Source organism: Neisseria mucosa (assembly GCF_003044445.1).
GTDB lineage: Bacteria > Pseudomonadota > Gammaproteobacteria > Burkholderiales > Neisseriaceae > Neisseria > Neisseria mucosa_A.
Map to the genome: position 1 here is coordinate 1 of NZ_POWX01000014.1, position 57,671 is coordinate 57,671.

A 57,671-nucleotide genomic window follows, 5' to 3' on the forward strand; every position below is an offset into this window, starting at 1 on the left:
GATTACTACAACCGCGAGCGTTGCAGTTTGAAATTGAAAAAGCTGAGTCCTGTCGCATACAGAACCCAGCTTGCACAGAGCGCCTGAATAGGCTTTTATGAGTGTCCAAGATTTGGGGGCCAGTTCACTTTTTCAGACGACCTTTTGGATTTAATGGAGAGCCGGCTTTATTTCGTACCGTAATTGGGTTGCAGCAGGGCGCAGGGTTGGCGTTCCCTGCGGCTGCGGCGGCTGCGTCCGGCGATGGTGCCGCAGGCGGCGCTGGGATCGGTTTTGTCGGCTTTTGGTGATTTGTCGCCGCGCTCGTTACGTTCATTGCGTTCGCTGCGGTTGTTCCGTTCGGAACGGTTTCTGTCGCTGCCGCGGCTGCGGGTCGGGGTGGTTTGGGTGTCTGCGGCGGCATCGCCGTCGGCGTCGGTTCCCCACCACTGCGGCTCGAAGCCTTCGATGCGTTCGACTGCCAAGTCGTTGCCGGTCAATTCTTTGATGGCTTCAAACATTTTTTGCTCGGTTTTGTCCATCAGGGAAATGGCAACGCCGTCCGCGCCCGCCCTGCCAGTGCGTCCGATACGGTGGACGTAGTCTTCGGGCTGGGTCGGCAGTTCGTAGTTGATGACGAAGGGCAGTTCGGCGATGTCCAGTCCGCGTGCGGCGACGTCGGTGGCGACGAGGACGCGCAGGCTGCCTTCTTTGAAGGCGTTGAGGGTTTCGAGGCGGCTTTGCTGGGATTTGTCGCCGTGGATGGATTGGGCGGCGAGGTTGCGGCGCACGAGGTCGCGGGTCACTTGGTCAACGCTTTGTTTGGTTTTGCAGAACACGATGACTTGGTTCATCTGCAAATCGACAATCAGCCGCTCTAAAAGATTGCGTTTTTTGAGCGCGTCAACGGCGATGATGTGCTGCTCGACATTGGCGCTGGTGGTGTTTTGCGCGGCGACTTCGACGATTTCGGGCGCGTTCATGAAATCTTTGGCAAGTTTGCGGATGGGCGGGGCAAAGGTTGCGGAAAAGAGTAGGGTTTGGCGTGGCTTGGGCAGCATCTGCATGATTTTGCGGATGTCGTCGATGAAACCCATATCCAACATACGGTCGGCTTCGTCGAGGACGACGATTTCGACTTTATTTAGGTTGATGTTTTTCTGTTTGACGTGGTCAAGCAGCCGGCCGACGGTGGCGACGACGATTTCGCAGCCGGCGCGCAGGTCGGCGGTTTGTTTGTCCATGTTGACGCCGCCGAAGAGGACGGTGTGCCGCAACGGCAGGTTTTTAATATAGCCCTGCACGTTTTGGTCGATTTGGTCGGCAAGTTCGCGCGTCGGGGTCAATACGAGCATACGCACGGGGTGCATCGCGGGCGAGGTACTGGAAGTGGCGTAGCGTTTGAGGCGTTCCAGGCTGGGCAGCATAAAGGCGGCGGTTTTGCCTGTGCCGGTTTGGGCGGCGGCGAGCAAGTCGTGGCCGGCGAGTGCTTTGGGGATGGCGGCGGCTTGGATGGGCGTCGGGTTTTCATAACCTTGTTCGGTCAGCGCGGAAACGATTTCGCTGCCAAGCCCGAGTGAGGCGAATGGATTCATGGCGGTATCTTTCTGTCCGGACGGGATGCGGAATGCCGCATGGGGTCGTCTGAAACGGGAGGATGTTTTGATTGTGTGTTCGGTAGGATGCCGCCGGCAAAGTGTGCGGCCGGTTTACGGCAAACCGCAGAAGGGGGATGTGGTCTCTGCGGTATGGAAAGGTAAGCGCGATTATGCCATAAAACCCTTGCGCCGCCCAACGGCAGGCGGTCGGGACGTTGGGATTGGGCGGTGTCGCCGGGATGGGAAGGAAATTTTTTACATTGCCATGCCGGCGGCGTTTATGTCCCTTAAATTTTTGAAACCGCTTATCATTTCCTGACGGCATTTACTGTCATAGTTCAAACTTATCGAAAACTTTCATATGTAAATGAAACTAAATCGTACTAATGGGACTCTGTTTTGAGACAGACGCAAATTTGCGCTGTAAACCATCAATCACAATAGGAATATACGACATGAAAACTTTATTGATCGCCGTTGCCGCTGCAAGCCTGATGCTGGGTGCCTGCTCTAGCAGCAAAACTACTGAAGAAGCTAAAACCCCTAGCGTAAGCGTTGAAGAGGCAATCGCTCAATGTCAACAAGCTTCCGGTGCAAACCAAGACCGCGCCGTGTTCGATGCATGTATGAAAGACAAAGGCTACCAACGCAGCGCCGCTGAAGGCGCAGCCGCAGCTGCTGCTTCTGCACCTGCCGCACAATAAGCACAGCTAGGAATTATTGATGTATCACCCGATCTGTTCGGGGTCATACATCAACAATTTCTCGCCATGCTTGTTCCGCCTGATTCCATTCACTCCCGGAAGGTAGGGCGGGCGCAAACGGAAAGGTCGTCTGAAAACTGTTTTCAGACGACCTTTCCGTTTGTTTTATCCGGCGGATTCGGTTATTACAAGGCGCGGTCGAAATACAGCGGCACACCCGATGCTTCGCTCATGCGCAGCAGGTAGTCCATAATCTTCTGCGGCCATTCGACACCGCGCACGACGGTCAGGTTGCGCAATATCGGGAACACCAATATGTCTTCCATGCCGATTTCGCCGTTCAAGCCTGCTCCGCCTTCTGTCATCAGCGTTTCCAGTTCCGCCAAATCCCCGTTCAGCCGTTGCACATACTGACCGGTTTTGTCCAAATTGGTGGCGAAGCTGCCGATATTTTTCTCTTTTTTGTCCGTGAAATATTTCACCGCTTCTGCTGTTTCAAATTCAGGCAGCCCGATTTTCACCACGCGCGGCTGGACGAGTTTCAGGTTGTATTCGCCCACTTTGTCCAACCATGCCTGGATTTCAGGGCGGGTTTCATCTTTCAGACGACCCTCGCGGTCAAGATAGCGGACAACGTCCAAACTCTCGCCCATAAACGAACCGTCTTCTTTTTGCAGGATGGGCACTTGTTTCGCGCCAATCATGCCGATCGGTGTCGCCTCGTCATCGTTTGCCAGCACGACTTCTTCAACGTCCGCGCCCAACAGCCCCGCTGCCATCCGCGCCCGCACGCAAAACGGGCAATGGTCGTAAACATACAGCTTCATCGGATATTCCTTTTCAAGTTCATCAAACGGACGAACCATATCATTTAAGGTCGTCTGAAACAACCCGCTTACATACAACAGCCCGCAAATCCGCTTTACAACCTGTTACAATAAACCTGTTTTTATCGAAACGAAAAGACACCATCATGACCAACACCAGCCCGATTCAAGACACGCAAAGCGCGACTCCGCAAGAATTGCGCGAATGGTTTGACAGCTACTGCGCCGCGCTGCCGGACAACGATAAAAACCTCATCGGTACCGCATGGTCGCTGGCGCAGGAACACTATCCCGCCGATGCCGTCACGCCGTATGGCGAACCGCTGCTCGACCATTTGCTCGGCGCAGCGCAGATGGTCAACGAACTCGACCTGCTCCCCGATGCCGTCGCCGCGACGCTGCTTGCCGACATTGGACGCTACGTCCCCGACTGGAATCTATTGGTTTCCGAACGCTGCAACAGCACCGTCGCCGAGCTGGTTAAAGGTGTGGACGAAGTGCAGAAGCTAACCCATTTCGCCCGCGTCGACAGCCTGGCTACGCCCGAAGAGCGTGCGCAACAGGCCGAAACCATGCGTAAAATGCTGCTGGCGATGGTAACTGACATCCGCGTCGTGTTGATCAAACTCGCCATGCGCACCCGCACCATGCAGTTTCTCAGCGAGGTTCCCGACAGCCCCGAAAAACGCGCCGTCGCCAAAGAAACCCTCGACATCTTCGCCCCGCTCGCCAACCGTCTGGGCGTGTGGCAGCTCAAATGGCAGCTCGAAGACCTCGGCTTCCGCCATCAAGAACCCGAAAAATACCGCGAAATCGCGCTGCTTTTAGACGAAAAACGCACCGAACGCCTCGAATACATCGAAAACTTCCTCAATATCCTGCGCGGCGAACTCAAAAAATACAACGTTCATTTTGAAGTCGCCGGCCGTCCGAAACACATCTACTCCATTTACAAAAAAATGGTGAAGAAAAAACTCAGCTTCGACGGGCTGTTCGACATCCGCGCCGTGCGGATTCTGGTCGATACCGTTCCCGAGTGTTACACCACGCTGGGTATCGTCCACAGCCTCTGGCAGCCCATCCCCGGCGAGTTCGACGACTACATCGCCAACCCCAAAGGCAACGGCTATAAAAGTTTGCACACCGTTATCGTCGGCCCCGAAGACAAAGGCGTGGAAGTGCAAATCCGCACCTTCGATATGCACCAATTCAACGAATTCGGTGTCGCCGCGCACTGGCGTTACAAAGAGGGCGGCAAGGGCGATTCCGCCTACGAACAAAAAATCGCCTGGTTGCGCCAACTCTTGGACTGGCGCGAAAACATGGCGGAAAGCGGCAAGGAAGACCTCGCCGCCGCCTTCAAAACCGAGCTTTTCAACGACACGATTTACGTCCTGACCCCGCACGGCAAAGTCCTTTCCCTGCCCACGGGCGCGACACCCATCGACTTCGCCTACGCCCTGCACAGCAGCATCGGCGACCGTTGCCGCGGCGCGAAAGTCGAAGGGCAAATCGTGCCGCTGTCCACCCCGCTCGAAAACGGACAGCGCGTCGAAATCATTACCGCCAAAGAAGGGCATCCTTCCGTCAACTGGCTCTACGAAGGCTGGGTCAAATCCAGCAAGGCAATCGGCAAAATCCGCGCCTACATCCGTCAGCAAAACGCCGACACCGTGCGCGAAGAAGGCCGCGTCCAACTCGACAAACAGCTTGCCAAACTCACGCCCAAGCCCAACCTGCAAGAGCTTGCCGAAAACCTCGGCTACAAAAAACTCGACGACCTCTATACCGCCGTCGGACAGGGCGAAATTTCCAACCGCGCCATCCAGAAAGCCTGCGGCACGCTGAATGAACCGCCGCCCGTACCCGTCAGCGAAACCACCATCGTCAAACAGTCCAAAATCAAAAAAGGCGGCAAAACAGGCGTCCTTATCGACGGCGAAGACGGCCTGATGACCACGCTTGCCAAATGCTGCAAACCCGCGCCGCCCGACGATATTGTCGGCTTCGTTACCCGCGAACGCGGCATTTCGGTACACCGCAAAACCTGCCCGTCTTTCCAACACCTCGCCGAACAAGCGCCTGAGAAAGTGCTGAACGCAAGCTGGGCGGCATTGCAGGAAGGACAAGTGTTCGCCGTCGATGTCGAAATCCGCGCCCAAGACCGCTCAGGCCTTTTGCGCGACGTATCCGACGCGCTCGCCCGCCACAAACTCAACGTTACCGCCGTGCAAACCCAGTCCCGCGACTTGGAAGCCAGCATGAGGTTCACGCTGGAAGTCAAACAGGTCAACGACCTCCCGCGCGTCCTCGCCAGCCTCGGCGACGTCAAAGGTGTCTTGAGCGTCACGCGCTTGTAAGGTGGAACAAAAGGTCGTTTGAAAAACGGATTTCAGGTTTTTCAGACGACCTTTTTATGAGAATACTTGCGAAGATTTAGAGATTTGGCCATTCGTTGAGTTAACTGCGATCATACCTGTCGGTGCGTGAATGACGGCGCAAGTTTTTTTATAGTGGATTAACTTTAAACCAGTACGGTGTTGCCTCGCCTTGCCGTACTATCTGTACTGTCTGCGGCTTCGTCGCCTTGTCCTGATTTAAAGTTAATCCACTATATTTTCATGCCGATAAATTAAAGGTCGTCTGAAACCCCAAAACAAGGTTTCAGACGACCTTTTTAGTCAACTGCCCACATCAAATTAATGATGACCGCAGCCGCATTCTTTTTTCATGTCGATAACCATGCGACCGGTGATTTTGCCTTCGCGCATTTCTTGGAAGATTGCCGGAGCTTCGTCCAAGGCGCGCAGTTGGACTTTCGGTACCACCAAGCCTTCTGCGCCGAATTGGAAGGCTTCTTCCAAGTCTTTGCGCGTGCCGACCAGCGAGCCGACCACTTCGATGCCGTCCAAGACCAGACGCGGGATGGACAAGTCCATAGATTCGGGCGGCAGACCGATGGCAACGACGCGGCCGCCAGCGCGGACGCAGTCTACGGCAGAGTTGAACGCGGCGGCGGATACGGCGGTAACAACGGCTGCGTGTGCACCGCCGGTTTTTTCCTGAATCACTTTGGCAGCGTCTTCTTTAGCTGCATTAATCACCAAATCTGCGCCGCTTTCTTTAGCGAATGCCAGTTTTTCATCGTTGATGTCGATGGCGACGACGTGTGCGCCGAATACTTTTTTCGCGTATTGGACACCCAAGTTGCCCAAACCGCCCGCGCCGTAAACGGCAATCCATTGTCCCGGACGCACGCCGGAAACTTTCACGCCTTTGTAAGTGGTTACGCCGGCGCAGGTAATGCTGGAGGCTTGTGCGGGATCAAGTCCGTCGGGTACTTTAACGGCGTAGTCCGCATCGACGATACAGTGGGTCGCCATGCCGCCGTCGGCGGTGTAGCCTGCGTTCAATACGGAACGGCACAAGGTTTCGCGGCCGGTATTACAGTATTCGCACGAACCGCAGCTTTGGAACAACCATGCGATGCTGACGCGGTCGCCGACTTTCAGGGCATCCGCGCCCGGAGCGACTTCTTTGACGATGCCGATGCCTTCGTGTCCCAACACGCGCCCCGGTTTTTCGCCGTAGTCGCCTGCCGCAACGTGCAGATCGGTATGGCACACGCCGCAATATTCGACTTCAACCAACGCCTCGCCGTATTCCAACGGGCGCACTTCGCGTTCTACAACTTCTACATCGCCCTCTACATTTTGATTCACAACAACAGCTTGCATCTTCATGGTGTTCTCCTTGGCATTCGTAAGAAATCCGTAAAAGGTCGGGTAGGAGGTAAACCCCCTGTAGAGGTAACCTCCCTGTAAATGAGAATACTCCCCTTCATTTCGCCGTGTCAACACCCTATCTTTTTGAAAAATAAGAAATAAAATGTTATATCATAACATTTTGCCTGCCTGAAAATATGCCCACCAAGACGCTGAAAATTTCTTACACATATCATGTAAAAAAGATCGTCTGAAAACTTTAAATACATTAACAAACCTGCTTCATTTTCATACGGGGCCAAGCCTTGCTGGATTGAATTTCCTATTTTAGAAAATTACATATTTGGAATTTTGAGAACGTTATCACTTTTAATGCTTGAACTGAAAGAGAAAAAATACTATTCTATTTTCAGACGACGTTTGAGGAACGTCCAAAACCTAAGAAAGACAACTAAGGAGACAGCATCATGGCAAAAGATTTAAATGTGTTTGATAAAGAGTACGGCCTCTTGATTAACGGCGTGTGGACCAAACCCGGCGCGCTTTTGGATTCATACAATCCTGCCAACGGCGAATTGCTGGCTAAATTTACCGACGCATCCGATGCCGATGTTGATGCTGCGGTTGCCGCCGCGCAAGAAGCGTTCAAAACATGGCGCAAAACCACCACCACCGAACGCGCTGCCATCCTCAACAAAATCGCCGATGTGATTGACGAAAACTTGGAATTGTTCGCCTTGCAGGAAACTCTGGACAACGGCAAACCCATCCGCGAAACCCGCGCCGCCGACATCCCGCTGGCTTCCGACCATTTCCGCTACTTTGCCAGTGTAATCCGCGGCGAAGAAGGCACTGCCACCCAGCTTGACTCCGAAGACCTGTCTATCGTTCTGCGCGAGCCTATCGGCGTGGTCGGTCAGATCATTCCGTGGAACTTCCCCTTCCTGATGGCGGCTTGGAAAATTGCGCCCGCACTCGCCGCAGGCTGTACCATCGTTATCCACCCGTCTTCCAGCACTTCGCTGAGCCTGCTGTCGTTCGCTCAAAAAATCAACCACTTGCTGCCTAAAGGCGTGTTGAACATCATCACCGGACGCGGTTCTAAATCCGGCGAATACATGCTGCACCACAAAGGCTTCAACAAACTCGCCTTTACCGGCTCGACCGAAATCGGCCGCCACATCGGCATCGCCGCTGCTGAAATGCTGATTCCCGCCACCTTGGAACTGGGCGGCAAATCTGCCAACATCTTCTTTGACGACATGCCGTTCGACAAAGCCCTCGAAGGCGCACAAAAAGGTATTTTGTTCAACCAAGGCCAAGTGTGCTGCGCCGGTTCGCGTATCTTCGTACAAGAAGGCATTTACGACAAATTCGTCAACGCCTTGGCGGAAGAATTCAAAAAAATCAAAGTCGGTTTGCCTTGGGAAGACGACACCCAAATGGGTTCTCAAGTCAACGCCGGTCAGCTTGAAACCATTTTGAAATACGTCAAAATCGGCGAACAGGAAGGCTGCCGCATCATCACCGGCGGTAAGAAAATCGAAGGCGAATTGGGCAAAGGCGAATTTGTCGAGCCGACCTTGATTGAAGCCGGCAGCAACAGCACCCGCGTCGCCCAAGAAGAAATCTTCGGCCCGGTTGCTACCGTGATTAAATTCAAAACCGAAGAAGAAGTCATCAAAATGGCGAATGACAGTGAATACGGCTTGGGTGGCGCAGTGTGGAGTACCGACATCAACCGCTGCCTGCGCGTTTCCAATGCGCTGGAAACCGGCCGCGTTTGGGTGAACTGCTACAACCGCCTGCCCGCAGGCGCACCGTTCGGCGGCTATAAAACTTCAGGCATCGGCCGCGAAACCCACAAAATGATGCTCGCCGCTTATACTCAGGTGAAAAACATCTACATCTCCACCCGCGAAGAGCGCGAAGGCTTCTATTGATTGCCAGCTGAACATCGCTTATTGATGTAGAAAAAAGGTCGTCTGAAACCCGGATTCGGGTTTAGGCGACCTTTTTTGAAATTGTAGTCAGGTCATTGTTACCTTATCGACGGTTCAAATTACCTACTCAGCTAAAAGCCTGCCACACCACCGAAGCAATGATTGTCCAAGCAAATACCATTCCCGCTGCCAATATCATCACAAATACCAGCCAGACGGCAATTTCCATCTTACGTCCAGTCAATACGCGCCGTACTTTCCGCCGGCCGCCATGCCGATATGCACGGCGCAGAACGGAAATGCGCTTTTTGCCGTAGCTCAGGAAATCCCAAGTAGCGACAAAGAGTTCGAGAACGCCAGCTACAAAATCCAATACCACTATTTAAACTCCGTAAAATATACTGGCGTTATAGTAAATCCAAACAAGGAATCCCTATTCCGTCATGTACGCGCAGGCGGGAATCCGAGCCCTGATTTATCAGGAATATTTAGAGGTTGCCGCGACTTCAAACTTCTGGATTCCCGCCTGCGCGGGAATGACGGTAATTGAATCTTCCCTGTTCCAATCCGCTGTAAAAAACCTTTTCAGACGACCTTTTGATATTCGGGTTTATAAACCCAGCTCCCCCCAAATCTCATCAATCTTAGCCGTAACCGCAGGGTCTTTTTTGATCACCCGTCCCCATTCTCGGTCGGTTTCGCCCGGCCATTTGTTGGTCGCATCCAAGCCCATTTTGCCGCCGAGTCCGCTGACGGGGCTGGCGAAGTCGAGGTAGTCGATGGGCGTGTTTTCCACTAAAACGGTATCGCGTACGGGGTCCATGCGCGTGGTGACCGCCCAGATGACTTCTTTCCAGTCGCGCACGTTCACATCGTCATCCACCACGATGATGAATTTGGTGTACATAAACTGGCGCAGGAACGACCAGCAGCCCATCATCACGCGCTTGGCGTGTCCGGCGTACTGTTTTTTCATGCTCACCACTGCCATGCGGTAGGAACAGCCTTCGGGCGGCAGGTAGAAATCGGTGATTTCGGGAAACTGCTTTTGCAAGAGCGGTACGAACACTTCGTTCAACGCTACGCCCAAAACGGCGGGTTCATCGGGCGGTTTGCCTGTGTAGGTGGAATGGTAAATCGGGTTTTCGCGCATGGTGATGCGCTCGACCGTAAACACGGGGAAATGGTCCTGCTCGTTGTAATAGCCCGTGTGGTCGCCGTATGGGCCTTCCAACGCGGTTTCGTTCGGATGAATGACGCCTTCCAGCACGATTTCGGCGCGAGCAGGCACTTGCAAATCTTTGCCGATACATTTCACCAGCTCCGTCCGCGAACCGCGCAGCAGTCCGGCAAACTGGTATTCGCTCAAGGTATCGGGAACGGGCGTTACCGCGCCCAAAATGGTGGCGGGGTCGCAGCCGAGTACGACGGCGACGGGATACGGCGTATCGGGATTGAGTTTGCGGAACTCCTGATAATCCAGAGCGCCGCCGCGATGCGACAGCCAGCGCATAATCAGCTTGTTTTTGCCGATTAATTGCTGACGGTAAATGCCTAAATTCTGGCGTTTTTTGTGCGGACCGCGCGTTACGGTCAAGCCCCACGTTACCAGCGGCGCAACGTCTTCCGGCCAGCAATGCTGAATCGGAAGTTTATACAAATCAACGTCTTCACCTTCCCATACGATTTCCTGACACGGCGCGTTTTTCACCACGTTCGGCGCCATGCTCCAAATATCTTTCAACAGCGGCAGTTTGGAAAACGCGTCTTTAATGCCTTTGGGCGGTTCGGGTTCTTTCAAATACGCCAGCGTCTGCCCGATTTCGCGCAGTTTGGACACGCTGTCCGCACCCATGCCCATCGCCACACGTTCGGGCGTGCCGAACAGGTTCGCCAACACGGGATAATCGTAGCGCGTACCGTCGGGCTTAATCGGGTTTTCAAACAGCAACGCCGGCCCTTCGGCACGCAGCACGCGGTCGGCGATTTCGGTCATTTCCAAATGCGGGGAAACGGGATGCGCGACGCGCTTGAGTTTGCCCTGCTGTTCAAGCATGGCGATGAAGTCGCGTAGGTCTTTGTATTTCATGTTGATCCTTATTTGAGGTCGTCTGAAAGCCAGATTTTGGATTTCAGACGACCTGAATCATCAAATTTTGTCAGATTTTTTACGGAAGTTTCAATCGGTTCCGAAATAAACCTATGGTTTACCAACACACTACCAATTCACGCGTACCGCCCGACTGCCGAGCAGTTTTTCCAATTCATCGAATAACGCGGAGCTCGGCGTAACCATCCATTTCGGCGGCACCTGAAACCTGCCCGACGCTTTGTCGTTGCTGTACGACAGTTGCAACGGAATGTGCGACGTGTCGGGCAGGCGGTGGGCGGTGAGGATGGTAGCGAGGCGTTCGATGTCGTGGCCGGGGGCGAGGGCGAGGCTGAGGCTGCGGGCGTAGCGTTCGCGCGCCATTTGCAGGGTCATGACTTGGTTTGCCATGATGCGTAGTCCGTCGCCGCCGCCGTAGTCGTCGCGGCTGACTTTAGACTCGATAATCAGCACTTGGTCGGATTTGAGGTAGTCGGCGCAGTTTTCCAGCGTCTGGCCGCTGACCATGATTTCAATCTGCCCGCTCAAATCTTCGAGGCTGACGAAGGCGATTTTGCCGCGTTTGCCCATCATGGTGCGCACGGCGGTAACGAATCCGGCGAGGCGCACGCTGTCTTGCGGTTTCAGACGACCTAATTTGGTCGGGGCGATTTGACGGACTTCTTGGGCATACGGGCCGAACGGGTGACCGGACAAGTAGAAGCCGATGACGGTTTTTTCTTCGGCGAGTTTTTCCGATTCGCTCCACATGGGCGCATCGACGAGCTGCACCGGTTCGATGGCGTCTTCCATCATGTCGAAAAGTCCGCCCTGATTGGCGTTGGCGGCTTTTTGGTCGGCGTTGTTCATGGCGAGGTCGATGTTTGCCAAGAGCATGGCGCGGTTGGGTTCGATGCTGTCGAACGCGCCGCCGCGTATCAGGGCTTCGAGGGTGCGGCGGTTCATGTGTTCTTTGCCGACGCGCTCGCAGAAGTCCAAGAGGCCGGTAAACTTGCCGCCGCTTTGCCGCGCGGCGATGATGGATTCGACGGCTGCTTCGCCGGTGCCTTTAATCGCGCCGAGTGCGTAGCGGATTTTCATGTTCGGATACGGCGTGAAGCGGTAGTCGGATTCGTTGATGTCGGGCGGCAGGAACTCGATGCCGTTGGCGCGGCAGTCGTCGTAGAAATGTTTGAGCTGGTCGGTGTTGTCCAATTCAGACGACATGGTTGCCGCCATAAATTCGGCGGGGTAGTGGGCTTTGAGCCATGCGGTCTGATAGGAAATCAGGGCGTAGGCGGCGGCGTGGGATTTGTTGAAACCGTAGCCGGCGAATTTTTCCATGTAGTTGAAGATTTCGTCGGATTTTTCGCGCGAAATGCCTTGTTTTGCCGCGCCTTCGGCGAAGATTTCGCGGTGTTTCACCATTTCTTCGGGCTTTTTCTTACCCATGGCACGACGCAGCAGGTCCGCGCCGCCGAGCGAGTAGCCGCCGATAATCTGCGCCGCCTGCATCACTTGTTCCTGATACACCATAATCCCGTAGGTCGGCGCGAGAATGCCTTCGAGCAGCGGGTGGATGTATTGGAATTCCTGACCCTTCATGCGCGCGACGAAGTCGGGGATGTTGTCCATCGGGCCGGGTCGGTAGAGCGATACGAAGGCGATGAGTTCTTCAAACTTGGTGGTGTGCGCCGTTTTCAGCATTTTTTTCATGCCGGTCGACTCGAACTGGAATACGGCGGTGGTGTTCGCATCGCGGAAGATTTTGTAGGCGGCTTGGTCGTCGAGCGGGATTGTGCCGACATCGACAATATCGCCGGTGGTGTTTTTGATGTTGTCCTGCGCCATTTCGATAATGGTCAGGTTGCGCAGGCCCAAAAAGTCGAACTTCACCAAGCCCACGTCTTCCACGTCGCCCTTGTCGTACATGGATACGGGCGAGGCGGATTCGTCTGCCTGATACACGGGGCTGTAATCGGAAATCTTACCCGGCGCAATCAACACGCCGCCTGCGTGCATACCCAGACCGCGCGTCAAATCTTCCAGCTTTTTCGCCAGCGTAATCAGTTCGTCCGCTTCTTCCGCTTCGATCAATTCCTGAATTTGCGGCTCCGCCTTCATCGCGTCGTCCAAACCCAAAGGTTTGTTGGCTTCCAGCGGAATCAGCTTCGACAGTTTGTCGCACAGGGTAAACGGCAGCTCCAGCACGCGCCCCACGTCGCGGATTACCGCTTTGGACGACATCGTGCCGAAGGTCACAATCTGGCTGACCGCCTCCGCGCCGTATTTTTCGCGCACATATTCAATCACGCGCCCGCGGTTTGCCTGACAGAAGTCCACGTCGAAGTCAGGCATGGAAACGCGTTCGGGGTTTAGGAAACGTTCGAACAGCAGCGCGTATTTCAGCGGGTCGAGGTCGGTAATCTTCAGCGAATACGCCACCAGCGAGCCCGCGCCCGAACCGCGTCCCGGTCCGACCGGACAGCCGTGCGTTTTTGCCCAGTTGATAAAGTCTTGTACAATAAGAAAGTAGCCGGGGAATTTCATCTGGATGATGATATTCAACTCAAAATCCAAACGTTCCTGATATTCTGGCATTTTCGCCGCCCGTTCCGCCTCGTCGGGATAAAGCTGAACCATGCGTTCCTGCAAGCCATCGTTGGATAGTTTCACCAAATAATCGTCCAGCGACAAGCCGTCAGGCGTCGGGAACAGGGGCAGGAAGTTTTTGCCCAACGTGATATGGATATTGCAGCGTTTGGCGATTTCCACCGTGTTTTCCAAGGCTTCGGGCAAGTCGGCGAAACGTTCCAGCATCGTTTCCGGCGGAATGAAAAACTGGCTCGGCGTAAAATCGCGCGGACGTTTCTTGTCCGTCAGCACCCAGCCGCCCGCGATGCACACCCGCGCCTCGTGCGCGTTGAAATCGTCGCGGCTCATAAACTGCGTCGGATGCGTCGCCACCACCGGCAAACCCAACTCCTCCGCCAGCTTCACACTGCCCGAAACCCAAGCCTCCCATTCGGGACGCTCGGGCAGGCGTTGCAGCTCCAGATAAAACGCATCGGGGAACCACGCCGCATACTTCAACGCCGCCGCACGCGCCGCGTCTTCATTGCCGTTCAAAAGATTCACGCCCACTTCGCCGTAATGTGCGCCGCTCAAGCAAATCAAGCCGCTGTTGTCGCCGTTTTTCAGCCATTCGGGATTGAGTTCCGCATGATGGACATTGCGGTCTTTGCCGACATAAGCCGCCGTCAAAAGTTCGCTCAAACGCAGATAACCCGCATCGTTGCGGATAATCAGCATGGCGCGGAACGGCTTGTCGGGCGCATTCGGATTACCTATCCACACATCCGCCGCACCGACGGGCTTAATCCCCGCGCTGCGGCAGGCCTTATAGAATTTCACCAAACCGAATTCGTTCATCAAATCGCTGATGCCCAAAGCAGGCAAACCGTATTCCTGCGCTTTGGCAATCAGTTTTTTAATCCGCACCATACCGTCGGTAATCGAAAACTCGGTATGCAGGCGCAGCGGGATGTAGGTCGGCTCGGTCATGGCAAAATCGGCGTGAACAATAAAAGGCGTATTGTAGCAGGGTTGGAAAAAGGTCGTCTGAAAACGAGCACGGCGAGTTTCGCCAAAAGGAGAGTAGCGGGTTTTCAGACGACCTTGAAAGAAAAATAGTATGTAAAACAGAAAAAATTTTCTATTCTATTTAAATTTTATAAAAAACAAAATAAAAACCGACCAATGTACAGATTTAGCATTCAAACGGTATGAAATTTCCGAAATTTTACGATTTAATTACAACAAAATCCGATATTAAAATATGAAAAACGGGAATTAATATTGCATTTGCAATTCCAGCGGGTACAATGACGCAAAATGCTTATCGGCATAGAGAATGCGGTTTCTCCTGCATATTTCAATATCAATAAAGACCGCCTGATACGGTTGTATCGTGTTTCAAAAGGGATATATCAGAATGCTCCATACCAAAGTCGTCGTCGTCGGTAGTATCAACATGGATTTAGTAACCCGCGCCACCCAATTCGCGCGCGCGGGCGAGACTTTGCTGGGAAGTTCATTCCATCGCTACATGGGAGGCAAAGGTGCCAACCAAGCAGTTGCCGCCGCACGCCTAGGTGCATGCGTAACCATCATCGGTGCAGTCGGCGACGACGATTTCGGACTGGAAATGGTAACCAACCTCCGCCACGAAGGCATATGTACCGATTATGTCCAAACCATCATGGGACAAAACAGCGGCATGGCAAACATTACCGTTGCCGACGAAGAAAATTCCATCATCGTTATTGCCGGCGCAAATATGTATCTGACCGTTGCCGACATCGAAGCCGCAGAAGAACGGTTTGCCGAAGCCGACATCATCCTCAGCCAGCTTGAAATTCCGATGGAGTGCGTGATGGCTGCATCAAGGCTGGCAGCAAAATACAATAAACCCTTTATCCTAAATCCTGCTCCCGCCCGCGCCATCCCGAAAGAATTGTTGGAGCAAATTACCATCTTAACACCCAACCGCTATGAGCTTGCCGCCAGCTTGGGAGCACCGCAAGGCTTGTCTCCCGAAGAGTTGATTTTAAAATCCCCCTGCCCCGTCCTGATGACTTCAGGCAGTAAAGGCGCCGTATATAAAGACCCCAAAGGCCGTCTGCGCCATGTTTCAGGTTTTAAGGTACAAACCTCCGACACCACGGGTGCCAGCGATGCCTTCAACGGTGCATTAGCAGTATTCTGGCACGAAGGCATAGACATCGCCGTACGCAAGGCCTGCGCCGCTGCCGCCCTGTCTATTACCCGCTCTGGCGCACAAAACGGAATGCCTTTCGAATTCGAGCTAAGCGGCTTCCTCGCCTCTCAAAAATAAGGTTTGATGCGGCATATTTCTCCCTTAGTCAACATCGTCTGAAACTTCCACAGATAAATATAGTGGATTAAATTTAAACCAGTACGGCGTTGCCTCGCCTTGCCGTACTATTTGTACTGTCTGTGGCTTCGTCGCCTTGTCCTGATTTAAATTTAATTCACTATAAATCGGAAATTAAGGTCTAATCTTCATTTCTGTACATAAATAAACAGTAATCACAATAAAAACGTCGTCTGAAAACCCTTTTTCAAGTTTTCAGACGACGTTTTCTTATTTTCCTATCAACGCGTTACCGGCTTATATTTAATCCGTTTCGGTTTCGCGCCCTCTTCGCCCAAACGGCGTTTCTTGTCGGCTTCGTATTCCTGATAGTTGCCGTCGAAGAACACCCATTTCGAATCGCCTTCGCACGCCAGAATATGCGTGGCGATGCGGTCGAGGAACCAGCGGTCGTGCGAAATGACCATCACGCTACCGGCAAATTCCAGCAATGCATCTTCCAGCGCGCGCAGGGTTTCCACGTCGAGGTCGTTGGACGGTTCGTCCAGCAGCAACACATTGCCGCCGCTCAACAAGGTTTTTGCCAAGTGCAAACGTCCGCGTTCGCCGCCGGAAAGCTGTCCAGCGATTTTGCTTTGGTCGCTGCCTTTAAAGTTGAAACGACCCAAATATTGGCGGGCGGGGATTTCAAACTGTCCGACCTGCAAAATGTCGCGGCCTTCGGCAATGTTGTCGAACACGGTTTTGTCATTTTGCAAACCTTCGCGGCTTTGGTCAATCAGGCTCATTTTCACGGTTTGCCCGATTTTCACTTCGCCGGAATCAGGCTGCTCTTTGCCCGCAATCATTTTGAACAGCGTCGATTTACCCGCGCCGTTCGGGCCGATGATGCCGACAATCGCGCCCGCAGGCACTTTGAAGCTCAAATCGTCAATCAGCACTTTGTCGCCAAACGATTTGGAAACGTTCACAAATTCAATCACTTCATTACCCAAACGCTCGGCGACGGGAATGAAGATTTCCTGCGTTTCATTGCGTTTTTGGTATTCGTAGTTGCTCATTTCCTCAAAACGCGCCAAACGCGCTTTGGACTTGGCTTGGCGGCCTTTGGCATTTTGGCGCACCCATTCCAATTCCTGCTTCATCGCTTTCACGCGCGCAGCTTCGGATTTCGCCTCGTTTTCCAAGCGTTTTTCTTTCTGCTCCAACCAAGACGAGTAATTGCCTTTCCACGGAATACCGTGTCCGCGGTCGAGTTCCAAAATCCATTCGGCGGCGTTATCCAAGAAGTAGCGGTCGTGCGTTACGGCAACGACCGTGCCGGGGAAGCGCACCAAGAATTGCTCCAGCCATTCGACCGATTCCGCATCCAAGTGGTTGGTCGGCTCGTCCAGCAGCAGCATGTCGGGCTTGCTCAACAAGAGTTTGCACAAGGCAACGCGGCGTTTTTCACCGCCGGACAAATTGCCGATTTTGGCATCCCATTCCGGCAGGCGCAGCGCATCGGCGGCGATTTCCAATTCATGTTCCGCACCACCGCCCGTGGACGAACCTGCCGCGATAATCGCTTCCAAGCGACCCTGTTCTTCCGCCAGCGCGTCAAAATCCGCATCGGGATTGGCGTACTCGGCATACACTTCTTCCAAACGTTTCTGCGCCGCAGCCACTTCGCCCAAACCACTTTCCACTTCCTCGCGCACGGTTTTTTCAGGATCAAGCTCCGGCTCTTGCGGCAGATAGCCGATTTTGATGCCGCCCATCGGCACGGCTTCGCCCTCAAATTCCTTATCCACACCCGCCATAATCCGCAGCACGGTGGACTTGCCCGCGCCGTTCAAACCGAGCAAACCGATTTTCGCGCCGGGGAAGAAAGAAAGGGAAATATCTTTAATGATGGTTTTCTGCGGCGGCACAACCTTGCTCACGCGCAGCATAGAATAGACGTATTGTTGGGACATGGTTTTCTCAATTCGGTCAAACAAATTTCAGACGACCCATTTTAACCGATTGCACCGATTGTTGCTTGCACGGATGATATTTAGAGGGGAAATAGATGGAGTGGATTGATTTGTTCGGATTTGGAAGAAGGTCGTCTGAAATAATGGTTTCAGACGACCTTTCTTCATTCTTCACAGGAATATCCCAAATCCCCGCACAACCCTACCCTTCAACCTGCCGCCTGCTTTTTCCAATCGACACGCTCTGCCAAATCGGTATTGAAATGCGCGCCGATGTTTTGCCGCCTTGCGTATGCGGCTTGGGCGACGGCGAGGCTGCATTCGAGCAGGTTGCGGTTTTCGTATTCGGATGCGGTGTGCGGCTCGGCTTGTTTTTGCTTCCAAAGCCGCAGTTGGGCGATGGCGCGGCGCAGGCCGGTATCGGTGCGGAGGATGCCCAGATGGCGTTGGTTGAATGCTTGCAGGACGGGGCGGCTGAATGTGTTTTGGAGGTCGTCTGAAAAGATGCCTGCTTCGGCGTAGGGGTTTTCAGACGACCTTTTGGACGGTACGGTTTGGAACGCTTGCCGGTCCGCGATGGTTTGGGCGGCAAGCCTGGCGGTAACGACGCATTCGAGCAGGGAGTTGCTGGCGAGGCGGTTGGCTCCGTGCAGTCCTGTGCAGGCGGTTTCGCCTAAGACGTAGAGCTGCGGCAGGGAGGTTCTGCCGTAGGGGTCGGTTTGGATGCCGCCGCAGGTGTAGTGTTGCACGGGGCGGACGGGGATGGCTTGGCGCGTGATGTCCAAGCCGCATTGGGACAGGCAGTGCCGGTGGATGGAAGGGAAATGCTGACGGACGAACGCTGCGGGTTGATGGCTGATGTCGAGCGAGACGAAGTCTTGCGTTTGCTTGGCGATTTCGGCGGCGATGGCGCGGGCAACGATGTCGCGCGGCGCGAGTTCGGCGCGGCGGTCGTAATGCGGCATAAACCGTTCACCCGATTGGTTGGTCAGGATGCCGCCTTCGCCGCGCACGGCTTCGGAAATCAGGAAGGTGCGGCCGTTTTCAGACGACCTTGCCAAGCCTGTGGGGTGGAATTGGATAAATTCGAGGTTTTCGACTGCGCAGCCTGCGCGTATCGCCATGGCGATGACGTCGCCCGTGCATTCGGGCGGCGTGGTGGTGGCGGCGTAAATCTGTCCCAAGCCGCCGCCTGCGAGTACGGTATGGCGGGCGCAGATGCGGTAGGTTTCTTGCGTTCGGCAGTCGAGGACGGTCAGCCCACACGCCGCGCCTGATTCGATTTGGATGTCCAACGCCATCTGCCGCTCGCAAACGCGGATGTTCGGGCGGCGGCGTATTTGGGCAATCAGGCTCTGCATGACGGCTTCGCCCGTGTAGTCGGCGACGTGGGCGATTCGGCGGCAGGTGTGCCCGCCTTCGCGCGTCAGGTGCAGGCCGTTATTATTTTGGTCGAACGCCACGCCCTGCGCCAGCAGCCATTCGATTGCCGGTTTGCCCTGCGACAGGATGGTGCGGACGGCGGCTTCGTCGCACAAACCCGCGCCCGCTTCCAAGGTATCGGCAACGTGTTTTTCGATGTCGTCCTCTGCCGACCACGCCGCCGCAATCCCGCCTTGCGCATGGCGGCTGGCGGTGTCGTCCAGCCTGTTTTTGCACAAAATGACGATGCGGAACGATTCAGGCAGCGACAGGGCGAGCGTCAGCGCCGCTAGCCCGTTTCCGGCAATCAATACGTCGCAATCGGTTTGCATGGTGTTGTCCTTGTTTGAGAGGTCGTCTGAAACGGCAATATGGACGGAAAATCAGGCGGGGCCCATGCCGTTGAACACATCTTTTTTCTTCAGCCCTGCCGCGAAGTCGAGCATACGCTGCAAAGGCAGTTTGGCGGCTTCGCCCAGCTTTCTGTCCAACAGGATTTCGTTGTGTCCGCTCGTCAGGGCGTATTTGATGCCGCCCAGCGAATTCATCGCCATCCACGGGCAGAATGCGCAGCTTTTGCAGCTTCCGCCGTTGCCCGCCGTCGGTGCGGCGATAAATTCTTTATCGGGCGCCTGCTTTTGCATTTCGTGCAGGATGCCCAAGTCGGTCGCCACGATGAATTTTTTTTCGGGGCGCGATACGGCGGCTTTGAGTAGCTTGCTGGTCGAGCCGACCACGTCGCCCAGCTCGATGACGCTTTGCGGCGATTCAGGATGAACCAGCACCACCGCGTCGGGGTGCTTCGCCTTCAAGGCCGCCAGCTCCTGCCCTTTGAATTCGTTGTGGACGATGCACGAACCCTGCCACAGCAGCATATCCGCGCCCGTTTCGCGGCGGATGTAGTCGCCGAGGTGGCGGTCGGGCCCCCAAATCAGCTTCTCGCCGCGCGATTTCAAATACGACACGATTTCCAACGCCACCGAAGACGTTACCACCCAGTCGGCACGCGCTTTCACGGCGGCGGAAGTGTTGGCGTACACCACCACCGTGCGGTCGGGGTGTTGGTCGCAAAACGCTGAAAACGCTTCTTCGGGACAACCCAAATCCAAAGAACATTCCGCCTCCAAATCAGGCATCAGCACCGTTTTTTCAGGGCAGAGGATTTTCGCGCTCTCGCCCATGAAGCGCACGCCCGCCACCACCAGCGTACCGGCCTCGTGTTCCGCGCCGAAGCGCGCCATCTCCAGCGAATCGCCCACGCATCCGCCCGTCTCCAAAGCCAAATCCTGAATCAGCGGATCGACGTAATAATGCGCCACCAAGACCGCGTTTTTCTCCTTCAGCAAAGCCTTGATTTCGTCTTTCAGACGACCTGCCGTCTCGCGGTCGGGCGTGTCGGCAACCTTCGCCCACGCCTGACGGATTTGGCAGGCGGAAGTCGGCGTTTGGATGAGGGGCATATCGTAGTCGAACGAGCGGCGGGCGGCGGTTTGCATGATGTTTCCTTGTAGCTGGTTTTTGAGGCGGCATGAAGGTTTGCCGTCTGTTTTTCAAACTGTTTTTATATTATGCTCAACTTGAGTATAATATGCAAGGTCGTCTGAAAACAGGTTTGAGATACCGCAAAACCGACCCGCTTCGTTCCGACAAACCGCTTTGGTTTACAATAAAGCCTTTCCCACCCACAGAAAGCCGAGCATGGACGCCTACCCCGAAGCCGAAGCCCCGCCGCAAAGCATCGTCGAACTGGTTCCCGTATTGATTGCTGTTACCGACGGCGGCCTGCGGGTATTGACCGTCGCCCAAGGCACGCTCCTGCCCAACGGCCCGCTCTCCCCCCTGCGCAATTCATTGCAGGCGGGCGTGAAGCTGTGGGTCGCCAAGCAGACTTCGCAGCCTATGGGCTATGTGGAACAGCTTTACACCTTTGTCGATACCCACCGCCGCAACGAACACGGCATGCCCGTCTTGTACGTCAGCTATTTGGGGCTGGTGCGCGAGGCAGCCGACAGCATCCTGCACCCGGATGCGAAATGGCAGGACTGCTACGGCTATTTCCCATGGGAAGACTTGCGCACCGATGGCGGGCAGCGCGACGCCGTCGTCAGCCGCCTGCGCATTTGGGCAAACTCGGCGGACACGGAGGAAGTGCGCCAAAAGCGGCTCAAGCGCATTCATTTGTGTTGGGGGGTCGAACCGGAAAACTGGTCGGAAGAATACGTTTTGCAACGCTATGAAATGCTGTATGAAAGCGGCCTGATAGCGGAAGCCGCCGAGCCGCAGGCAAACTTCGACTTCGCGCTCACGGGGCAGCCCATGCGCCACGACCACCGCCGCGTGTTGGCGACCGCCCTGTCCCGCCTGCGTGCCAAAATCAAATACCGCCCCGTGATTTTCGAACTGATGCCGCCCGAATTCACGCTGCTGCAACTGCAAAACAGCGTCGAAGCCATCAGCGGCAGATTGCTGCACAAGCAAAACTTCCGCCGCCAGATTCAGCAGCAAAACCTCATCGAGCCGTCGGATACCGGAGTATCGGGCAGCAAAGGCCGTCCCGCGCAGCTTTACCGCTTCCGCGACGACGTCCTGCCCGACAGGCTGATTTCGGACATCGGACTGCCGCTGGGCAGCCGTTAACCCGTTTTCAGACGACCTCAAACGAAGTTTTGCCCCATCGGTGCAACATCAATCTTTTTCAACAAAGGAAACCCCATGTCGTCTGAAAACACCCTCTTCCCCCTGCCCGACACCCTGTTGCGCCCCATGGTCGAACAAGCCCTGAGCGAAGACTTGGGCAGGCGCGGCGACATTACGTCCGCCGCCGTCATCGCCCCCGATAAAACCGCCAAACTCTTCCTCGTCAGCCGCGAAAACGGCGTCATCGCCGGCATGGACTTGGCACGTCTTGCCTTTCAGACGATGGATCCGTCCGTCCGCTTCCAAGCCGAAATCTACGACGGGCAAGCCGTCCGCGCAGGTCAGACGCTGGCCGCCGTCGAAGGCAACGCCCGCGCCCTGCTCGCCGCCGAACGCACCGCGCTCAACTACCTCACACACTTAAGCGGCATCGCCACCGCCACCGCGCGTGCCGTTGCCGAAGTCGCCGAATACGGCACAGACATCGTGTGCAGCCGCAAAACCATCCCCCTGCTGCGCGTCCTGCAAAAATACGCCGTCAGGGCAGGCGGCGGCGTGAACCACCGCATGGGTTTGGACGATGCCGTGCTCATCAAAGACAACCACCTCGCCTATTGCGGCAGCATCGCCCAAGCCGTGCGACAGGCGAAGCAGGCAGTCGGACCGTTGACCTGCGTGGAAATCGAAGTGGACACGCTGGCACAACTGGACGAAGCCATCGCGGCGGGCGCGGAACGGATTTTGCTGGACAACATGGACGACGAAACTTTGAAAGAAGCGGCAAACCGCTGCCACACGCAAACCGCCCACCCCCACACCGTCTATTGCGAAGCATCGGGCGGCATCGGCTTCGACCGCCTGAAGCGCGTGGCACAAACCGGCGTAGACGGCATCGCCCTCGGCTATCTGACCCACAGCAGCCGCTCGTTGGACATAGGCTTGGATTTCGTGGCGTAAATTTTGCCGAAGACAGCGGCGCAGAAAGAAAACCATTCAAAAACGCCCGTTTCGTCATTCCCGCACAGGCGGGGTAAAGATGACGAAACGGGCGTTTTCTGGAGTGGATTATAGTGGATTAAAATAAAAATGAGACAAGGCGGCAACGCCCTTATGGACTTTAGCTAAATTACTTTATTTTCGACACGCAACTTACCGCTTGTCGTCATTCCCGCGCAGGCGAGAATCCATTTTTGAAATTCAGAAACCTTTTTTTAAACCAAGATTTCTCAAGTTTTACAATGGATTCCCGCCTGCGCGGGAATGACGGAAGAACGTATCGAAACTGGGAAGATAGGCGATATATGTGATATGGCAAACAGGGTTACAGTTGCACAAAGGTCGTCTGAAAACCCGTCGCATGGTTTTCAGACGACCTCAATCCATATCGCTTTCAGGCAGCTCCGCCGAACCCATGCGGCGCAGGATGATGTTGGTTTTGTTGCGCAGGCGTTTGCTTTTGGGGTTGTCGGCGTAAAACAGCGGCGCGGGGACGCGGGCGGCGAGTTTGGCGGCCTGCTGTTTGGTCAGGTTGGCGGCGGGTCGTTTGTAAAAATACTGGGACGCGGCTTCTGCGCCGAATACGCCGTAGTGCCATTCGATGGCGTTCAGATACAGCTCGAAAATGCGGTCTTTGTCGGTAACGGCTTCCATCATCGCGGTAATCGCGGCTTCTTCGCCTTTGCGGACATAGCTGCGGCTTTCGTTCAAAAACAGGTTTTTGGCAAGCTGTTGGCTGATGGTTGAGCCGCCAGCTTTGACTTCGCCGCTTTGTTTGTTGCGTTTGATGGCGTATTGGATGCCGCCCCAGTCGAAGCCGCCGTGTTCGGCGAATTTGGCGTCTTCGGAGGCAATCAGGGCTTTTTTCAGGTTGACTGAAATGCGGTCGTAAGGCACCCAGCGGTAATCGAGTGCGACATCTTTGCCTTCGTTTTGAAACTGCCGCATCCGCATCGCCATGAAAGCGGTTTTGTTCGGCGCGACGGCGCGGTAAGTGATGATGTTGCCGTACACATAAGCGTTGAAAAAGATAAATGCGCCCAAAGGCAGGGCAATCAGCCATTTGATGATGCGGAACATTTTATAACTCTCTCATATATTGGACGACGGGCAGGACATCGGGCGCAAAGCCGCGCCAAAGCCGGTAGGAAGCTGCCGCCTGTCCGACCAGCATGCCCAATCCGTCGGCGGTTTGTTTTGCGCCTGATTGGCGGGCGAACGCTAAAAACGGCTCTGCCGCTTCGCCGTAAACCATATCGTAAGCCAAAGTGCAATGTTCAAAGACTTTGGGCGATACGGCGGGAAGCTGTCCGCTTAAGCCGCCGGATGTGCCGTTGATGATGATGTCGAAGCCGCCTTCCAGTTCATCCAAAGGTATGGCTTCAATACCGAAATGCGCCGCCATTTCCGCCGCTTTGGTGTGGGTCCGGTTGGCGATAACGATGCGCGCGGGGCGGTATTCTTTCAATACGGGAATCACGCCGCGCACCGCGCCGCCCGCGCCGAGCAGCAAGACGGTTTTACCTGACAGTTCCACGCCCAGCCTCTTTGAAATATCGTCCGTCAGTCCGATTCCGTCGGTATTGTCGCCGCGTATTTTACCGTTTTCCAGCAAAATCAGCGTATTGACCGCACCCGCTGCCAACGCGCGTTCGGAATGTTCGTCCGACAAGGCAAACGCTTCCTGCTTGAACGGTACGGTAACATTCGCCCCGCGCCCGCCGTCGGCAAAAAACGCTTCGACCGCCTGCGCGAAACCGCCGGTGTCGGCGCAAATGCGCTCATATTCGATTTCGACGCCTTCCTGCAAGGCAAACTGCCGATGGATTTGCGGCGATTTGCTGTGCGCGACGGGGTTGCCGAAAACGGCATAACGGGGAACAGTGTTCATAAAAATCCTATCCGGCAGGACAAATGCAAAGACCGTCCATTATAACCGCCTTTGCCGCCTGATACCGCTGTTTTCCAATAATTTGGAATATGTATCAGATTGTTGACAATCAGGTCGTCTGAAACTATATTCCGCAAGTCAGAAATTTAACGGATTTGCGGTTTCAGACGACCTTCGGCGTGATAAAATGCAGCAGATTTTCCGCGAGATTCCGTATCCGTTACTTCCCATTTAGGAGCCGAAAATGTCTATCAAAGACGCAGTAAAACTGATTGAAGAAAGCGAAGCCCGCTTCGTAGATTTGCGCTTTACCGATACCAAAGGCAAGCAGCACCACTTCACCATCCCCGCCCGCATCGTCCTCGACGACCCTGAAGAGTGGTTTGAAAACGGTCAAGCGTTTGACGGCTCGTCCATCGGCGGCTGGAAAGGCATTCAGGCATCCGATATGCAGTTGCGCCCCGACCCCGCGACTGCCTTCATCGACCCCTTCTACGACGACACCACCGTCGTCCTCACCTGCGACGTCATCGACCCCGCCGACGGTCAAGGTTACGACCGCGACCCGCGCTCCATCGCCCGCCGCGCCGAAGCCTACCTCAAATCCACCGGCATCGGCGACACGGCATACTTCGGCCCCGAACCCGAATTCTTCGTCTTCGACGGCGTAGAGTTTGAAACCGATATGCACAAAACCCGTTACGAAATCACGTCCGAAAGCGGCGCATGGGCAAGCGGCCTGCACATGGACGGTCAAAACACCGGCCACCGCCCTACCGTCAAAGGCGGCTACGCCCCCGTCGCCCCGATTGACGCCGGACAAGACCTGCGTTCCGCCATGGTGAACATTTTGGAAGAACTCGGCATTGAAGTCGAAGTCCACCACGCCGAAGTCGGCACCGGCAGCCAAATGGAAATCGGCACGCGCTTCGCCACCTTAGTCAAACGCGCCGACCAAACCCAAGACATGAAATACGTCATCCAAAACGTCGCCCACAACTTCGGCAAAACCGCCACCTTTATGCCCAAACCCATCATGGGCGACAACGGCAGCGGCATGCACGTCCACCAATCCATCTGGAAAGACGGTCAAAACCTGTTCGCAGGCGACGGTTACGCCGGCTTGAGCGACACCGCACTCTACTACATCGGCGGCATCATCAAACACGCCAAAGCCCTGAACGCGATTACCAATCCGTCCACCAACTCTTACAAACGCCTCGTACCGCACTTCGAAGCGCCGACCAAACTCGCCTACTCTGCCAAAAACCGTTCCGCGTCCATCCGCATCCCGTCCGTGAACAGCAGCAAGGCACGCCGCATCGAAGCGCGTTTCCCCGACCCGACCGCCAACCCATACTTGGCGTTCGCCGCCCTGCTGATGGCCGGTTTGGACGGCATTCAAAACAAAACTCATCCGGGCGACCCAGCCGATAAAAACCTCTACGACCTGCCGCCGGAAGAAGACGCACTCGTCCCAACCGTCTGCGCCTCTTTGGAAGAAGCCCTCGCCGCCCTCAAAGCCGACCACGAATTTCTGCTGCGCGGCGGCGTGTTCAGCAAAGACTGGATCGACAGCTACATCGCCTTCAAAGAGGAAGATGTCCGCCGCATCCGCATGGCGCCGCACCCGTTGGAATTTGAAATGTATTACAGCCTGTAATCCGCATTTCCCACCAGGCTAAACGAAAGGTCGTCTGAAAACCTTGTTTCTAGGTTTTCAGACGACCTTTTTTTGTTTATTGGAAATACGGCCTGCCTGCCAAAGCAAAAAGTAGTAAAATAACAGCAATCAAACGACACAAGCTCTGCCGATAATAAAAACTGTCGTCATTCAAGCGCACACCTACCCTTCCCCGAAAAGCCGTCCTACCTTTCAGACGACCTTTCTTTTCAACCTCAAAACAAGGAGCGTTACAATGAAAGCAGCACGTTTTTACGATAAAGGCGACATCCGCATCGAAGACATCCCCGAACCGACCGTCGCCCCCGGCACCGTCGGCATCAACGTCGCCTGGTGCGGCATCTGCGGTACCGACCTGCACGAATTTATGGAAGGTCCGATTTTCATTCCGCCCTGCGGCCATCCGCACCCGATTTCCGGCGAGTCCGCACCCGTAACGATGGGACACGAGTTCTCCGGCGTGGTTTATGCCGTCGGCGAAGGCGTGGACGACCTCAAAGTCGGACAACACGTCGTGGTCGAACCCTACATCATCCGCGATGACGTACCGACCGGCGAAGGCAGCAACTACCACCTCTCCAAAGACATGAACTTCATCGGCTTGGGCGGCTGCGGCGGCGGCCTTGCCGAAAAAATCGCCGTCAAACGCCGCTGGGTGCATCCGATTTCCGACAAAATCCCGTTAGACCAAGCCGCTTTGATTGAACCCCTGTCCGTCGGCCATCACGCCTACGTCCGCAGCGGAGCGAAAGCAGGCGACGTCGCATTGGTCGGTGGCGCAGGCCCGATCGGTTTGCTGCTTGCTGCCGTATTGAAAGCCAAAGGCATCAAAGTCATCATCACCGAATTGAGCAAGGCGCGCAAAGACAAAGCCCGCGAATCCAGCGTTGCTGACTACATCCTCGACCCGTCCGAAGTCGATGTCGTTGAAGAAGTGAAAAAACTGACCAACGGCGAAGGTGTGGACGTCGCATTCGAATGCACCAGCGTCAACAAAGTGCTGGATACTTTGGTGGCCGCCTGCAAACCCGCCGCCAATTTGGTCATCGTCTCCATCTGGAGCCACCCCGCCACCATCAATGTCCACAGCGTCGTGATGAAAGAGCTGGACGTGCGCGGCACCATCGCCTACTGCAACGACCACGCCGAAACCATCAAACTGGTGGAAGAAGGCAAAATCAACCTCGAACCTTTCATCACCCAGCGCATCAAGCTGGACGAGCTGGTTTCCGAAGGCTTCGAGCGTCTGATTCACAACAACGAATCCGCCGTCAAAATCATCGTCAATCCCAACCTGTAAACGCCTGACGGATTGATAGAAACACAAAGGTCGTCTGAAAACCTCAAACCGAGATTTTCAGACGACCTTTTTATCTGCCTGCTTTAGAACGTGTGTTTCAACGTAGCGGTCAGGCTGCGCGGCGTGCCGTAAACGTGGATGTCGGGCATGGGGCGGTAGCGTTTGTTGAACACGTTTTCAAAATCCAAACCGATGCGGGTGGATTTGCCGATTTTGTAATGCGCGGTCAAATCCAACGTAGCGTATGGACGTTGGGTCAAGGCTTCTTTACCGGCAACGGTGAGGGGCTGGTATTCATCAGATACTGCGTTTGTACCGCTTTGCCAGTTGACGTTTGCACCCAAGTTTAGGCGGTCGGTAACGTCATACGCAGTAAAGAGTTTGAAAAGGTGGGTAGGATAAGAAGGGTTGACCAAATTGCCCGCATCGTTTTTGAGTTTGGAGTACGCATAAGAAGCATTGATCAGCCATTTGTCGCTCAAGCGTCCGCCGACGGACAATTCTACGCCTTTGGTCGTTGTGTTGTTAACAGATTCATAGTAAATACGTTGATGTTCATCATCACGAATTTCTTTCCCCAAATGGTCGCGTTTATTGATAAATGCAGCCGCAGAAGCGTTCAAACGGTCTTCAAACCACGAGGCTTTTAAGCCGAGTTCATATGTTTTGCCGCGTTGCGGTTCGAGCGGTTTGCCGTTTCGATCCAAATAGCGCGGTTGCGGGCGGAATATGGTGGTATAGGAGGTGTAGGCTGTCAGATTGTCGTTTAAATCATAACTTGCGCCCAAATAGGGGATAAATACCTTGTTTTTATGCCTGCTGTCGGCAAAATGGTTGCGATCGGAACTGTAGCGGTATTGCCAATCGACAAACCGTCCGCCGCCTATCAATGCCAGCCTGTCGGTCAGTTTGAAACGGGTCGAACCGTAAACAGAGAGGTTTTTCATATGGGCAAAGCCGTCGCGAAGGTAAGGTATGGCCGGTTTTGTGAAATTTCCGTCAAAAAGGCGCAAATCAGGGACAACCCCATCTTTATTTCTCTCGTAATATGAGGGAGTTTCCTTATTGTACTGATAGCTGATACCGGCATTGAATTCATGTTTGCGTCCCCAAAGCGGGTAATCGCCGTCCAAACTCAGAGAAAAATCTTGGTCGGTGTACTTGGCTTGGTCGCGCTCGGCAACGAATTGAGCGGAATAGTCGGGATTAATGACAAAAGGACCAGCCATGCCGGCAACCGCATCACTTTTCCCGTAAATATGGCTGTAGTTGCCGTTCAGAGTCCAACCGTTTTCAAACTCATGATTGATAGAGGTGAAGATTTCCGCACTGTTTTCTTTACCGTAAGCCCATTTTGCTGAGGAATTGCTGCGCGGAGAGGCTGCAAACGGTTCGAAAGGTTGATTGTTTTCAGGGTCTCCCGCTACGGTCAGATAGCTGAAAGGAGAGCTGCCGGTATTGCGGAAACGGTGTATTTCCGTACCGAGGCGCCAGTGGGTTTGCGGCGTGAGGTCGTAAGACAGAATGCCGTAGAAAGTGTGATTGTGGCGCGACGTGTTCGGCAGGTAATCACCACCGTGGTCGCTGACCAAAATAGCGCGGCCGCGCAAGGTATTGTCGGCATTCAAAGGATGATTGGCATCAAGGACGAAGCGGTAGTGTTTCCACGAACCGACTCCGGCTTCCACGCTGACGGCAGGTTTGGCAGTTGGTTTTTTACGTTCCAAAGCAACCGTACCGCCCGGTTCGCCCATACCGCCGTTAGACAAACCGCTTGCGCCGCGCACAACGACGACTTGTTCGTACAATGCGCTGTCCAGATTGTTGGTGCCACGGCGGATGGCTTTACCGTCGTAAAGGAATTTGGGTGCGCCGTCCACGGAAATGCTGTCAATCGCCTGACTGCGCGAAATAAACTCGCTGTGACCGGATACGTTGTTACCCATTTTGCTGTGGAACACGCCCGGTGTTTGTTTCAACACGTCCTGCAAGGTATCCAAACCTTGGTCGTCCATTTGTTTTTCGGTAACGACAGACAAAGACTGCGGCGTTTCGCGCTGGGTCAGGCGGATGCCCGTAGCAGCGGAAGAAGCGGGAATGGTGTAGTTGGAGGTCGTCTGCTTGCCGATGCCCTTTACTTGGACGGTAGGCAAATCAACCTGCCCAACCCCATCCCCTGCCCCGAAGGAATAGGCGGATAAAAGTGCCGCAGCAACGGCAACCGGCAAACGCGCCGGACGAAATTTAGATAATGGCATGGTGTCTCCTAGTTATTCAGCCATTCCGAATGGCGGCGGGGCTCAAAGCCTCCTTACGCAAATCGGCAGTAAATGGCTTTTTTGTGTCGCAAGATGAGAACTTCTATCAATTTTTCGTAATAAGATGAAATAAAGCGGTCGGAGTATATTGAACAGTCGAAAAAGAATCAAATAATTTACATCTTTTCCGTCCCGGCATTTTCATCTGTATTGATTTCTGCCTTTCATTTTTTATCAAACAAACCCGACAGCCGCAAAAAAGGTCGTCTGAAAAGTTTCAGACGACCTTTTTCAATCATATAGTGGATTAAATTTAAATCAGGACAAGGCGACGAAGCCGCAGACAGTACAGATAGTACGGCAAGGCGAGGCAACGCCGTACTGGTTTAAAGTTAATCCACTATACAAGGATTTAGAAGAGTGATATTTGCGTATTAGGTTGGCGTTTGATTCTTCACTATTCCCCTACTCTATCCCCGCCCATTTGTGCGTCTGCACGCTCAGCTGCCAATGCACGGGCGCGTCGGGGCGGCTGTTTAAGATACCGATTTGGCGGATGGTGTCGTAGATATTCATCACGCCGTTTTGTTCACAGGGCGAAAGGTAGTAATGGCGCGCGCGGATTTTGTGTTCCATGTTTTCGCAGAACGCAACGACATCGCCGTCGGCAACAATCCGCACTTCGTCGGCCTCGGCGATGCAGTTTGTTTCATATTTGACGGCGTAGCAGGATTTGGGACTGGTGGCGATGTAGTCGATTTGCGGCGGCGCGGGCTTGAGTCCGTTGGTTTCGATACAGAGGAAATAGCCTTCGGCCTTGAGCGCGTCCAGCAGCGTATCGAGATGCGGCTGGATGGTCGGTTCGCCGCCGGTGATGATGATATTGCGGGCGGTGTAGGTTTTCAGACGACCTAAGATGTCAGACAGGCTCATCATACTGAATTTCAAATAATCGGTATCACACCAGCCGCACGCCAGATTGCATTTGCCCAAGCGGACGAACACGGCAGGCATGCCCGTGTTCCAGCCCTCGCCTTGCATGCTCTCGAAAATTTCAACGATGCGGTATTGCGGATTTTCGGGGGCGACGCTGATTTTTTTCATACCGCCAACACCGCTGCCGCTGCCAGCATCGCGGGCAAACCTTGTTTGACGAGTATGCCTTTGTTGCCGGAAGAGAACGCGCCCCATGCGGCGGCAATCAAAACGAAGCCGAGAAACAGAATCGTCGCGCCGTAAACGGCGTTGTCCGGCGCGGCAAACCGCGACCACACCAGCCCGATGCCGAGAAAACCGTTATACAGCCCTTGGTTGCTGAACAGGGTCTGCACTTGTTTTTGTTCCATAAATTCATAAGGCAGCTTGAACATTTCCGCCGCCTTTTCGCTGGGAATCTGCGTCATTTCAAGCCAAGCGATGTAGAAATGTTCGGCGGCGACGAGGAGGACTAAGAGGGTAGAAAGGAGTTTCATAGGTATTCCTTTGAATGGGTGTGTTTGATATGAAAGGTCGTCTGAAAAAACGGGAAATCCGTGCAGGAGAAAAAACCGTTTTACAGTAGATTCAAATAAGGACGCCCCACACCGTCATTCCTGCGCAGGCGGGAATGACGCGGTTGGGCATACCTTATTTGAATTTACTATATCGATACGTTCAAGATATTCCCTACTCACCTTCATACTCCGCACACGATGTCGGCGTTTCCCACAATTTCACGCTGCACACTTTCAGCCCCGCGTTTTGCAAACGGTCATACATTTCGACCGCCATATTTTCGGCAGTGGTGCGGCAGGGCAGGCACAGGGTTTTCATGTTCCAGCCCTCCAAGAGCGCGGCGATTTGGCATTCGCGACCGTTGCCGCCATTGTAGATAAACGCATGATCGAAAGGGTCGGTAATGTGTTTTTTCACAATGGCTTTGAGGTCGGTAAAGTCCATCACCATGCCGTCTTTCGGCCCACCCCTGACGGGGTCATCTGAAACAGTGATTTCGAGTTTGTAGGTATGCCCGTGCAGGTTTTGGCATTTGCCATCATGCCCGTCGAGCATGTGTGAGGAGTCGAAGGTGAATATCTTGGTAATTTTCATGGTTTGTACTTTAAATCGGTAAATAGCCCTGAAAGCCGATTGCGGCAGGCTTGCCGTGCGGATTCGGGGTCAGGCGGATGGTGTGATTGCCGATGCGGTCGAGCCGGAGCAGGTTGTCCACGTCTTTTAAGTTGTCTTTATGCTGCTGAACATGGTCGGTCAACAGGGTTTGCAGGGCTTTTTGTTTGGCTTCTGCAGGCGTGGCAGCAACGAACAGTCCGAAAGCGTGCGCCTCGGCAAGCTGCCCCGCGCGATAACCACCGACATTGACGAAATACAGGTGCGGGGCGTTTTCAGACGACCCCTGCGGCTCGGCGGTATCGGATACGTCAACATCGTAACCGTCCACCCATTCGACAATCTGCCAGCCGTCGATGTGGACTTTATCCGCATCACCGAACCATGCGGCTTTGAGCGCGGGGATGGCTTCGCGGTAGTCGTCGCACACGGCAAATTGGATGTCGTGCACTTCGATATTGGAACGGCCTGCGTTACCGCCGAGATAGAACATATAAAGTTTGGGCATGATAAGGCTTGTATCGGATGATGGTTGTATAGTGGATTAAATTTAAATCAGGACAAGGCGACGAAGCCGCAGACAGTACAGATAAGTACGGCAAGGTGAGGCAACGCCGTACTGGTTTAAAGTTAATCCACTATATTTTCAGACGACCCTTTTACTTTCCAAATATTCCGCCAGCCCGCGCTCGCGCAACACGCAGCTCGGGCATTCGTGGCAGCCGCCGACGATGCCGTTGTAGCAGGTGTGGGTCTGCTCGCGGATGTAATCCAGTGCGCCCATTTTGTCCGCCAACGCCCAAGTTTGCGCTTTGGTCAGGTACATCAGCGGGGTGTGGATTTGGAAGGCGTAGTCCATCGCCAGATTGAGGGTGACGTTCATGGATTTGACGAACACGTCGCGGCAGTCGGGATAGCCGGAGAAGTCGGTTTCGCACACGCCCGCGATGATGTGCCTGATGCCTTGTCCTTTGGCGTAGATGGCGGCGTAGAGCAGAAAAAGGGCATTGCGTCCGTCCACGAAGGTATTGGGCAGTCCGTCTGAAGCGGTTTCGATGGCGGCGGTGTCGTCCATCAGGGCGTTGTGTGTAATTTGCTGCATCAGGCTCAAGTCGAGTACGGTTTGTTTGACGCCCAAATCCTGCGCGATCCAGCGGGCGCGTTCCAGCTCGACGGCGTGGCGTTGTCCGTATTGGAAGGTGATGGCTTGGACGTTTTCGCGCCCGTAGGTTTGAATCGCCTGAATCAGGCAGGTGGTGGAATCCTGGCCGCCGGAGAAGATGACCAAGGCTTGTGGGTTTTGCATGGTGAATCCTAGTTTTGGTAACGCGGGAGGTTTGCGAACCGCGAAAATGGAAAAAAATTGTACGGATTATAGCGGATTTCGTCCGAATATACGCCGCCTGAAAGAACAAGGTCGTCTGAAACCCTAGAAAACGGTTTAAGACGACCTTTGGGATGTGGGAACATCAGGCTTTAGGTTTCAACGCCGCCGCTTCTTTGGCGAGGCGTGTAATGGTGTCCCAGTCTTTGTTTTTCACGGCTTCTTTCGGCGTCAGCCAAGAGCCGCCGACGCACAAGACGTTGGGCAGTGCCAAGTAATCGGGCGCGGTGGCGAGGCTGATGCCGCCGGTCGGGCAGAAGCGCACATCGGCGTAAGGGCCGTAGAGTGCTTTGAGCATGGCTTTGCCGCCGACGACTTCGGCAGGGAAGAGTTTGAGGGTGTCGATGCCGTGTTCCAAAGCCAGTTGGACTTCACCCGGAGTGGCAACGCCAGGAATCAGGGGAATGCCGCTGTTGTGGCTGGCTTTGGCGAGGGATTCGTGCAGACCCGGGCTGATGGCGAAAACCGCGCCTGCGTCTTCGACGGCTTTGAGCTGTTCGGGGTTGGTCACCGTACCTGCGCCGACGATGGCGTTGGGCACTTCTTTGGCAATCAGGCGGATGGCGTCGAGGCCGACGGGGGTGCGCAGGGTAATTTCGAGGGTGGGGATGCCGCCTTCGACAAGGGCGTGGGACAAATCGACAGCGGTGCTCAAGTCGTCAATCGCCATCACAGGCACAACTGCGCCTGCGCTCAGGATTTCGCGGGGGGTCAGTTTGGACATTTCGGTTCTCCAAGTGGAATGGGGTGTTGTTTTTTGTTGAGGTCAAACGGGATGGGGGTTTAAGTTTTCAGACGACCTTTGGGGCTGTAGGTCGGATACTCGTATCCGACAAATGCCCCTGATAACGTCGGATTCGAGAATCCGACCTACGTCTTTGCTTTTCTTCGCGGGCAAAGCCCACGCTACGTCTGTTGCGTTCAAACGGGACAGGGTTTTAAGTTTCAGACGACCTTTTGAGGCTGTAGGTCGGATACCCGTATCCGACAAATACTCTGATAACCTCGGATTCGAGAATCCGACCTACGTCTTTAGTTTTGTTCGCTGGCAAAGCCCACGCTACGTCTGTCGCGTTCAAAAGGAATGGTGGTTTAAGTTTCAGGCGACCTTTTGGGGCTGTAGGTCGGATACCCGTATCCGACAAATACTCTGATAACGTCGGATTCGAGAATCCGACCTACGTCTATTTAAACCGCTTCAATAATTTTTCAGACGACCTTTCGTTTGAAAAGGTCGTCTGAAACGCCGAATCAGGCAAATTCGCCGCCGAAGCTCATGGCGCCGGTTTCTGCGCTGCTGGTCATGCTGCGGAAGTTGGCGAAGAGTTCGCGGCCGCAGCCTTGTTGGTTCGCGCTCAAGTCGATGCGTTCGACTTCGCGGGCGTTCCATTCGGCTTCGTTAATCAGGACGTTGAGTTCGCCGGTAACAGAGTCAAAGCGGATCAGGTCGCCGGTACGGATTTTGGCGATGTTGCCGCCCATCAAGGCTTCAGGCGTCATGTGGATGGAAGCTGGAACTTTACCGGATGCGCCGGACATACGGCCGTCGGTCAGCAGCGCCACTTTGAAGCCACGGTCTTGCAGAATGCCCAAAGGCGGGGTCAGTTTGTGTAACTCGGGCATACCGTTGGCGCGCGGGCCTTGATAGCGGACGACACAGACGAAATCGCGTTCCAACTCGCCGCGCTCAAACGCAGCCAACACTTCGCGTTGGTCGTTGAACACGATGGCGGGCGCTTCGATGATGCGGCAGCCTTCGCGCACGGCGGACACTTTAATCACGCCGCGACCGATGTTGCCTTTCATCAGGCGCAGACCGCCGTCTGGGGAGAACGGGTTGTCGGCTTTGCGCAGGATGTCGTCGTTGCCGCTGGTTTCGGGGGCTTCGCGCCATTCGAGTTTGCCGTCAATGAGGAAAGGCTCTTTGGTGTAGTGGCGCATACCGTGTCCGACGACGGTATCGACATCGTCGTGCAACAAACCTGCGTCCAGCAATTCGCGGATGACGAAAGGCAGGCCGCCTGCCGCGGTAAAGTGGTTCACGTCGGCTTTGCCGTTGGGGTACACGCGGATGAGCAGCGGGATGATGGAGGAAATTTCGTCAAAGTCGTCCCAATTCAAAATCACGCCGGCGGCGCGCGCCATGGCAACGAGGTGCATGGTGTGGTTGGTCGATCCGCCGGTCGCCATCAGACCAATCAGGGCGTTGATGAAAGATTTTTCGGTCAACATTTCGCCCAAAGGTTTGATGGTGCCGTTTTTAATGCCGCGCGCGAGGTGTCCGGCAGCGTAGCGGGTCAGGGCTTCGCGCAGGTCGGTGTAGGGGTGGACAAAGGCGGCGGCAGGCAAGTGTACGCCCATCATTTCCATCATCATTTGGTTGGAGTTTGCCGTGCCGTAGAAAGTGCAGGTACCGGGGCTGTGGTAAGAACCCATTTCGCTTTCGAGCAATGCATCGCGGCCGACTTTGCCTTCGGCGAAAAGCTGGCGGGTACGGGCTTTTTCTTTATTGCCGATACCGCTGGACATCGGACCAGCAGGAACGAAGATGCCGGGAATATGACCGAACGAAAGTGCGCCTATCATCAAACCCGGCACGATTTTGTCGCACACACCCATAAACAGGCTGCCGTCAAACATTTGGTGCGACAGACCGACGGCGGTACTCATGGCAATCACGTCGCGGGAGAACAGCGACAATTCCATACCGGCGTAGCCTTGCGTGATGCCGTCGCACATGGCGGGCGTACCGCCGGCGACTTGGGCGGTCGCGCCGTTTTTCTGCGCTTCGTCTTTAATTTGATCGGGGAAGTCTTTAAACGGCTGGTGTGCGGAAACCATGTCGTTGTAGGCGGTGATGATGCCTAAGTTGGGAACGGTGTCCTGAAGCATTTCGATTTTGATGCTTTTGGGCATGGCGGCGTAACCGTGCGCCAAGTTGCTGCAACCGAGTTGGTTGCGCTCCAGCCGTCCCATTTGTTTGGCGCTGCGGATTTTCGCCAGATATTTTTCGCGGGTCGGACGGCTGCGTTCGATGATGCGCTCGGTGATTTCGGCGAGTTTGGGGTGGATAGGAGTGGGGTTCATGTTCGATCTCCTGTCGGAAGGGGGTGGTATGGGGATTTTGTTTGCGCGTTTCTGATTTTTTGTATTGGGTGTGGGGCATTTGGCGTTTCAGACGACCTTTACAAACCGTACAAGGGGTCGTCTGAAAGCCTCACTCTATATATGTAGGCTATTATAATACAAAACCTGTAATTTAGTTACAAAATAATCCGCTAAATGTAAGAAATTTGATTTAAATCGTGATATTTGTCTTTTGTGAAAATCTACCCGACCAAACTCATCAAACTTTTAAACTAAGTCAAATAATTTGTAAAAATGAGAATAGACAAAACGTGTAGCCATGTGTAGTATTACTACTCACTAGCCCGCCTGTTTTGAAATTTTGATGCAGGCGATTGGTTTCCATAGCTTTTACGCCGCGAGCCGCCCGTCTTTCACGGCATTTAACGGCACCGGCACAAAGCCCTCCTCAACGAGAGATAAAACGATGAGTACACAAACAAATTTTGATTTGGTGTTGTTCGGTGCGACCGGCGATTTGGCAATGCGCAAGCTGCTGCCTTGTCTGTATCAGGCGCACGTTGCAGGGTTGCTCAATCCTCAGGGTCGTATTTTGGGCGTCAGCCGCAGCGATTTGGATACGGCGGGCTTTTTGGCAAAAGTGGAAACCAACTCCAAAATCCATATCAAACAAAACTTTTCAGACGACGCTTGGGCATCGTTCGTCAAACGCATCGAATATCTGAAAGTCGACGTTACCGAAGAAGCCGATTTTGCCGCTTTGGGCGAAACGGTCAAAGCACGCAAAGAAACCGACAACGTCATCATCTACCTTTCCACCGCGCCGAAATTCTTCGCGCAAGCCTGTGAAAACCTTGCCAAAATCGGATTGAACGCCGACAACGCGCGCGTCGTTTTGGAAAAACCGCTGGGTACCGACCTCGCCTCTTCCCAACAAATCAATACCGATGTCGCCCGCTACTTCAAAGAAAGCCAAATCTACCGCATCGACCACTACTTAGGCAAAGAAAGCCTGCAAAACCTGCTGGCGCTGCGTTTTGCCAACGTGATGTTCGAGCCGTTGTGGAACAACAAATATATTGAGAGCGTACAACTGACCATAGCCGAACAGCTCGGCGTGGAAGAGCGCGGCGAGTTTTACGACATTACCGGCGCACTGCGCGACATGGTGCAAAACCACCTGATGCAAATGCTGTGTATGACCGCGATGGAAGCGCCCGCCAGCCTGGATGCCGACGCAGTGCGCGATGAAAAAGTCAAAGTCATCAAATCTTTGAAACCGCTGACCATCGAATCCGTCAACGAAAACGTCGTACGCGGACAATACACCGCCGCCAAAGGCATGAACGGCTATCTGGAAGAAATCAATGTTCCGCAAGACAGTTTCACCGAAACCTACGTCGCCATCAAAGCCGAAATCGAAAACGACCGCTGGAAAGGCGTGCCCTTCTATCTGCGTACCGGCAAACGCATGGCTGGTAAAGTGGCGGAAATCGTATTGAACTTCCGTCCGCTGCAAAACCATATTTTTGAAAACAGCCAAGCCGCGCCCAACCGTTTGGTTATCGAATTGCAGCCGACCGAGTCCGTGCGCCTGTATACGCAGATGAAAACGCCGGGTGCAGGCAACAAAGTCGAAATCGTGCCGCTGGCAACCGACTTGGAAAAAGCCCTCGAAGGCCGCCGCGCCGAAGCTTACGAACGCCTGCTGCTGGACGTCATCAACGGCAAGCTCGCCCTCTTCAACCGCCGCGACGAACTCGAAGCCGCTTGGGAATATGTGATGCCGATTTTGGACAACTGGGCAAGCAACACTACCCCGCCGCACGGCTACGACGCGCATTCATGGGGGCCGGAAGCCGCCCGCGAACTCTTGGCGCGCGACGGACATAAGTGGCACGAAGACCAGTAAAGCCTTTTCAGACGACCTTTGCTTGAAGCGTTCTCGGTTCAAAAAGGTCGTCTGAAAACCATAAGGCGGCGGATTAGGCGTTTCCCGTCAACCTTCACGCCTCCATCAACGACACAGGCTCTTACTTACTTTCCCGCTCACAAACACTGCCTTTCAGACGACCGCCCACCTCCTTCTTAAAAAAGGTCGTCTGAAAACAGAGAAAGGACACTTTTATGTTCGTTTGGCATGAATACGAAAACGCAGCAGCAGCCTCAGAAGCTTTGGCGGACGCAGTCGCCGCCGCGCTGCAAAACGCGCTGGATACAAAAGGCAGCGCGGTATTGGCGGTTTCCGGCGGCCGCTCGCCGATTCCCCTCTTCCAAGCCCTGTCGCAAAAAGATTTGAACTGGCAAAAAGTCGGCATTACTTTGGTTGACGAGCGCATCGTGCCGACCACCCACGCCGACAGCAACACCGCCTTGGCACACGAATACCTGCTGCAAAACAAAGCCGCCGCAGCGACTTGGATTCCCGTTGTCGAAGCGGGTAAATCTGAAACTGAATTACAACCCGACAGCGTCGTTGCCTACGCGCTGAAACATTACAAACAACCTGACGTGCTGATTTTGGGCATGGGCGGCGACGGACATACCGCCTCCCTCTTCCCACAAGCGCCGCAACTGAAGGCAGCCATCAACGAATCAGACGACCCTACCCTTATCCACACCACGCCCGTTACCGCGCCGCATGAACGCGTCAGTATGACACTGGGCGCCATCGCCAAAACGGAAAACGTCTTTCTGGCGATTCAGGGTGCGGAAAAGAAAGCCGTGTTCGACAAAGCCGCCTCCCGCGCCGATTTGGAATATCCGACCAGCCTGGTATTGAACCATCAAGGAGTGAACTGCCATGTCTTCTACTCAAACTGATATTCAACAACCCGTCAGCAAAAGTTATCCGCGCCTTGTTGCCGACATCGGCGGCACCAACGCCCGCTTCGCGCTCGAAACTGCCCCGCAGCAGATTGAACACGCCAAAGTCTTGCCATGCAAAGACTACGACACTATCGTCGATGCCGCCCGTTCTTATTTGGAACAAGTAGGCGGAGTCGATGTGCGCCACGCCGCCTTCGCCATGGCGAATCCGATCTTGGGCGACTGGGTGCAAATGACCAACCACCATTGGGCGTTTTCCATCGAAACCACCCGTCAGGCATTGGGGCTGGACACCCTTATCCTCTTGAACGACTTTACCGCGCAGGCATTGGCGGTAACGCAGACTTCAAGCAAAGACCTGATGCAGATAGGCGGACAAAAACCGGTCGAATTTGCCCCCAAAGCCGTCATCGGCCCGGGAACCGGTTTGGGCGTCAGCGGACTGGTACACAGCCCCGCAGGCTGGGTGGCACTTGCCGGCGAAGGCGGACATTCCAGCTTCCCGCCGTTTGACGACATGGAAGTTTTGATTTGGCAATATGCGAAAAACAAATACGGCCATGTTTCCGCCGAACGCTTCCTCAGCGGCGCAGGTTTGAGCCTGATTTACGAAGCACTCGCCAAACGCGACAAACTGAAAAACTACCGCCTCAAACCGTCCGAAATCACTGAAAAAGCCTTAAGCGGCACTTCCCCGCTCTGCCGTCAGACTTTGGACATCTTCTGCGCCATGCTCGGCACGGTTGCCTCCAACCTCGCCCTGACGCTGGGCGCGCGCGGCGGCGTGTATTTGTGCGGCGGCATCATCCCCCGCGTTTTGGAATATTTTAAAACCTCACCTTTCCGCAGCCGCTTTGAAAACAAAGGCCGTTTCGAAGCCTATCTCGCCGCGATTCCCGTTTATGTCGTGTTAAGCGAATTTCCGGGCATCACCGGCGCAGCGGCGGCACTCGACAACCACTTGAAAAACGTTTAATCACACAAGCCGCCCCGCCGCGGGGCGGCACACATCGAAGGGCATATTTATGTTAAGCAAAATCAGCGAATCACTGTCAAACCTGTCGGGCGCGGAACGCAAAGTCGCCGAATGCGCCTTGGCGGAACCCAAATGGTTTGTCCATGCCGCCGTCGCCGAAATCGCCGAGCGCGCATCCGTCAGCCAGCCGACCGTCATCCGTTTTTGCCGCAGCCTGGGCTACAAAGGACTGCCCGAGTTCAAACTCGCCCTGTCCGCCAGCATAGGCCACGAAGGTATGCCCTACGTCCATGAAGAACTCAACGCCGACGACGACATGAGTGTCGTGGTCGAAAAAGTTTTGAGCAACGCCGCCGCTTCCATTTTGGGCGAACGCCGCTTCCTGAAAGAGTCCGAACTGGAAAACGCCATCGCCACACTGATGCACGCCCGCCGTGTCGAATTTTACGGCGTCGGCAACTCCGGTATCGTCGCCCAAGACGCGCAACACAAATTCTTCCGCTTCGGCATCTCCACCGTCTCCTATGTCGATACCCACACCCAGCTCATGGCGGCTTCCGTCCTGTCCGATCAAGACGTACTCGTCGCCATTTCCAACACCGGCTCGTCCATCGAGCTTTTGGACGCCGTCAGCATCGCCAAAGAAAACGGCGCGGCAGTGATTGCCCTGACCCGCAACGACTCTCCGCTGGCGCAACTTGCTGACTGCGTTTTGAGCATCGCCACGCAGGAAAACGCCGAGCTCTACACCCCCATGGTTTCCCGCCTGCTGCAACTTGCCGTCATCGACATCCTCGCCATCGGACTCGCCCTGCGCTTGGGCGACGCCGCCAGCCTGCAACTGCAAAAAAGCAAAAAAAGCATACACAACAAACACGTCGATTACGATAAAGACTAAACAATATAGTGGATTAACAAAAATCAGGACAAGGCAACGCCGTACTGGTTTAAAGTTAATCCACTAGAAAAAATAACGGCAGACAACCCGCCTTTGCCACAAACCCTAAAAACGGAAACCCACCCGTTCCCGTTTCAGACGACCTCGCGGCCGTTTTTCCCACAAAACCGTCCAACCTCAGGAGCATCCGATGAAACACCTTCACGACTTACCGGCTTGGTCAAAATTATGGATACATTTTGACGAAACCAAAGAACAACACATGCGCGAAATGTTCGAGCAAGACCCGCAGCGGGCGGAACGTTACTGGCTGCAAGTCGGCGGGCTGACGCTGGATTACTCCAAAAACCGCATCACCGACGAAACCATGTCCCTGCTGACCGAGCTTGCCCGCGAAGCCGGCGTACCCGAGCGTATGCAGCAGATGTTCCACGGCGAAAAAATCAACACCACCGAAAACCGCGCCGTCCTCCACGTCGCCCTGCGCAACCGCACCAATTCCCCCATCGTCGTTGACGGCGAAGACGTCATGCCCAAAGTCAACCGCGTCCTCCAACGCATGGGCGAATTTGCACACGAAGTCCGCAGCGGCAGCTGGTTAGGCTACACCAACCAAGTCATCACCGACGTCGTCAACATCGGCATCGGCGGCTCCGACCTCGGCCCGCTGATGATGTGTACCGCGCTCAAACCCTTCGGACACCCCCGCCTGCGCATGCACTTCGTCTCCAACGTGGACGGCTCCCAACTGCGCGACGTACTGTCCAAAGTCCACCCCGAAACCACCCTCTTCATCATCGCCTCCAAAACCTTCACCACCCAAGAAACCCTCACCAACGCCCTAACCGCGCGCAAATGGTTCATTGACCACGCAGGCGATGAAACCGCCGTCGCCAAACACTTCGTCGCCGTCTCCACCAACCAAAAAGCCGTCGCCGAATTCGGTATCGACACCGCCAATATGTTTGAATTCTGGGACTGGGTCGGCGGACGATACAGCCTCTGGTCGGCAATCGGCCTGCCCATCATGCTCTACTTGGGCGAAGAAAACTTCATCGAAATGCTCAACGGCGCGCACCTGATGGACCAACACTTCATCAATACCCCGCTCGAGCGCAACCTCCCCGTCATCCTCGCCCTCGTCGGCATCTGGTACATCAACTACTACGGCGGCGGCAGCCACGTCATCGCCCCCTACGACCAACACCTCCACCGACTGCCCAAATTCATCCAGCAGCTCGACATGGAGAGCAACGGCAAACAAGTTACCCTCGACGGCAAGTCCATCGGCTACGAAACCTCCCCGATTATTTGGGGCGAAACCGGCATCAACGGTCAGCACGCCTTCTTCCAACTGCTGCACCAAGGTACCCACATCACCCCGATCGACCTCATCGCCTCGCTTGAAAAACGCAGCAACCTGCGCGGCCACCACGAAATCCTGCTCGCCAACGTGTTCGCCCAAGCCGAAGCCTTCATGCGCGGCAAAACCCCCGACGAAGTCCGCGCCGAACTCAAAGCACAAGGCATGGAAGAAGCCCGCATCGAAGAGCTGGTTCCACACAAAACCTTCTCCGGCAACCGCCCGACCAACCTCATCCTCATGGACAAGGTCAACCCCCGCAACATGGGCAGCCTGATTGCCATGTACGAACACAAAACCTTCGTCCAAGGCATCATCTGGGGCATTAACAGCTTCGACCAATGGGGCGTCGAACTCGGCAAACAGCTCGCCAAAACCATCCTCGCCGAGCTGACCGGAGAAACCGGTTTACAAAAACACGACAGCTCCACCACCCGCCTGATCAATCTTTATCTGAACGCCAACAAATAAAGACAGCAGCCGTCAGACAAAAGGTCGTCTGAAAACCCGGATTCAAGGTTTTCAGACGACCTTTTTCACCGAATACCGCTACCGTTAATACAGAAATATAGTGGATTAAATTTAAATCAGGACAAGGCGACGAAGCCGCAGACAGTACAAATAGTACGGCAAGGCGAGGCAACGCCGTACTGGTTTAAATTTAATCCACTATACAGATAACGGTTCATTTGACTTTCATAACAAGGAATCCTCTAACTGCCGTCATTCCCGTGCAGGCGGGAATTCATTTTTGAACTTAAGAAACTGTTTCTCAAACACCCGTATCTTAAAACATCCAAGTATGTGCCACACTGCAACTCATCCTTGCGCAGGCGTGATGCAACGACGGTATAAGTACCTCACACCAAGCCCGCCATTTCAAAAAACGCCCGATACGCCGCCGCCTTTTTCGCCAAACTCAAAGGATAAGCGCGCGAAGTGGACGGCAGGCGGGTCAGGGTCAAATCCCGTCCGGCAAACGGAAACGGCATGGTTTCGCCCGTTTTCGGCATTTTGATGCCGCCACCCTGAATATCGAGCAGGATTTCCGTCGCCTTACCACCGGTGGTGCAGATATGGCGGCAGTCGGGCATCTGCGCCAACACCGCCGCCAAATCGACGGTTTCGACCACTTGCAAAAACTTGTCCGACGCATTGCCGTGTTCGCGTATTGCCTTCAACACGGTCGGACACGAAGCAATCCCACGTTCGCGCAAAAACGCCTTGATTTTCTCCGCGTCAAATGCTTTTTCAGACGGCATTTGGAAATACGCCGCATCATTAAAAAACACCAGCCCATAAACGCGCCACATATCGTTTTGGAAATTCGGGTAATGAAACTGCATCGCGCGTTTGTCTTCCTTGGGCGGAAACGTCCCCATCATCATTACCGTCGCCTGCGGCGGCAGCAAAGCGGGGAAAGGATGGGTTTCGATTTCAAGCGGAGCGGACATCATGATTTCCTTGATAAAAAATATTGAACACAAAGCAGCCGGTTGCCGCCTTTTCAGACGACCTTCTGCCCGTAACGCATCAGCGTCATGCCGCCGACCGCCGCCGCGCAGCCCGCAACCAGCGAAATATGCAAAGGTTCGCCCAAAACCCACGCCGAGCTGAGCATGCCGAAAATCGGTACGAGCGTAATATACGCCGCCGCGCTGCCTGCGCCCAAAGTCTTCACACCTTCGAAATACCACGCGTAGGCCAATACCGTCGCGCCGATGACCAGCCACGCCAATGCCGTCCAACCGCGTGCATCCATCGCCGCCATTGCCTCAAAAGGCAGTCCGTCCGCCCACAACGCCACCACCGACAACATCAGCGCGCCGATGAATGAAGTTGCCGCCGTTACCGTCAACGCGTCTATCCCGCGCAAAACCGCACGCCCGATTAAAGTATAAGCCGCCCAGCAGACCACGCAGCCGAAAATCAGCCACTCCCCTGCCTTGATGCCACCCGACAATACCGTCAACGGCTGCCCTTGCGTTACCGCCGTTATCGCACCACAAACCGCCAACAGCATACCCGCCAAAATCTTCGCGTTTAAACGCTCGCCGAAAAGCCAAGCTGCCAGCAGCAGCGTCAGCACGGGATTCACCGCCACAACCACCGCCGCCTTACCCGCCGGCATCGCCTGCAAACCCAGCATAAAAAACACCGCATAGCCGCACACCCCGACGGAAGCGGCTGCCGTCAAGCCCAGCCATTGCCGCGCCGACAAAGCCGCCAAAGTCGCAAACCTGCTGCGCGCAAACAACCAACCCAACAGCAAAACCGAAGCCAGTACAAACCGAACCGCCCCGCCCGTCAACGGCGGCAGCGACTGCCCCAGCATCCGCCCCATCGGCCAAGACGCACCCCACAATACTGCCATTCCCAGCAGTTTCAAATGTACAGAATAACGTTCCATCTCATTCCTTTATCAACAAAGGTCGTCTGAAAATCAGATTTTCAGTTTCAGACGACCTTTGCAGCCGCCACAAACGCCGCTATTTTTTCCTTGTCTTTAATCCCTGCCGCGCTTTCCACGCCGCCGGACACGTCCACCGCCGCCGCGCCGCTGGTTTTCACCGCATCGGCAACGTTTTCCGGCGTCAGCCCGCCCGCCAAAATCCACGGTTTGCCGATATTGCCGCGGAGCATCGTCCAATCGAAACTCTGCCCCGTACCGCCGTATTCGGTCGGATGGTAAGCGTCGAACAACAGCGCGCGCGCGTTGGGGAACTTGGTGCAGGCCGTCTGAATATCGGCGGCGGACTGCACGCGCACGGCTTTGAGATACGGCCGGTCAAACTGACGGCAGAAGTCATCGTCTTCGTCGCCGTGAAACTGAATCACGTCTATCGGCACTTGGCGCAAAATTTCCCTGATATTGTCCGCCGTTTCATTAACAAATAAAGCAACCGCCGAAACAAAAGGCGGCAATGCAGCCACAATTTCCGCTGCCTGCGCCGCCGTTACCGCGCGTTTGCTTTTCGCGTAAAACACCAGCCCGACGGCATCGGCGCCCGCATCGGCGGCAGATTGCGCATCTTCGGGGCGGGTAATGCCGCATATTTTGGTACGGATTTTCATATCTCCCCTCTCTTTAAAGATATTCGGAAAGCAAGGATTATAGCGGAACAGCCCGCCATGACGGCAACAGGATTCTTGAAGAAATCCCTCTGTAAAAATGCAGCAAACTTGAATCTTTCCCCGCTACGGCGTAACCTTACGCCTTTATCCGATTACCGACGGGAGCCGACAACATGACCGAACCTAAAAACACCCAGCCTTCCCTGCCTGAAGACGAACGTAAAAATCCCGTTTACCGATTAGGACAGGCTGTTGCAGGATTTATGCTGGTCGTCTGGGCGGGTGTGTTGGCATTGGTTTTTTATTTGGTTTTCCGCTTTTGGTTCAGCTGACAGACAGCAAGCCGCCATCGTTTCTTTAAGCGTATCCTTTCCAAAACAGAAAACCGTCTGCCGATAGATTTCGAAACATATCGCCCAATAACCCATCTGCGATTTATAGTGGATTAAATTTAAATCAGGACAAGGCGACGAAGCCGCAGACAGTACAAATAGTACGACAAGGCGAGGCAACGCCGTACTGGTTTAAATTTAATCTACTATATCTTGGTACGCTATAAACTTCCTCATGCCAAACACAAAGGTCGTCTGAAAATTTTTCAGACGACCTTTTGTCAAACTCTCAACAAATAACCATATACGCTTATGATATAATGATAGACTTTCTCATCTGTAAACTTGGAAATTATTTTTATGGAAACATTGCAACCTTCCCAGCACCCTATCCCCCCAAAAAACTCCTTCAACGAACCCAAACGTCTTCGCGCAGGCGAAGGGGTAAGCTGGTTTACCGACTCATGGCGTATTTTCAGTAAAAACAAATTCAAATGGATGGGCGCAATTATTTTAATCAGCCTTATTCCTATCGCGGTAGGTTTTCTATTCGGTTTGCTAGGCATTGAAAGCCCGCCCGCTGATTTCAATAATTTCAATGATTTCACCTCAACCATAATAATCCGAGAATTACTCTTCAATCTGTTTTTCTATTGGGTGGGCTTTTGTTTCCTCGGTGGCATCGTGCTGCTTGCAGCCCAAACCGCGCAAGGTAAGAATTTCAACTTCGGCTCTCTGTTTGCCGGATTTTCGATTAAAAAAAGCGGAGCATTCCTGATTCTTTTACTGCTGAGTATCGTCGTATGCCTGCTTTTAGCTTTGGCCGTTGTTATTCCTTTCGGTATGTTTGCCAACGGAAATTTCTTAAGGGCAGACTTTATGCCGGCCTTTCCAATTTTATTTATTATCCTGTTGGTTATTATCGCCATTTACTCCATGATGTTTTGGCTGGCTCCTGCCTTTGTCATGTTGGAGGATATGAACCCTGTTGCCGCTATTAAGGCCAGTTTCAATGCCTGCCGCCGCAACATCCCCGCCCTGCTGGTATACGGCTTAATTTGGCTGGGTATCGGTATCGCGTTTTGGTTCATATTTATGATAGTCATCGTTTCCGCATTTGCAACAGAAGCATCGATACAGCAAGCAACCGCGCTTTCCGGCCCTGTTTTTATTTTGTTCTTCATCTTCTTAGTGATTACTTACTTGGTTCTCTACCCTGTAGCAATGATCGGCATATACACCGCCTATCGCAGCATTCTCCCCCAAGGTCGTCTGAACAAATACTAATCTTTCAGTAGAAGATCGTTGTTTCTCATAAAAGTCGTCTGAAATCTATTTCAGACGACTTTTTCAATTCGATGTTGCCAGCCATACAACAAAACCTATGCCATACAAACCTTGCCCCGCCTAAATTTGACACCCGCCCTCCGACTGCCTACAATTCAGGTTTCTCAAAAATCACCGTACATTCCGTACACCATTCTTTTCAGACGACCTCTGTCTTCCGAATCCCATTCTTTTCCAATACAACTGTCAAAAATCATGCACGTTTCAGAATTACAAACCCTACACATTTCCAAGCTCTTGGAAATGGCAGAAGAACACGGCATTGAAAACGCCAACCGTTTCCGCAAACAAGACCTCGTATTCGCCATCGTCCGCCAAATGATGAAGCAGGGTGAAAGCTTTACCTGTTCCGGTACGCTCGAAATCCTACCCGACGGCTTCGGCTTTTTACGCAGCGCAGACACTTCCTACCTCGCGGGCCCCGACGACATCTACGTCTCCCCCACACAAATCCGCCGCTTCAACCTGCATACGGGAGACACCATAGAAGGCAGCGTGCGCGTACCCAAAGACAACGAACGCTATTTCGCCCTCGTTCGCCTCGACAGTATCAACGGCGATCATCCCGAAGTTTGCAAACACAAAATCCTCTTCGAAAACCTCACCCCGCTTTTTCCCACCAAACAGTTCAAACTCGAGCGCGATATTAAAGCCGAAGAAAACCTCACCGGCCGCGCCATTGATTTGGTTTCTCCCATCGGCCGCGGACAACGCGCCCTGTTGGTTGCGCCGCCGAAAACCGGTAAGACCGTGATGCTGCAAAACATCGCACACGCGATTACCGCCAACTATCCTGATGTCGAACTCATCGTCTTGTTGATTGACGAACGTCCGGAAGAAGTTACGGAAATGAGCCGCTCCGTGCGCGGCGAAGTCGTCTCCTCCACCTTCGACGAACCGGCGCAACGCCACGTCCAAGTGGCGGAAATGGTGATTGAAAAAGCCAAGCGCATGGTCGAACACAAAAAAGACGTAGTCATCCTGCTCGACTCGATTACCCGTCTTGCCCGCGCCTACAACACCGTTGTCCCAACTTCCGGCAAAATCCTCACCGGCGGTGTAGATGCCAATGCCCTTCACCGTCCTAAACGCTTCTTCGGCGCGGCACGTAATGTCGAAGAAGGCGGTTCGCTCACCATTATTGCTACTGCGCTTGTAGAAACCGGCAGCCGTATGGATGATGTGATTTACGAAGAATTTAAAGGTACGGGCAATATGGAGCTGCACCTCGACCGCCGCATGGCAGAAAAACGCCTGTTCCCTGCTATCAGTATCAACAAATCTGGCACTCGTCGAGAAGAATTGTTGGTGCCGAACGATCAGTTGCAGCGCATGTGGCTCTTGCGCAAATTCCTGCATCCAATGGACGAAATCGAAGCGACCGAATTTTTGGTTGGTAAACTCAAAGATTCTAAAAACAACGACGATTTCTTCGAGCTGATGCGCGGAAAATAAAATCATCGAAGGTCGTCTGAAAACGATGTATTAAGTTTTCAGACGACCTTTCTCATTTCCGACAAACCGTTCCCTCATATCCAAACGAGAAAACCCATGACCTGCCCCATCTGCACCGCAGACAACGAAGACATTTTGCTGCAAACCCCAAACCTGCGCGTTATCGCCGTCCACAACGAAGCCTCAGCCCCGGCATTCTGCCGCGTCATCTGGAACGACCACATCGCCGAGATGACCGACCTTTCAGCCGCCGAACGCGCCGAAATCATGGAAATGGTGTATAAAGTCGAAGCCGCCATGCGCCAAGTGTTCCGTCCCGCCAAAATCAACCTTGCCAGCCTGGGCAACGTCGTCCCCCATCTGCATTGGCACGTCATCGCCCGCTTCGAAAACGATGCCAACTTTCCCGCCCCGATTTGGGCAGCCCCCGTCCGCGAACACGGCATGACCCTGCCGGACCACTGGACGGAACAAGTCAAAGCCCTGCTGGCGTAACGTTCAGACGACCTCAATAGGCGTATCGGATACCGCATATCAACCGATTTTCAGACGACCCCTGCCGAAAAGGTCGTCTGAAACCCAAGCAAAGGAAACCATATGACCTGGCAAACCTCCCGCCGCCATTTCCTCCGCGCCTGCTCCGCCGCAGCCGGAGCCGGACTGCTGCAAGCCTGCGGCACCGGCACGACCGTTACCCCGTCCACTCAAACCGGCAACACAGCGAAAGCCCAACCCGTGCAGCCCAAAACCAGCCATCCCCCACGCTCCGGCGACAACCTCCTCCGCGTCGTCGCCCCTTCCGGCTTTGCCGAAGACCCCAACCGCGTCAACGCAGGCTTGACCCGCCTCTATAACGCAGGTTTTACTGTGACCAACCAACAAGCAGGCAGCCGACGCTATCAACGCTTCGCTGGCTCCGACGCCCAACGTGCCGCCGACTTCCAAGAGGTCGCCACCGGCCGCGTTGAAACACCCAAAGTCCTCATGGGCTTGCGCGGCGGCTACGGCGCGGCACGCATCCTGCCGCAAATCGACTTCGCTTCACTCGGCGCCAGAATGCGCGAACGCGGCACCTTGTTCTTCGGCTTCAGCGACGTTTGCGCCGTCCAACTCGCCCTGCTCGCCAAAGGCAATATGGCAAGCTTCGCCGGCCCTATGGTTTACAGCGAATTCGGCAAACCCGAACCCAGTGTCTTCACCATGGATTCGTTCATCCGCGGCACCACCAACAACGTCAACATTATCGACGTTCCCGCCATCCAACGCGCCAACGTCAACGTCGAAGGTACCTTATGGGGCGGCAACCTCAGCGTTCTCGCCTCCCTCGCAGGCTCGCCCTATATGCCCGACATCCAAGGCGGCATCCTGTTCGTCGAAGACGTCAGCGAACAACCCTACCGCATCGAACGCATGTTGAACACGCTTTATCTTGCAGGCATCCTGCAAAAACAACGCGCCATCATCTTCGGCGACTTCCGCATGGGCACCATCCGCGACGTATACGACTCAAGCTACGACTTCTCCGCTGTCGTCAACCACGTCTCACGCACCGCCAAAGTCCCCGTCCTGACAGGCTTCCCCTTCGGACACATTACCAATAAAAGCACCTTCCCATTAGGCGCACATGCCAAAATCCACAGCACTGCCAACGGCGGCTACACCGTAACCTTCAGTGGCTACCCTACCCTGAACCCCGCCGCCCTAACCCTCAACAACCTGCTGCCCCCGCCTATGCCTACCTTTGACAGCGCTACTTACAGCCCCATAATTGAAGAAATTACCGAATAAACAAGATGCCAATCCAAGAGAAGGTCGTCTGAAAAGCTTTCAGACGACCTTTTTTATCCCCTAATCATTGAACCGATTAATGTTTTTTTGTACAATCCCCGCCATCTCAATCCTTTCTCAGGCCGTCGGAAAAGCGGCCTGAACCTTTTTGCAAAGAAAGCCCATGTCCCAAGAAATCCTCGACCAAGTGCGCCGCCGCCGCACGTTTGCCATCATCTCACACCCTGACGCGGGTAAAACCACGCTGACCGAAAAGCTGTTGCTGTTTTCAGGTGCGATTCAGAGCGCGGGTACGGTAAAAGGCAAGAAAACCGGCAAATTCGCCACCTCCGACTGGATGGAAATCGAGAAGCAGCGCGGCATTTCCGTGGCATCAAGCGTGATGCAGTTCGACTACAAAGACCACACCGTCAACCTCTTGGACACGCCGGGACACCAAGACTTCTCCGAAGACACCTACCGCGTTTTAACCGCCGTGGACAGCGCGTTGATGGTCATCGACGCGGCAAAAGGCGTGGAAGCGCAAACCATCAAACTCTTGAACGTCTGCCGCCTGCGTAATACGCCGATTGTCACGTTCATGAACAAATACGACCGCGAAGTGCGCGATTCTTTGGAATTGCTGGATGAAGTGGAAAATATTTTAAAAATCCGCTGCGCGCCCGTCACTTGGCCGATCGGCATGGGCAAAAACTTCAAAGGCGTGTACCACATCCTGAACGATGAAATCTATCTCTTTGAAGCGGGCGGCGAACGTCTGCCGCACGAGTTCGACATTATCAAAGGCATCAACAATCCCGAATTAGAACAACGCTTTCCGCTGGAAATCCAGCAGTTGCGCGACGAAATCGAATTGGTGCAGGCGGCTTCCAACGAGTTTAATCTCGACGAATTTCTCGCCGGCGAACTCACGCCCGTGTTCTTCGGCTCGGCGATTAACAACTTCGGTATTCAGGAAATCCTCAATTCATTGATCGACTGGGCGCCCGCGCCGAAACCGCGCGACGCGACCGTGCGCATGGTCGAACCTGACGAGCCGAAGTTTTCCGGATTTATCTTTAAAATCCAAGCCAATATGGACCCGAAACACCGCGACCGCATCGCCTTTTTGCGCGTCTGCTCCGGCAAATTCGAGCGCGGCATGAAGATGAAACACCTGCGCATCAACCGCGAAATCGCCGCCTCCAGCGTGGTTACGTTCATGTCGCACGACCGCGAGCTGGTGGAAGAAGCCTACGCGGGCGACATCATCGGCATCCCGAACCACGGCAACATCCAAATCGGCGACAGCTTCTCCGAAGGCGAACAACTGGCGTTTACCGGCATCCCCTTCTTCGCACCCGAACTGTTCCGCAGCGTCCGCATCAAAAACCCGCTGAAAATCAAGCAACTGCAAAAAGGTTTGCAACAGCTCGGCGAAGAAGGCGCGGTGCAGGTGTTCAAACCCATGAGCGGCGCGGATTTGATTTTGGGCGCGGTCGGCGTGTTGCAGTTTGAAGTCGTTACCTCGCGGCTGGCCAACGAATACGGCGTAGAAGCCGTGTTCGACAACGCATCCATCTGGTCCGCGCGCTGGGTATCGTGCGACGACAAGAAAAAACTGGCAGAGTTTGAAAAAGCCAATGCGGGCAATCTGGCGATAGACGCAGGCGGCAACCTCGCCTACCTCGCCCCCAACCGCGTGAATTTGGGACTCACGCAAGAACGCTGGCCGGACATCGTGTTCCACGAAACGCGCGAGCATTCGGTGAAATTGTAATAGATTAAAAAGGTCGTCTGAAAACCGTTTCAGACGACCTTTCCTTATATTGCTGCGACGTTTAGCGCATAATCCGCGCCAACCCCGGCAAAAAATATTCCGTCAGTTCCAACACCTCGCCATCCCAATCAAAATAAGACCTGCGGGCGGCGACAGGTCGTCTGAAATCATCCTGACCGCCTGCGTTTTCCATCAGACAAAACTCGAATGCCGAACGCTTCAGGGGCAGTGTGCCGTCAAACAGCCGCTCGCCCAAAGGCTGCGTGCCGCAATCCAACACGCCGCGCCAGGCTTGGGATTGCGGGCTGCACGCGCTGCGCGCCTGTACGACGGGCACGCCGTTCAGATGCAGCAAAACGTCGCGGACGAATTGCGGGGCGGCGGTTTCGGTATGGCTTTTGCCAAACGAATTGCCCTGTCCGTCCAGTTCGCCCATATACAGCACTTTTACCGCAAAACTGCCGCCCAAGGCGCGTAAGGCGGCGGTCAGCGATTGCGCTTGGCACAAAGCGGCGGCACGTTCGTTCCAACCTTGCGGCAGCTCGTCAGGAAGTTTGTCTTGCCAATTTAAAGGGGGATTCATAGGATTTAGATTGATGGGTTTCATGTTTTAATCGTTTTCAGACGACCTTTCGTCCGTCTCCACCTTATCCAACTCCATCCACTCCGCATCGGGGAAATCTGTTTTCAGACGACCCCTTAGATACGCCGAGCTGTCTTGGGCGATGTTCTCGTCGCGGCTGTCGTGGATGTGGTTGAAAATCAGGCTGTGCAGGCTGATGCCGTATTGTTTGAGCGCGGCGAAGCTGAGCAGGGTGTGGTTAATACTGCCGAGCCGTCCGCTGGTAACGAGAATGACGGGATAAGCCTGTTGCTGAACATAATCAATGGTTAACAGGTTTTCCGTCAGCGGAACCATCAATCCGCCCGCGCCTTCGACCAAGACGATTTCGTATTGCGCCGCCAATTCTTGCGTGGCGGTGCGGATTTTGTCCAAGTCCAAAACCCTGCCGTCCAGACGGGCGGCGAGGTGGGGCGAGGCGGGATAGCTGAAGATTTCGGGCATGGTCAGCCGCTGTTTGTCGGCTTCCTGCATGGGTATGCCCATGATGTTGCGGTGGACGGCGATGTCGTCGGCGATGTTTTGGCAACCGGTTTGCACAGGCTTTTGCGTGATCACGCTTTTGCCCTGCTGCAACAATTGTTTTGCCAACATGCCGGTGGCGACGGTTTTGCCGATGTCCGTGTCTATGCCGCTGACGAAGTAAACGCCTTTCATTTGCTGTGTTCCTTCAAGATTTGTATGCTTTTGTCGGCAAGTTCGGTCAAGAGGTCGTCTGAAATGATGTAAGGCGGCATGAGGTACACCAGCCTGCCGAATGGGCGCACCCAAATGCCCTGCTCCACGCAGTCCGCTTGAAAACGCGCCATATCCACGCCTTTTTCCAGCTCGATCACGCCGATGGCACCCAAAACGCGCACGTCTTTCACGCCGCGGATGTCCCATGCGGTTTTCAGACGACCTTTCAGGATGCTTTCGATGCGGCGGATATTTGCCTGCCAATCTTGGGACAAAAGCAGCTTGACCGAAGCGCAGGCAACGGCACACGCCAGCGGGTTCGCCATAAATGTCGGGCCGTGCATGAACACGCCCGCTTCGCCGCGCGAAATCGTTTCGGTGACTTTTTGCGAAGTGACTGCCGCCGCCAGCGTCATATAGCCGCCGCTCAAGCCCTTGCCGATACACATAATATCCGGCACGACCTCCGCATGTTCGCAGGCAAACATCTTGCCCGTACGCCCGAATCCGGTGGCGATTTCGTCAAAAATCAACACAATATCAAATTCATCACACAAATCGCGCAAACCGCGAAGATACTGCGGATGATAAAAATACATGCCGCCCGCACCCTGCACGACTGGTTCCAAAATAAAGGCGGCAATATCCGCATGATGCGCTTCAAACAAGGCGCGGACAGGCTGCAAATCCGCCCCATCCCATTCATCGTCGAAACGGCTTTTTGGATTATCGACAAAATAACGCTGCGGCAGAGCGCTGCCGAAAATATGGTGCATCCCCGTTTCCGGATCGCAGACGGACATCGCGTTCCAAGTATCGCCGTGATACCCGCGCCGCACCGTCGCAATATTCTGCTTCGCCGTCAAACCCCGCGCCTGCTGGTATTGCACCGCCATCTTCAACGCGACTTCCACCGAAACCGAACCCGAATCCGCATAAAAAATACGGTCCAACCCCTGCGGCAAAATCCCGACCAATAATTTGCCCAGCTCCACCGCCGGCCCGTGCGTCAAACCGCCGAACATCACATGCGACATTTGCTTAATCTGCGCCTCAACCGCCTGATTCAAAACAGGATGATTGTAGCCGTGTATCGCACACCACCAAGACGACATCCCGTCAATCAGCCGCGTACCGTCCGCCAATTCAATATGCACGCCCTCCGCACGGCACACCGGATAAACAGGCAACGGGTCGGTCATGGATGTATAGGGATGGAGCAGATGGGCGCGGTCGAAATCGAGCAGGGAGGAATTTTCGGAAATCATAGGACGTTCTTTTGCTTAATCTGAATTTGACGGCATATATACGCAAACCGCCGTATTTTCGCGACAAATTTTATCATTAAGCCTCAGTCATATGTAAATTACCCTCATATCCTTGACGTTCACATGAATCAGACAGTAACATCGCGGAGACTGAATAATATATATTGATAATTGACTACTATGGCAAAACTGAAAACCATCGCCCTGACGCTGTCCGGTTTATCCGCCGTTTCCGGCGCGGCCGCCGCACAAAACGCCACTCCCAACCAAACAGGTATGGCAATGATGCGGCTCAATTCTGCCCTTCTCGACCAAGCCAAAGCCAAGACTTTCGGTTCCGGCAGCCTGTGGGCTTCATTGAAAAAAGACTTCCGCATGAGCGAAGTTAATTCCGAGCTGGTCCGCCGCCACGAAAGCAAATTCGCCGCAAACGGTGCCTATTTCGACCGCACCATCACGCGCAGCAAACCTTATATGTACCATATTGCAACCGAAGTAAAAAAACGCAATATGCCCGCCGAAATCGCACTCCTCCCCTTCATTGAAAGCGCATTCGTCACCAAAGCCAAATCCCACGTCGGCGCATCCGGCCTGTGGCAGTTCATGCCGGCAACCGGTCGTCATTTCGGCTTGGAAAAAACACCTTTGTATGACGGCCGCCACGACGTATATGCCGCGACCGACGCCGCGCTGAACTACCTGCAATATCTGCACGGGCTATTTAACGACTGGTCTTTGGCTTTGGCTGCATACAACTGGGGCGAAGGCAATGTAGGCCGCGCCGTCAACCGTGCCCGCGCACAAGGCCTGGAACCCACTTACGAAAACCTGCGTATGCCGAACGAGACACGCAACTACGTTCCCAAATTGCTGGCTGTCCGCAATATTGTCGCCAGCCCCCAGACTTTCGGCATGAATATCAGCGAAATCACCAATCAACCTTATTTCCAAACAGTCAGTATTGACAAACCCATCGACAACAGCACCATCGCCCGTCTCGCCAATATCAGCGAGAGCGAGCTGCTGACATTGAACCCTGCTTTCAACGCACCTGTCTTCATCCCGAAAAACAACCGCAAATTATTGCTGCCTGTTTCCGCCGTATCCGCATTCGAAAAAAATTACCGCAATGCGAATCCCGAAACCCTGCTCTCTTTCAATGCTTATACCTCGGCCCGCAATACCAATCTAAACACGATTGCGACAGAAACCGGGATGAGCGTTGCCGAAATCAAACGACTGAACGGCTTAAACGGCAATTCGCTGTCTGAAGGACGTACCATTTTGGTTGCACAAACCGATACTGCTACCAAACAGGATATGATTAATTTCATCGATACTGACAATACTCCGGATACCTACCGTTCGAATATGCCGACAATGGCTCCGATTCAAACGGCAGAACTCAAAACCGATACAGTCAAAAAAGTCGTCGCCCCTGCCAATACGGTTGCACAAGAACCTGCTCCAACAACCTTTGATTTTGTTGCCAATACCAAAGCTGCAACTGCCCCTATCGCCGCCGATGCCGTTACAACCGCCCAACCCCGTGTAGAACGCGTTCAAACCGTACAATCCACGGAAGCCAAACCTGCTACGGACACAACTGTCATTGCGGCGGCCGAGCCTGCACAACCTGCCTTAACCTTAACAGAACCTCAGGTCGTGGCATCGGCAAAATCAGCTACTCCTTCCGCTCCTTCAGCAGTCGAAGAACCTGACCAAATGATGGCATTGCTTGCCAATGTTGATTCACGTTTGCAAAAGGAAGAAGAAGATCAAATTATTGTTACTCAAAATATCGCGCATCATCAAGAAGTTGATGCAGCCAAAGCACGCAGCGAACGTATTGCCGAAAATATTGCCAAGCATCAAAGCCGTACTGAAGCGCGACTGGCAAGGGCAAATAATCAATCATCTGCCCAGCCGACAACTATGGCAGGTATGCACCGCGTAGCTGATGGGGATACCCTGTTCAATATTTCCAAACGCTACAATTTAAGCGTTGCCGATTTGATTGTGACCAACAACATCAAAGGCAGCAATATCCGAAAAGGTCAGCTGTTACGCGTTAGCGCGGATCCGGTCAAAACCCGTAAAAACAATATCCAAAATGTTTCTTACACAGTCCGTAGAGGCGATACGCTCAATACGATTGCTGATCGCTTTAACATAGATGTCAACGATATCCGCCGTTGGAATAAAAATACCCGAACCGTTACCCCGGGTCAGCGTTTGAAATTGATGGGCAGCTAACCGCGTAATCAAACAGCAGGTCGTCTGAAGTTTTCAGACGACCTTTTTGTATAGTAAATCATAATAGGAAATAATTAATCATCGTCATTCTGCGCAAGCAGGAATCCCGACCTCAGATTGTCAGTCATACTTTAGAATTGCCGTAAGCTCAAACTCTTAGATACCTGCCTGCTAGCCCAGTCCATCCATATTGTATCCATGCCAAAATATAAAAACGTCGTCTGAAAACTGGATATCCGGTTTTCAGACGACGTTTTTAATGCCGCTTATTTCGAACAGTCTTACTGCTGCGCGGCAGGTTGGCTAACGGTTTCGCGTTTCAAACCGCCGCCAAGTGCTTTATACAAGTCGGCAAGGTTTTCCAAACGGGTCAGCTGATTAGCCAAAAGAGCAGTTTCTGCGCCGTAACTGCTGCGCTCGGCATCCAGCAAATCCAATGCACTGGATACGCCATGTTTGTAGCGCAGGCTGATGAGGCGCAGGCTGTCGTTGTAGGCACGGCTTTGTTTGCTCAAAGCGGCATAGCTTTTATCCAGCTGT

At 54.1% G+C, this 57,671-nt stretch carries 47 protein-coding genes and 3 pseudogenes (1 of these 50 running past the window's edge); 23 read left to right on the forward strand and 27 right to left on the reverse strand.

Annotated elements, in window-relative coordinates; all coding sequences use genetic code 11:
• On the forward strand, positions 1–87 hold an 87-nt coding region (locus DBY90_RS13680), incomplete at its 5' end, for an IS3 family transposase (protein ID WP_159069391.1).
• Positions 88–167: 80 nt separating this feature from the next.
• On the opposite strand, the gene DBY90_RS08570 is transcribed toward DBY90_RS13680, so the two are convergent.
• A complete protein-coding gene (locus DBY90_RS08570; protein WP_070494078.1) occupies positions 168–1,574 on the reverse strand; it encodes a DEAD/DEAH box helicase in 1,407 nt (468 codons plus the stop codon).
• Positions 1,575–2,032: 458 nt separating this feature from the next.
• Between DBY90_RS08570 and DBY90_RS08580 the strand changes: the two genes are divergently transcribed.
• Positions 2,033–2,281, forward strand: a complete 249-nt coding sequence (locus DBY90_RS08580) for a hypothetical protein (RefSeq protein ID WP_003757173.1) — start codon at positions 2,033–2,035, stop codon at positions 2,279–2,281.
• Positions 2,282–2,466: 185 nt separating this feature from the next.
• Here the strand turns inward: DBY90_RS08580 and DBY90_RS08585 are convergent, their stop codons facing one another.
• A complete protein-coding gene (locus DBY90_RS08585; RefSeq protein WP_070494071.1) occupies positions 2,467–3,108 on the reverse strand; it encodes a GrxB family glutaredoxin in 642 nt (213 codons plus the stop codon).
• Positions 3,109–3,254: 146 nt separating this feature from the next.
• Between DBY90_RS08585 and DBY90_RS08590 the strand changes: the two genes are divergently transcribed.
• Positions 3,255–5,468: a RelA/SpoT family protein gene (locus DBY90_RS08590; protein WP_070494068.1), complete on the forward strand. Its 2,214-nt coding sequence runs from the start codon at positions 3,255–3,257 to the stop codon at positions 5,466–5,468.
• 339 nt (positions 5,469–5,807) lie between these two features.
• On the opposite strand, the gene adhP is transcribed toward DBY90_RS08590, so the two are convergent.
• Positions 5,808–6,851 (reverse strand): alcohol dehydrogenase AdhP, encoded by a 1,044-nt coding sequence (adhP, locus tag DBY90_RS08600; protein ID WP_081452105.1) that lies wholly within the window; start codon positions 6,849–6,851, stop codon positions 5,808–5,810.
• Between the two features lie 449 nt (positions 6,852–7,300).
• Between adhP and DBY90_RS08605 the strand changes: the two genes are divergently transcribed.
• Positions 7,301–8,776, forward strand: a complete 1,476-nt coding sequence (locus DBY90_RS08605; RefSeq protein ID WP_070494065.1) for an aldehyde dehydrogenase family protein — start codon at positions 7,301–7,303, stop codon at positions 8,774–8,776.
• Between the two features lie 127 nt (positions 8,777–8,903).
• On the opposite strand, the gene DBY90_RS08610 is transcribed toward DBY90_RS08605, so the two are convergent.
• The 3 genes from DBY90_RS08610 to dnaE all read right to left on the reverse strand — a co-directional run bounded on the left by DBY90_RS08610 (position 8,904) and on the right by dnaE (position 14,429).
• Positions 8,904–9,155, reverse strand: coding sequence for a hypothetical protein (locus DBY90_RS08610; protein ID WP_070494062.1), 252 nt, complete (start codon positions 9,153–9,155; stop codon positions 8,904–8,906).
• Between the two features lie 231 nt (positions 9,156–9,386).
• Positions 9,387–10,865, reverse strand: a complete 1,479-nt coding sequence (gene ubiD / locus DBY90_RS08615; protein WP_070494059.1) for a 4-hydroxy-3-polyprenylbenzoate decarboxylase — start codon at positions 10,863–10,865, stop codon at positions 9,387–9,389.
• Between the two features lie 129 nt (positions 10,866–10,994).
• A complete protein-coding gene (gene dnaE, locus DBY90_RS08620) occupies positions 10,995–14,429 on the reverse strand; it encodes a DNA polymerase III subunit alpha (RefSeq protein ID WP_070494056.1) in 3,435 nt (1,144 codons plus the stop codon).
• A 430-nt stretch (positions 14,430–14,859) separates the two neighbouring features.
• Here dnaE and DBY90_RS08625 point away from each other — a divergent pair, with 430 nt between their 5' ends.
• Positions 14,860–15,762, forward strand: a complete 903-nt coding sequence (locus DBY90_RS08625) for a ribokinase (protein ID WP_003741510.1) — start codon at positions 14,860–14,862, stop codon at positions 15,760–15,762.
• A 54-nt stretch (positions 15,763–15,816) separates the two neighbouring features.
• Here the strand turns inward: DBY90_RS08625 and DBY90_RS13685 are convergent.
• The 4 genes and pseudogenes from DBY90_RS13685 to nadA all read right to left on the reverse strand — a co-directional run.
• Positions 15,817–15,927 (reverse strand): annotated as a pseudogene (locus DBY90_RS13685) (IS5/IS1182 family transposase); the annotation flags it as partial.
• Between the two features lie 116 nt (positions 15,928–16,043).
• The gene (gene ettA / locus DBY90_RS08630) at positions 16,044–17,720 is read right to left on the reverse strand and encodes an energy-dependent translational throttle protein EttA (RefSeq protein WP_003756559.1); all 1,677 of its coding nucleotides are present in this window, start codon (positions 17,718–17,720) and stop codon (positions 16,044–16,046) included.
• 209 nt (positions 17,721–17,929) lie between these two features.
• Complete coding sequence (nadB, locus tag DBY90_RS08635) at positions 17,930–19,474, reverse strand: L-aspartate oxidase (protein WP_107987010.1); 1,545 nt, start codon at positions 19,472–19,474, stop codon at positions 17,930–17,932.
• 51 nt (positions 19,475–19,525) lie between these two features.
• Positions 19,526–20,638: a quinolinate synthase NadA gene (gene nadA, locus DBY90_RS08640; RefSeq protein ID WP_080614447.1), complete on the reverse strand. Its 1,113-nt coding sequence runs from the start codon at positions 20,636–20,638 to the stop codon at positions 19,526–19,528.
• A 202-nt stretch (positions 20,639–20,840) separates the two neighbouring features.
• Here nadA and DBY90_RS08650 point away from each other — a divergent pair, with 202 nt between their 5' ends.
• Together DBY90_RS08650 and nadC are read left to right on the forward strand one after the other, a co-directional pair.
• A complete protein-coding gene (locus DBY90_RS08650; RefSeq protein WP_049230405.1) occupies positions 20,841–21,779 on the forward strand; it encodes an NUDIX hydrolase in 939 nt (312 codons plus the stop codon).
• Between the two features lie 75 nt (positions 21,780–21,854).
• On the forward strand, positions 21,855–22,736 hold the full coding sequence (gene nadC, locus DBY90_RS08655) for a carboxylating nicotinate-nucleotide diphosphorylase (protein ID WP_070439873.1): 882 nt from the start codon (positions 21,855–21,857) through the stop codon (positions 22,734–22,736).
• Positions 22,737–23,153: 417 nt separating this feature from the next.
• On the opposite strand, the gene mtgA is transcribed toward nadC, so the two are convergent.
• Together mtgA and aroE are read right to left on the reverse strand one after the other, a co-directional pair.
• On the reverse strand, positions 23,154–23,855 hold the full coding sequence (gene mtgA, locus DBY90_RS08665; protein ID WP_016687383.1) for a monofunctional biosynthetic peptidoglycan transglycosylase: 702 nt from the start codon (positions 23,853–23,855) through the stop codon (positions 23,154–23,156).
• A 1-nt stretch (position 23,856) separates the two neighbouring features.
• On the reverse strand, positions 23,857–24,666 hold the full coding sequence (gene aroE, locus DBY90_RS08670; RefSeq protein WP_070492665.1) for a shikimate dehydrogenase: 810 nt from the start codon (positions 24,664–24,666) through the stop codon (positions 23,857–23,859).
• A gap of 244 nt (positions 24,667–24,910) precedes the next feature.
• On the opposite strand from aroE, the gene glnA reads away from it, so the two are divergent.
• Complete coding sequence (glnA, locus tag DBY90_RS08675; RefSeq protein WP_070492666.1) at positions 24,911–26,329, forward strand: type I glutamate--ammonia ligase; 1,419 nt, start codon at positions 24,911–24,913, stop codon at positions 26,327–26,329.
• A gap of 256 nt (positions 26,330–26,585) precedes the next feature.
• The gene (locus DBY90_RS08685) at positions 26,586–27,650 is read left to right on the forward strand and encodes a 2,3-butanediol dehydrogenase (protein WP_070492667.1); all 1,065 of its coding nucleotides are present in this window, start codon (positions 26,586–26,588) and stop codon (positions 27,648–27,650) included.
• Positions 27,651–27,733: 83 nt separating this feature from the next.
• Here DBY90_RS08685 and DBY90_RS08690 read toward each other — a convergent pair whose 3' ends face one another.
• The 8 genes from DBY90_RS08690 to edd form a co-directional block, all read right to left on the reverse strand.
• Positions 27,734–29,908, reverse strand: a complete 2,175-nt coding sequence (locus tag DBY90_RS08690) for a TonB-dependent siderophore receptor (protein ID WP_070492668.1) — start codon at positions 29,906–29,908, stop codon at positions 27,734–27,736.
• Positions 29,909–30,373: 465 nt separating this feature from the next.
• The gene (locus DBY90_RS08695; protein WP_107987012.1) at positions 30,374–31,012 is read right to left on the reverse strand and encodes a 7-carboxy-7-deazaguanine synthase QueE; all 639 of its coding nucleotides are present in this window, start codon (positions 31,010–31,012) and stop codon (positions 30,374–30,376) included.
• Positions 31,009–31,380 carry a DUF1304 domain-containing protein gene (locus DBY90_RS08700; protein ID WP_070492670.1) on the reverse strand — a complete coding sequence of 124 codons (372 nt, stop codon included), beginning with the start codon at positions 31,378–31,380 and terminating at the stop codon, positions 31,009–31,011. Before DBY90_RS08700 ends, DBY90_RS08695 begins: the two co-directional genes overlap by 4 nt.
• A 193-nt stretch (positions 31,381–31,573) precedes the next feature.
• Entirely contained in the window at positions 31,574–31,996 is a 423-nt protein-coding gene (gene queD / locus DBY90_RS08705; RefSeq protein ID WP_107987014.1) for a 6-carboxytetrahydropterin synthase QueD, read from the reverse strand.
• A gap of 10 nt (positions 31,997–32,006) precedes the next feature.
• Positions 32,007–32,522, reverse strand: coding sequence for a DUF1543 domain-containing protein (locus DBY90_RS08710; RefSeq protein WP_107987016.1), 516 nt, complete (start codon positions 32,520–32,522; stop codon positions 32,007–32,009).
• Between the two features lie 138 nt (positions 32,523–32,660).
• A complete protein-coding gene (gene queC / locus DBY90_RS08720) occupies positions 32,661–33,320 on the reverse strand; it encodes a 7-cyano-7-deazaguanine synthase QueC (RefSeq protein ID WP_070541011.1) in 660 nt (219 codons plus the stop codon).
• A 163-nt stretch (positions 33,321–33,483) separates the two neighbouring features.
• Positions 33,484–34,122: a bifunctional 4-hydroxy-2-oxoglutarate aldolase/2-dehydro-3-deoxy-phosphogluconate aldolase gene (locus DBY90_RS08725; protein ID WP_002235906.1), complete on the reverse strand. Its 639-nt coding sequence runs from the start codon at positions 34,120–34,122 to the stop codon at positions 33,484–33,486.
• A 527-nt stretch (positions 34,123–34,649) separates the two neighbouring features.
• Positions 34,650–36,485: a phosphogluconate dehydratase gene (gene edd, locus DBY90_RS08730; RefSeq protein WP_003741552.1), complete on the reverse strand. Its 1,836-nt coding sequence runs from the start codon at positions 36,483–36,485 to the stop codon at positions 34,650–34,652.
• 466 nt (positions 36,486–36,951) lie between these two features.
• Between edd and zwf the strand changes: the two genes are divergently transcribed.
• From zwf to DBY90_RS12910, 6 genes and pseudogenes are all read left to right on the forward strand, one after another.
• Positions 36,952–38,397 (forward strand): glucose-6-phosphate dehydrogenase, encoded by a 1,446-nt coding sequence (zwf, locus tag DBY90_RS08735; protein WP_070492674.1) that lies wholly within the window; start codon positions 36,952–36,954, stop codon positions 38,395–38,397.
• A 215-nt stretch (positions 38,398–38,612) separates the two neighbouring features.
• On the forward strand, positions 38,613–39,308 hold the full coding sequence (gene pgl / locus DBY90_RS08740; protein WP_070492675.1) for a 6-phosphogluconolactonase: 696 nt from the start codon (positions 38,613–38,615) through the stop codon (positions 39,306–39,308).
• Complete coding sequence (locus tag DBY90_RS08745) at positions 39,289–40,290, forward strand: glucokinase (RefSeq protein ID WP_070492676.1); 1,002 nt, start codon at positions 39,289–39,291, stop codon at positions 40,288–40,290. Before pgl ends, DBY90_RS08745 begins: the two co-directional genes overlap by 20 nt.
• A 49-nt stretch (positions 40,291–40,339) precedes the next feature.
• The gene (gene hexR / locus DBY90_RS08750) at positions 40,340–41,188 is read left to right on the forward strand and encodes a DNA-binding transcriptional regulator HexR (RefSeq protein ID WP_070492677.1); all 849 of its coding nucleotides are present in this window, start codon (positions 40,340–40,342) and stop codon (positions 41,186–41,188) included.
• 190 nt (positions 41,189–41,378) lie between these two features.
• On the forward strand, positions 41,379–43,022 hold the full coding sequence (gene pgi, locus DBY90_RS08755; RefSeq protein WP_107987018.1) for a glucose-6-phosphate isomerase: 1,644 nt from the start codon (positions 41,379–41,381) through the stop codon (positions 43,020–43,022).
• A gap of 93 nt (positions 43,023–43,115) precedes the next feature.
• Positions 43,116–43,226: pseudogene (locus tag DBY90_RS12910) on the forward strand (IS5/IS1182 family transposase); the annotation flags it as partial.
• 185 nt (positions 43,227–43,411) lie between these two features.
• Here the strand turns inward: DBY90_RS12910 and DBY90_RS08765 are convergent.
• The 3 genes from DBY90_RS08765 to DBY90_RS08775 are packed head-to-tail and all read right to left on the reverse strand — an operon-like array spanning position 43,412 to position 45,626.
• Positions 43,412–44,005: a DNA glycosylase gene (locus DBY90_RS08765; protein WP_070492479.1), complete on the reverse strand. Its 594-nt coding sequence runs from the start codon at positions 44,003–44,005 to the stop codon at positions 43,412–43,414.
• Positions 44,006–44,058: 53 nt separating this feature from the next.
• Positions 44,059–44,961, reverse strand: a complete 903-nt coding sequence (locus DBY90_RS08770; protein WP_070492478.1) for a DMT family transporter — start codon at positions 44,959–44,961, stop codon at positions 44,059–44,061.
• A 47-nt stretch (positions 44,962–45,008) separates the two neighbouring features.
• Positions 45,009–45,626 (reverse strand): phosphoribosylanthranilate isomerase, encoded by a 618-nt coding sequence (locus DBY90_RS08775; RefSeq protein ID WP_070492477.1) that lies wholly within the window; start codon positions 45,624–45,626, stop codon positions 45,009–45,011.
• A gap of 173 nt (positions 45,627–45,799) precedes the next feature.
• On the opposite strand from DBY90_RS08775, the gene DBY90_RS13180 reads away from it, so the two are divergent.
• The 7 genes and pseudogenes from DBY90_RS13180 to DBY90_RS08800 all read left to right on the forward strand — a co-directional run bounded on the left by DBY90_RS13180 (position 45,800) and on the right by DBY90_RS08800 (position 52,307).
• Positions 45,800–45,958, forward strand: coding sequence for a hypothetical protein (locus DBY90_RS13180; RefSeq protein ID WP_016687403.1), 159 nt, complete (start codon positions 45,800–45,802; stop codon positions 45,956–45,958).
• 104 nt (positions 45,959–46,062) lie between these two features.
• Positions 46,063–46,173: pseudogene (locus DBY90_RS12915) on the forward strand (IS5/IS1182 family transposase); the annotation flags it as partial.
• Between the two features lie 145 nt (positions 46,174–46,318).
• Positions 46,319–47,245 (forward strand): BPSS1780 family membrane protein, encoded by a 927-nt coding sequence (locus DBY90_RS08780; protein ID WP_070492779.1) that lies wholly within the window; start codon positions 46,319–46,321, stop codon positions 47,243–47,245.
• A gap of 255 nt (positions 47,246–47,500) precedes the next feature.
• On the forward strand, positions 47,501–48,760 hold the full coding sequence (gene rho / locus DBY90_RS08785) for a transcription termination factor Rho (protein WP_070492780.1): 1,260 nt from the start codon (positions 47,501–47,503) through the stop codon (positions 48,758–48,760).
• 96 nt (positions 48,761–48,856) lie between these two features.
• Positions 48,857–49,255, forward strand: coding sequence for an HIT family protein (locus DBY90_RS08790; protein WP_060975492.1), 399 nt, complete (start codon positions 48,857–48,859; stop codon positions 49,253–49,255).
• A gap of 102 nt (positions 49,256–49,357) precedes the next feature.
• Positions 49,358–50,548 (forward strand): LD-carboxypeptidase, encoded by a 1,191-nt coding sequence (locus DBY90_RS08795; protein ID WP_060975493.1) that lies wholly within the window; start codon positions 49,358–49,360, stop codon positions 50,546–50,548.
• A 163-nt stretch (positions 50,549–50,711) separates the two neighbouring features.
• Positions 50,712–52,307, forward strand: coding sequence for a peptide chain release factor 3 (locus DBY90_RS08800; protein WP_003767654.1), 1,596 nt, complete (start codon positions 50,712–50,714; stop codon positions 52,305–52,307).
• A gap of 61 nt (positions 52,308–52,368) precedes the next feature.
• On the opposite strand, the gene DBY90_RS08805 is transcribed toward DBY90_RS08800, so the two are convergent.
• From DBY90_RS08805 to bioA, 3 genes are read right to left on the reverse strand one after another with little or no spacing between them, the layout of a single operon-like run.
• Positions 52,369–52,914: a chorismate--pyruvate lyase family protein gene (locus DBY90_RS08805; RefSeq protein WP_080613300.1), complete on the reverse strand. Its 546-nt coding sequence runs from the start codon at positions 52,912–52,914 to the stop codon at positions 52,369–52,371.
• A 3-nt stretch (positions 52,915–52,917) separates the two neighbouring features.
• Positions 52,918–53,586 (reverse strand): dethiobiotin synthase, encoded by a 669-nt coding sequence (gene bioD / locus DBY90_RS08810; protein WP_107987022.1) that lies wholly within the window; start codon positions 53,584–53,586, stop codon positions 52,918–52,920.
• On the reverse strand, positions 53,583–54,875 hold the full coding sequence (bioA, locus tag DBY90_RS08815) for an adenosylmethionine--8-amino-7-oxononanoate transaminase (protein WP_107987024.1): 1,293 nt from the start codon (positions 54,873–54,875) through the stop codon (positions 53,583–53,585). Before bioA ends, bioD begins: the two co-directional genes overlap by 4 nt.
• Positions 54,876–55,055: 180 nt before the next feature.
• On the opposite strand from bioA, the gene DBY90_RS08820 reads away from it, so the two are divergent.
• Entirely contained in the window at positions 55,056–57,131 is a 2,076-nt protein-coding gene (locus DBY90_RS08820) for a LysM peptidoglycan-binding domain-containing protein (protein ID WP_107987026.1), read from the forward strand.
• Positions 57,132–57,412: 281 nt separating this feature from the next.
• Here DBY90_RS08820 and DBY90_RS08825 read toward each other — a convergent pair whose 3' ends face one another.
• On the reverse strand, positions 57,413–57,671 hold the end of the coding sequence (locus DBY90_RS08825; protein WP_107820281.1) for an efflux transporter outer membrane subunit. It continues 1,160 nt past the right edge of the window; the window shows 259 of its 1,419 coding nt (coding positions 1,161–1,419); its start codon lies off the right edge, out of view; its stop codon occupies positions 57,413–57,415.

Excerpts from the sequence above, each read along its gene's own strand:
- rho (WP_070492780.1), top strand. The coding sequence starts at position 47,501 with ATGCACGTTTCAGAATTACAAACCCTACACATTTCCAAGCTCTTGGAA.
- edd (WP_003741552.1), bottom strand. The coding sequence starts at position 36,485 with ATGAACCCCACTCCTATCCACCCCAAACTCGCCGAAATCACCGAGCGC.
- pgl (WP_070492675.1), top strand. The coding sequence starts at position 38,613 with ATGTTCGTTTGGCATGAATACGAAAACGCAGCAGCAGCCTCAGAAGCT.
- nadC (WP_070439873.1), top strand. The coding sequence starts at position 21,855 with ATGTCGTCTGAAAACACCCTCTTCCCCCTGCCCGACACCCTGTTGCGC.
- ettA (WP_003756559.1), bottom strand. The coding sequence starts at position 17,720 with ATGTCCCAACAATACGTCTATTCTATGCTGCGCGTGAGCAAGGTTGTG.
- DBY90_RS08800 (WP_003767654.1), top strand. The coding sequence starts at position 50,712 with ATGTCCCAAGAAATCCTCGACCAAGTGCGCCGCCGCCGCACGTTTGCC.
- DBY90_RS08795 (WP_060975493.1), top strand. The coding sequence starts at position 49,358 with ATGACCTGGCAAACCTCCCGCCGCCATTTCCTCCGCGCCTGCTCCGCC.
- DBY90_RS08700 (WP_070492670.1), bottom strand. The coding sequence starts at position 31,380 with ATGAAACTCCTTTCTACCCTCTTAGTCCTCCTCGTCGCCGCCGAACAT.
- DBY90_RS08570 (WP_070494078.1), bottom strand. The coding sequence starts at position 1,574 with ATGAATCCATTCGCCTCACTCGGGCTTGGCAGCGAAATCGTTTCCGCG.
- DBY90_RS08590 (WP_070494068.1), top strand. The coding sequence starts at position 3,255 with ATGACCAACACCAGCCCGATTCAAGACACGCAAAGCGCGACTCCGCAA.
- DBY90_RS08650 (WP_049230405.1), top strand. The coding sequence starts at position 20,841 with ATGGACGCCTACCCCGAAGCCGAAGCCCCGCCGCAAAGCATCGTCGAA.
- pgi (WP_107987018.1), top strand. The coding sequence starts at position 41,379 with ATGAAACACCTTCACGACTTACCGGCTTGGTCAAAATTATGGATACAT.
- DBY90_RS08765 (WP_070492479.1), bottom strand. The coding sequence starts at position 44,005 with ATGTCCGCTCCGCTTGAAATCGAAACCCATCCTTTCCCCGCTTTGCTG.
- DBY90_RS08745 (WP_070492676.1), top strand. The coding sequence starts at position 39,289 with ATGTCTTCTACTCAAACTGATATTCAACAACCCGTCAGCAAAAGTTAT.
- DBY90_RS08685 (WP_070492667.1), top strand. The coding sequence starts at position 26,586 with ATGAAAGCAGCACGTTTTTACGATAAAGGCGACATCCGCATCGAAGAC.
- mtgA (WP_016687383.1), bottom strand. The coding sequence starts at position 23,855 with ATGTTCCGCATCATCAAATGGCTGATTGCCCTGCCTTTGGGCGCATTT.
- queD (WP_107987014.1), bottom strand. The coding sequence starts at position 31,996 with ATGAAAATTACCAAGATATTCACCTTCGACTCCTCACACATGCTCGAC.
- queC (WP_070541011.1), bottom strand. The coding sequence starts at position 33,320 with ATGCAAAACCCACAAGCCTTGGTCATCTTCTCCGGCGGCCAGGATTCC.
- DBY90_RS08805 (WP_080613300.1), bottom strand. The coding sequence starts at position 52,914 with ATGAAACCCATCAATCTAAATCCTATGAATCCCCCTTTAAATTGGCAA.
- DBY90_RS13180 (WP_016687403.1), top strand. The coding sequence starts at position 45,800 with ATGACCGAACCTAAAAACACCCAGCCTTCCCTGCCTGAAGACGAACGT.
- DBY90_RS08605 (WP_070494065.1), top strand. The coding sequence starts at position 7,301 with ATGGCAAAAGATTTAAATGTGTTTGATAAAGAGTACGGCCTCTTGATT.
- DBY90_RS08580 (WP_003757173.1), top strand. The coding sequence starts at position 2,033 with ATGAAAACTTTATTGATCGCCGTTGCCGCTGCAAGCCTGATGCTGGGT.
- DBY90_RS08780 (WP_070492779.1), top strand. The coding sequence starts at position 46,319 with ATGGAAACATTGCAACCTTCCCAGCACCCTATCCCCCCAAAAAACTCC.
- DBY90_RS08585 (WP_070494071.1), bottom strand. The coding sequence starts at position 3,108 with ATGAAGCTGTATGTTTACGACCATTGCCCGTTTTGCGTGCGGGCGCGG.
- DBY90_RS08770 (WP_070492478.1), bottom strand. The coding sequence starts at position 44,961 with ATGGAACGTTATTCTGTACATTTGAAACTGCTGGGAATGGCAGTATTG.
- adhP (WP_081452105.1), bottom strand. The coding sequence starts at position 6,851 with ATGAAGATGCAAGCTGTTGTTGTGAATCAAAATGTAGAGGGCGATGTA.
- DBY90_RS08725 (WP_002235906.1), bottom strand. The coding sequence starts at position 34,122 with ATGTCCAAACTGACCCCCCGCGAAATCCTGAGCGCAGGCGCAGTTGTG.
- ubiD (WP_070494059.1), bottom strand. The coding sequence starts at position 10,865 with ATGAAATACAAAGACCTACGCGACTTCATCGCCATGCTTGAACAGCAG.
- dnaE (WP_070494056.1), bottom strand. The coding sequence starts at position 14,429 with ATGACCGAGCCGACCTACATCCCGCTGCGCCTGCATACCGAGTTTTCG.
- nadA (WP_080614447.1), bottom strand. The coding sequence starts at position 20,638 with ATGCAAACCGCCGCCCGCCGCTCGTTCGACTACGATATGCCCCTCATC.
- DBY90_RS08695 (WP_107987012.1), bottom strand. The coding sequence starts at position 31,012 with ATGAAAAAAATCAGCGTCGCCCCCGAAAATCCGCAATACCGCATCGTT.
- nadB (WP_107987010.1), bottom strand. The coding sequence starts at position 19,474 with ATGCAAACCGATTGCGACGTATTGATTGCCGGAAACGGGCTAGCGGCG.
- DBY90_RS08710 (WP_107987016.1), bottom strand. The coding sequence starts at position 32,522 with ATGCCCAAACTTTATATGTTCTATCTCGGCGGTAACGCAGGCCGTTCC.
- zwf (WP_070492674.1), top strand. The coding sequence starts at position 36,952 with ATGAGTACACAAACAAATTTTGATTTGGTGTTGTTCGGTGCGACCGGC.
- DBY90_RS08790 (WP_060975492.1), top strand. The coding sequence starts at position 48,857 with ATGACCTGCCCCATCTGCACCGCAGACAACGAAGACATTTTGCTGCAA.
- DBY90_RS08690 (WP_070492668.1), bottom strand. The coding sequence starts at position 29,908 with ATGCCATTATCTAAATTTCGTCCGGCGCGTTTGCCGGTTGCCGTTGCT.
- bioD (WP_107987022.1), bottom strand. The coding sequence starts at position 53,586 with ATGAAAGGCGTTTACTTCGTCAGCGGCATAGACACGGACATCGGCAAA.
- glnA (WP_070492666.1), top strand. The coding sequence starts at position 24,911 with ATGTCTATCAAAGACGCAGTAAAACTGATTGAAGAAAGCGAAGCCCGC.
- bioA (WP_107987024.1), bottom strand. The coding sequence starts at position 54,875 with ATGATTTCCGAAAATTCCTCCCTGCTCGATTTCGACCGCGCCCATCTG.
- DBY90_RS08775 (WP_070492477.1), bottom strand. The coding sequence starts at position 45,626 with ATGAAAATCCGTACCAAAATATGCGGCATTACCCGCCCCGAAGATGCG.
- hexR (WP_070492677.1), top strand. The coding sequence starts at position 40,340 with ATGTTAAGCAAAATCAGCGAATCACTGTCAAACCTGTCGGGCGCGGAA.
- DBY90_RS08820 (WP_107987026.1), top strand. The coding sequence starts at position 55,056 with ATGGCAAAACTGAAAACCATCGCCCTGACGCTGTCCGGTTTATCCGCC.
- DBY90_RS08625 (WP_003741510.1), top strand. The coding sequence starts at position 14,860 with ATGCTCCATACCAAAGTCGTCGTCGTCGGTAGTATCAACATGGATTTA.
- aroE (WP_070492665.1), bottom strand. The coding sequence starts at position 24,666 with ATGAACACTGTTCCCCGTTATGCCGTTTTCGGCAACCCCGTCGCGCAC.